The organism is Kluyvera huaxiensis (assembly GCF_040149365.1).
GTDB lineage: Bacteria > Pseudomonadota > Gammaproteobacteria > Enterobacterales > Enterobacteriaceae > Kluyvera > Kluyvera intermedia_A.
On sequence record NZ_JBEFLV010000019.1, the window covers coordinates 1 to 57,220 of the forward strand.

Annotated in this window: 54 protein-coding genes and 1 other annotated feature (1 of these 55 cut by a window edge); of the genes, 22 read left to right on the forward strand and 32 right to left on the reverse strand. The window is 53.4% G+C overall.

Going from position 1 to position 57,220, the window contains the following annotated elements:
• Positions 1–234 precede the first annotated feature (234 nt).
• The 5 genes from acnA to topA form a co-directional block, all read right to left on the reverse strand.
• On the reverse strand, positions 235–2,910 hold the full coding sequence (acnA, locus tag ABOC97_RS17955; protein WP_349600316.1) for an aconitate hydratase AcnA: 2,676 nt from the start codon (positions 2,908–2,910) through the stop codon (positions 235–237).
• A 206-nt stretch (positions 2,911–3,116) separates the two neighbouring features.
• On the reverse strand, positions 3,117–3,284 hold the full coding sequence (locus tag ABOC97_RS17960; protein ID WP_349600319.1) for a hypothetical protein: 168 nt from the start codon (positions 3,282–3,284) through the stop codon (positions 3,117–3,119).
• Between the two features lie 2 nt (positions 3,285–3,286).
• Positions 3,287–3,403 carry a YmiA family putative membrane protein gene (locus ABOC97_RS17965; protein WP_349600322.1) on the reverse strand — a complete coding sequence of 39 codons (117 nt, stop codon included), beginning with the start codon at positions 3,401–3,403 and terminating at the stop codon, positions 3,287–3,289.
• Positions 3,404–3,739: 336 nt separating this feature from the next.
• On the reverse strand, positions 3,740–4,714 hold the full coding sequence (gene cysB / locus ABOC97_RS17970; RefSeq protein WP_234506037.1) for an HTH-type transcriptional regulator CysB: 975 nt from the start codon (positions 4,712–4,714) through the stop codon (positions 3,740–3,742).
• Positions 4,715–4,894: 180 nt separating this feature from the next.
• Positions 4,895–7,492, reverse strand: a complete 2,598-nt coding sequence (gene topA / locus ABOC97_RS17975) for a type I DNA topoisomerase (RefSeq protein ID WP_349600326.1) — start codon at positions 7,490–7,492, stop codon at positions 4,895–4,897.
• A gap of 394 nt (positions 7,493–7,886) precedes the next feature.
• On the opposite strand from topA, the gene ABOC97_RS17980 reads away from it, so the two are divergent.
• On the forward strand, positions 7,887–8,138 hold the full coding sequence (locus ABOC97_RS17980; RefSeq protein WP_052281647.1) for a YciN family protein: 252 nt from the start codon (positions 7,887–7,889) through the stop codon (positions 8,136–8,138).
• An 81-nt stretch (positions 8,139–8,219) separates the two neighbouring features.
• Here the strand turns inward: ABOC97_RS17980 and sohB are convergent, their stop codons facing one another.
• Positions 8,220–9,266 carry a protease SohB gene (gene sohB / locus ABOC97_RS17985; protein WP_349600329.1) on the reverse strand — a complete coding sequence of 349 codons (1,047 nt, stop codon included), beginning with the start codon at positions 9,264–9,266 and terminating at the stop codon, positions 8,220–8,222.
• Positions 9,267–9,518: 252 nt separating this feature from the next.
• Between sohB and ABOC97_RS17990 the strand changes: the two genes are divergently transcribed.
• Both ABOC97_RS17990 and cobO read left to right on the forward strand, forming a co-directional pair.
• Positions 9,519–10,280: a YciK family oxidoreductase gene (locus ABOC97_RS17990; RefSeq protein WP_349600332.1), complete on the forward strand. Its 762-nt coding sequence runs from the start codon at positions 9,519–9,521 to the stop codon at positions 10,278–10,280.
• Positions 10,277–10,867 (forward strand): cob(I)yrinic acid a,c-diamide adenosyltransferase, encoded by a 591-nt coding sequence (gene cobO, locus ABOC97_RS17995; RefSeq protein ID WP_349600335.1) that lies wholly within the window; start codon positions 10,277–10,279, stop codon positions 10,865–10,867. The genes ABOC97_RS17990 and cobO overlap by 4 nt, the downstream gene beginning before the upstream one ends.
• Here the strand turns inward: cobO and ABOC97_RS18000 are convergent.
• From ABOC97_RS18000 to rnm, 6 genes are all read right to left on the reverse strand, one after another.
• Positions 10,839–11,813, reverse strand: a complete 975-nt coding sequence (locus ABOC97_RS18000) for a helix-turn-helix transcriptional regulator (RefSeq protein ID WP_349600337.1) — start codon at positions 11,811–11,813, stop codon at positions 10,839–10,841. The genes cobO and ABOC97_RS18000 overlap by 29 nt on opposite strands.
• A gap of 23 nt (positions 11,814–11,836) precedes the next feature.
• Entirely contained in the window at positions 11,837–14,188 is a 2,352-nt protein-coding gene (locus ABOC97_RS18005; RefSeq protein ID WP_349600340.1) for a beta-glucosidase, read from the reverse strand.
• 17 nt (positions 14,189–14,205) lie between these two features.
• Complete coding sequence (locus ABOC97_RS18010; RefSeq protein ID WP_349600343.1) at positions 14,206–15,567, reverse strand: MFS transporter; 1,362 nt, start codon at positions 15,565–15,567, stop codon at positions 14,206–14,208.
• Positions 15,568–15,752: 185 nt separating this feature from the next.
• Entirely contained in the window at positions 15,753–16,658 is a 906-nt protein-coding gene (gene rluB / locus ABOC97_RS18015; protein WP_349600345.1) for a 23S rRNA pseudouridine(2605) synthase RluB, read from the reverse strand.
• 570 nt (positions 16,659–17,228) lie between these two features.
• Positions 17,229–17,849, reverse strand: coding sequence for an L-threonylcarbamoyladenylate synthase (locus tag ABOC97_RS18020; protein WP_349600348.1), 621 nt, complete (start codon positions 17,847–17,849; stop codon positions 17,229–17,231).
• On the reverse strand, positions 17,846–18,727 hold the full coding sequence (gene rnm / locus ABOC97_RS18025) for an RNase RNM (protein WP_349600351.1): 882 nt from the start codon (positions 18,725–18,727) through the stop codon (positions 17,846–17,848). The genes ABOC97_RS18020 and rnm overlap by 4 nt, the downstream gene beginning before the upstream one ends.
• 166 nt (positions 18,728–18,893) lie before the next feature.
• Positions 18,894–18,986, forward strand: a sequence feature (Trp leader region).
• 36 nt (positions 18,987–19,022) lie between these two features.
• On the opposite strand from rnm, the gene ABOC97_RS18030 reads away from it, so the two are divergent.
• From ABOC97_RS18030 to trpA, 5 genes are read left to right on the forward strand one after another with little or no spacing between them, the layout of a single operon-like run.
• Positions 19,023–20,585, forward strand: a complete 1,563-nt coding sequence (locus tag ABOC97_RS18030) for an anthranilate synthase component 1 (protein ID WP_349600354.1) — start codon at positions 19,023–19,025, stop codon at positions 20,583–20,585.
• On the forward strand, positions 20,585–22,180 hold the full coding sequence (gene trpD, locus ABOC97_RS18035) for a bifunctional anthranilate synthase glutamate amidotransferase component TrpG/anthranilate phosphoribosyltransferase TrpD (protein WP_234506063.1): 1,596 nt from the start codon (positions 20,585–20,587) through the stop codon (positions 22,178–22,180). The genes ABOC97_RS18030 and trpD overlap by 1 nt, the downstream gene beginning before the upstream one ends.
• Before the next feature lie 3 nt (positions 22,181–22,183).
• Positions 22,184–23,542, forward strand: a complete 1,359-nt coding sequence (gene trpCF / locus ABOC97_RS18040) for a bifunctional indole-3-glycerol-phosphate synthase TrpC/phosphoribosylanthranilate isomerase TrpF (protein WP_349600357.1) — start codon at positions 22,184–22,186, stop codon at positions 23,540–23,542.
• Between the two features lie 9 nt (positions 23,543–23,551).
• Positions 23,552–24,745 carry a tryptophan synthase subunit beta gene (gene trpB, locus ABOC97_RS18045; protein WP_061285124.1) on the forward strand — a complete coding sequence of 398 codons (1,194 nt, stop codon included), beginning with the start codon at positions 23,552–23,554 and terminating at the stop codon, positions 24,743–24,745.
• A complete protein-coding gene (gene trpA, locus ABOC97_RS18050) occupies positions 24,745–25,554 on the forward strand; it encodes a tryptophan synthase subunit alpha (RefSeq protein WP_349600361.1) in 810 nt (269 codons plus the stop codon). Before trpB ends, trpA begins: the two co-directional genes overlap by 1 nt.
• A gap of 31 nt (positions 25,555–25,585) precedes the next feature.
• Here trpA and ABOC97_RS18055 read toward each other — a convergent pair whose 3' ends face one another.
• Entirely contained in the window at positions 25,586–26,041 is a 456-nt protein-coding gene (locus tag ABOC97_RS18055) for a MarR family winged helix-turn-helix transcriptional regulator (protein WP_349600364.1), read from the reverse strand.
• A 75-nt stretch (positions 26,042–26,116) separates the two neighbouring features.
• Between ABOC97_RS18055 and ABOC97_RS18060 the strand changes: the two genes are divergently transcribed.
• From ABOC97_RS18060 to ABOC97_RS18070, 3 genes are all read left to right on the forward strand, one after another.
• Positions 26,117–27,064 carry a quinone oxidoreductase family protein gene (locus ABOC97_RS18060; RefSeq protein WP_349600366.1) on the forward strand — a complete coding sequence of 316 codons (948 nt, stop codon included), beginning with the start codon at positions 26,117–26,119 and terminating at the stop codon, positions 27,062–27,064.
• A 325-nt stretch (positions 27,065–27,389) separates the two neighbouring features.
• Entirely contained in the window at positions 27,390–28,022 is a 633-nt protein-coding gene (locus tag ABOC97_RS18065; protein ID WP_349600368.1) for a LysE family translocator, read from the forward strand.
• A 99-nt stretch (positions 28,023–28,121) separates the two neighbouring features.
• Positions 28,122–28,388: a hypothetical protein gene (locus ABOC97_RS18070; protein ID WP_349600371.1), complete on the forward strand. Its 267-nt coding sequence runs from the start codon at positions 28,122–28,124 to the stop codon at positions 28,386–28,388.
• A gap of 53 nt (positions 28,389–28,441) precedes the next feature.
• On the opposite strand, the gene ABOC97_RS18075 is transcribed toward ABOC97_RS18070, so the two are convergent.
• The 4 genes from ABOC97_RS18075 to ompW all read right to left on the reverse strand — a co-directional run bounded on the left by ABOC97_RS18075 (position 28,442) and on the right by ompW (position 33,595).
• Positions 28,442–29,905, reverse strand: coding sequence for a DUF1254 domain-containing protein (locus ABOC97_RS18075; RefSeq protein ID WP_349600374.1), 1,464 nt, complete (start codon positions 29,903–29,905; stop codon positions 28,442–28,444).
• Positions 29,906–29,919: 14 nt separating this feature from the next.
• The gene (locus tag ABOC97_RS18080) at positions 29,920–31,398 is read right to left on the reverse strand and encodes a DUF1254 domain-containing protein (protein ID WP_349600532.1); all 1,479 of its coding nucleotides are present in this window, start codon (positions 31,396–31,398) and stop codon (positions 29,920–29,922) included.
• 399 nt (positions 31,399–31,797) lie between these two features.
• Entirely contained in the window at positions 31,798–32,691 is an 894-nt protein-coding gene (locus ABOC97_RS18085) for a flagellin N-terminal helical domain-containing protein (RefSeq protein WP_349600377.1), read from the reverse strand.
• Positions 32,692–32,959: 268 nt separating this feature from the next.
• Positions 32,960–33,595 (reverse strand): outer membrane protein OmpW, encoded by a 636-nt coding sequence (gene ompW / locus ABOC97_RS18090; RefSeq protein WP_349600379.1) that lies wholly within the window; start codon positions 33,593–33,595, stop codon positions 32,960–32,962.
• 391 nt (positions 33,596–33,986) lie between these two features.
• Here ompW and ABOC97_RS18095 point away from each other — a divergent pair, with 391 nt between their 5' ends.
• Genes ABOC97_RS18095 through yciA form a run of 3 tightly spaced genes read left to right on the forward strand, consistent with a single transcriptional unit; the run spans position 33,987 to position 35,730 of the window.
• Positions 33,987–34,730, forward strand: a complete 744-nt coding sequence (locus ABOC97_RS18095) for a YciC family protein (protein WP_349600382.1) — start codon at positions 33,987–33,989, stop codon at positions 34,728–34,730.
• A gap of 46 nt (positions 34,731–34,776) precedes the next feature.
• Positions 34,777–35,316, forward strand: a complete 540-nt coding sequence (locus ABOC97_RS18100) for a septation protein A (RefSeq protein ID WP_234506097.1) — start codon at positions 34,777–34,779, stop codon at positions 35,314–35,316.
• A 15-nt stretch (positions 35,317–35,331) separates the two neighbouring features.
• The gene (gene yciA, locus ABOC97_RS18105) at positions 35,332–35,730 is read left to right on the forward strand and encodes an acyl-CoA thioester hydrolase YciA (RefSeq protein WP_234506100.1); all 399 of its coding nucleotides are present in this window, start codon (positions 35,332–35,334) and stop codon (positions 35,728–35,730) included.
• Between the two features lie 32 nt (positions 35,731–35,762).
• On the opposite strand, the gene ABOC97_RS18110 is transcribed toward yciA, so the two are convergent.
• Positions 35,763–36,299 carry a YniB family protein gene (locus tag ABOC97_RS18110; RefSeq protein WP_349600387.1) on the reverse strand — a complete coding sequence of 179 codons (537 nt, stop codon included), beginning with the start codon at positions 36,297–36,299 and terminating at the stop codon, positions 35,763–35,765.
• Between the two features lie 132 nt (positions 36,300–36,431).
• Between ABOC97_RS18110 and hxpB the strand changes: the two genes are divergently transcribed.
• From hxpB to ABOC97_RS18130, 4 genes are all read left to right on the forward strand, one after another.
• On the forward strand, positions 36,432–37,100 hold the full coding sequence (gene hxpB, locus ABOC97_RS18115; protein ID WP_349600390.1) for a hexitol phosphatase HxpB: 669 nt from the start codon (positions 36,432–36,434) through the stop codon (positions 37,098–37,100).
• A gap of 152 nt (positions 37,101–37,252) precedes the next feature.
• The gene (kduD, locus tag ABOC97_RS18120) at positions 37,253–38,014 is read left to right on the forward strand and encodes a 2-dehydro-3-deoxy-D-gluconate 5-dehydrogenase KduD (protein WP_349600393.1); all 762 of its coding nucleotides are present in this window, start codon (positions 37,253–37,255) and stop codon (positions 38,012–38,014) included.
• An 89-nt stretch (positions 38,015–38,103) separates the two neighbouring features.
• Entirely contained in the window at positions 38,104–38,694 is a 591-nt protein-coding gene (locus ABOC97_RS18125) for a metal-dependent hydrolase (RefSeq protein ID WP_234506111.1), read from the forward strand.
• A 181-nt stretch (positions 38,695–38,875) separates the two neighbouring features.
• Positions 38,876–40,267 (forward strand): L-cystine transporter, encoded by a 1,392-nt coding sequence (locus ABOC97_RS18130; protein WP_349600396.1) that lies wholly within the window; start codon positions 38,876–38,878, stop codon positions 40,265–40,267.
• Between the two features lie 103 nt (positions 40,268–40,370).
• Here ABOC97_RS18130 and cedA read toward each other — a convergent pair whose 3' ends face one another.
• The 8 genes from cedA to osmE form a co-directional block, all read right to left on the reverse strand.
• Positions 40,371–40,610, reverse strand: a complete 240-nt coding sequence (cedA, locus tag ABOC97_RS18135) for a cell division activator CedA (RefSeq protein WP_234506118.1) — start codon at positions 40,608–40,610, stop codon at positions 40,371–40,373.
• A 131-nt stretch (positions 40,611–40,741) separates the two neighbouring features.
• Positions 40,742–41,497, reverse strand: coding sequence for a chitin disaccharide deacetylase (gene chbG, locus ABOC97_RS18140; RefSeq protein WP_234506121.1), 756 nt, complete (start codon positions 41,495–41,497; stop codon positions 40,742–40,744).
• 11 nt (positions 41,498–41,508) lie between these two features.
• Positions 41,509–42,855 (reverse strand): 6-phospho-beta-glucosidase, encoded by a 1,347-nt coding sequence (locus ABOC97_RS18145; RefSeq protein WP_234506124.1) that lies wholly within the window; start codon positions 42,853–42,855, stop codon positions 41,509–41,511.
• A gap of 105 nt (positions 42,856–42,960) precedes the next feature.
• On the reverse strand, positions 42,961–43,785 hold the full coding sequence (gene chbR / locus ABOC97_RS18150) for a transcriptional regulator ChbR (protein WP_234506128.1): 825 nt from the start codon (positions 43,783–43,785) through the stop codon (positions 42,961–42,963).
• Positions 43,786–43,810: 25 nt separating this feature from the next.
• Entirely contained in the window at positions 43,811–44,158 is a 348-nt protein-coding gene (gene chbA / locus ABOC97_RS18155) for a PTS N,N'-diacetylchitobiose transporter subunit IIA (RefSeq protein WP_234506132.1), read from the reverse strand.
• Between the two features lie 55 nt (positions 44,159–44,213).
• Positions 44,214–45,572, reverse strand: a complete 1,359-nt coding sequence (gene chbC, locus ABOC97_RS18160) for a PTS N,N'-diacetylchitobiose transporter subunit IIC (RefSeq protein WP_349600402.1) — start codon at positions 45,570–45,572, stop codon at positions 44,214–44,216.
• An 80-nt stretch (positions 45,573–45,652) separates the two neighbouring features.
• Positions 45,653–45,973: a PTS sugar transporter subunit IIB gene (locus ABOC97_RS18165; RefSeq protein WP_052281685.1), complete on the reverse strand. Its 321-nt coding sequence runs from the start codon at positions 45,971–45,973 to the stop codon at positions 45,653–45,655.
• 285 nt (positions 45,974–46,258) lie between these two features.
• Complete coding sequence (osmE, locus tag ABOC97_RS18170) at positions 46,259–46,600, reverse strand: osmotically-inducible lipoprotein OsmE (protein ID WP_349600405.1); 342 nt, start codon at positions 46,598–46,600, stop codon at positions 46,259–46,261.
• A 216-nt stretch (positions 46,601–46,816) separates the two neighbouring features.
• Here osmE and nadE point away from each other — a divergent pair, with 216 nt between their 5' ends.
• The gene (gene nadE, locus ABOC97_RS18175) at positions 46,817–47,644 is read left to right on the forward strand and encodes an ammonia-dependent NAD(+) synthetase (protein WP_349600408.1); all 828 of its coding nucleotides are present in this window, start codon (positions 46,817–46,819) and stop codon (positions 47,642–47,644) included.
• An 82-nt stretch (positions 47,645–47,726) separates the two neighbouring features.
• Here the strand turns inward: nadE and spy are convergent, their stop codons facing one another.
• The 6 genes from spy to ABOC97_RS18205 all read right to left on the reverse strand — a co-directional run bounded on the left by spy (position 47,727) and on the right by ABOC97_RS18205 (position 54,592).
• Positions 47,727–48,242 (reverse strand): ATP-independent periplasmic protein-refolding chaperone Spy, encoded by a 516-nt coding sequence (gene spy / locus ABOC97_RS18180; protein WP_349600535.1) that lies wholly within the window; start codon positions 48,240–48,242, stop codon positions 47,727–47,729.
• 314 nt (positions 48,243–48,556) lie between these two features.
• Entirely contained in the window at positions 48,557–49,534 is a 978-nt protein-coding gene (astE, locus tag ABOC97_RS18185) for a succinylglutamate desuccinylase (RefSeq protein WP_349600410.1), read from the reverse strand.
• A 9-nt stretch (positions 49,535–49,543) separates the two neighbouring features.
• A complete protein-coding gene (gene astB / locus ABOC97_RS18190) occupies positions 49,544–50,869 on the reverse strand; it encodes an N-succinylarginine dihydrolase (RefSeq protein ID WP_349600413.1) in 1,326 nt (441 codons plus the stop codon).
• Complete coding sequence (gene astD, locus ABOC97_RS18195; RefSeq protein WP_349600416.1) at positions 50,866–52,344, reverse strand: succinylglutamate-semialdehyde dehydrogenase; 1,479 nt, start codon at positions 52,342–52,344, stop codon at positions 50,866–50,868. Before astD ends, astB begins: the two co-directional genes overlap by 4 nt.
• On the reverse strand, positions 52,344–53,375 hold the full coding sequence (gene astA / locus ABOC97_RS18200; protein WP_349600419.1) for an arginine N-succinyltransferase: 1,032 nt from the start codon (positions 53,373–53,375) through the stop codon (positions 52,344–52,346). The genes astD and astA overlap by 1 nt, the downstream gene beginning before the upstream one ends.
• The gene (locus tag ABOC97_RS18205) at positions 53,372–54,592 is read right to left on the reverse strand and encodes an aspartate aminotransferase family protein (protein ID WP_349600421.1); all 1,221 of its coding nucleotides are present in this window, start codon (positions 54,590–54,592) and stop codon (positions 53,372–53,374) included. Before ABOC97_RS18205 ends, astA begins: the two co-directional genes overlap by 4 nt.
• A gap of 448 nt (positions 54,593–55,040) precedes the next feature.
• Here ABOC97_RS18205 and xthA point away from each other — a divergent pair, with 448 nt between their 5' ends.
• The 3 genes from xthA to ABOC97_RS18220 all read left to right on the forward strand — a co-directional run.
• On the forward strand, positions 55,041–55,844 hold the full coding sequence (xthA, locus tag ABOC97_RS18210) for an exodeoxyribonuclease III (protein ID WP_349600424.1): 804 nt from the start codon (positions 55,041–55,043) through the stop codon (positions 55,842–55,844).
• Positions 55,845–56,049: 205 nt separating this feature from the next.
• Positions 56,050–56,709: a TVP38/TMEM64 family protein gene (locus ABOC97_RS18215; protein WP_349600538.1), complete on the forward strand. Its 660-nt coding sequence runs from the start codon at positions 56,050–56,052 to the stop codon at positions 56,707–56,709.
• Positions 56,709–57,220: the 5' portion of a TVP38/TMEM64 family protein gene (locus ABOC97_RS18220; RefSeq protein WP_416012428.1), read on the forward strand. It continues 193 nt past the right edge of the window; only the first 512 of its 705 coding nucleotides appear in the window; its start codon is at positions 56,709–56,711; its stop codon lies beyond the right edge, outside the window. The genes ABOC97_RS18215 and ABOC97_RS18220 overlap by 1 nt, the downstream gene beginning before the upstream one ends.

A 57,220-nucleotide genomic window follows, 5' to 3' on the forward strand; every position in this document is an offset into this window, starting at 1 on the left:
TAGCTGAACAGGAGGGACAGCTGATAGAAACAGAAGCCACTGGAGCACCTCAAAAACACCATCATACACTAAATCAGTAAGTTGGCAGCATCACCCAATTGTTGAATGTTTATTGATTCATTGTTTTTCACATGAATAATTATTCTGAAGATAACACAGCGATAGCGCCAGGCGGCGCTATCGCAATCGTGGAGAGAATATCGGCATCATCAGGGCCGATAAACGGCCCCGATTTTATTTCAGCATATTGCGTATGACATAGTGCAGAATACCGTCATTCTGGTAATAGGTCAGCTCGGTGGCCGTATCAATACGACAACGGCACAGCAGGGTTTGTGACCTACCGTCAGCACGGGTTATCACCAGCGGAATTATCGCCCCCGGCTGCAACTGTTGTAGTCCAGAAATATCAATCTGCTCCTCCCCGGTCAGATTCAGCGTTTTGCGCGTTTCGCCCTGCGGGAACTCCAGCGGCAAAATCCCCATACCAATCAGGTTTGAACGGTGTATACGTTCAAAAGATTCGGCAATCACCACCCTAACGCCCAACAGACGCGGGCCTTTCGCCGCCCAGTCGCGGCTGGAACCGGAACCATACTCTTTACCCGCAATCACCGCCAACGGCGTGCCCTGAGCCTGGTACTGCATGGCGGCATCATAAATCGACATCACCTCGTTTCCAGGTAACAGCCGAGTCATCCCCCCTTCCACACCGGGTACCATTTCATTGCGAATACGGATGTTGGCAAAAGTACCGCGCATCATCACCAGATGATTCCCGCGACGTGAGCCGTAGGAGTTAAAGTCGCGGCTGGCTACGCCATTCTCCTGAAGATAGCGTCCGGCCGGACTATCCGCTTTAATGCTTCCTGCTGGCGAGATATGGTCGGTGGTGACGGAATCCCCCAACATCGCCAGCACCCGCGCACCGCGAATATCCTGTACCGGATCCGGCGTTACGCCCATTTCATCAAAGAACGGCGACAGACGGATATAGGTTGAGTCCTCCTGCCAGCCGTAGGTATCCGACGCGGGGACCTGAATCGCCTTCCACTCCGGCGTTCCGGCAAACACTGCCGCATACTCTTTGTGGAACATGTCGGTGGAAACCTGCTGTACCGCTTGCGCTATCTCGGCGCTACTCGGCCAGATATCCTTCAGGTAAACCGGCTGACCGCTGCGGTCATGCCCCAAAGGGTCGAGGTTCAGGTTAACCTTCATGTTGCCCGCCAACGCATAGGCCACCACCAGCGGCGGTGAGGCCAGCCAGTTGGTTTTCACCAGCGGATGTATACGACCTTCAAAGTTACGGTTGCCGGACAGCACCGCCCCCACGGTCAAATCACCCTGCTTAATGGCGGTCTCAATCGGTTCCGGCAGCGGACCGGAGTTACCGATACACGTTGTACAACCATAGCCCACCAGATTAAAACCAAGCTGGTCTAAGTACGGCGTCAACCCGGCATGCGCCAGGTAGTCGGAAACAACCTTAGAGCCGGGTGCCAGCGACGCTTTTACCCAGGGTTTCGGCATGAGTCCGCGCGCGGCGGCCTTTTTCGCCAGCAGCCCGGCCGCCATCAGCACGCTAGGGTTAGAAGTGTTAGTACAAGAGGTAATCGCCGCGATCACTACCGCGCCTTCCGGCAGCGCGTGCCGTTGACCGTTGAGCGTAAAGTCGATGGCCGGTTTATTCCCGCTCGCCGCATTCACCTCAAGCTCGGAAGCCGCGTTAAACGCCTGCGGCACATTGCCGAGCGCCACGCGATCCTGCGGGCGTTTCGGCCCCGCCAGGCTGGCTTCAACATCGGCCATATCCAGCGCCAGACTCGCGGTGAAAATCGGTTCGTCTCCAGTATGCCGCCACATGCCCTGCGCTTTGGCATAGGCTTCCACCAACGCCACCTGCTCATCGCTACGGCCACTGAGGCGCATGTAGGAGAGCGTCACATCATCAAGAGGGAAGAAACCGCAGGTTGCACCGTATTCTGGCGCCATATTGGCGATGGTTGCTCTGTCGGCAAGCGGCAATGAATCCAGACCATCACCGTAAAACTCAACAAATTTACCTACCACACCGAGTTTACGCAGCATCTGCGTGACCGTCAGTACGAGGTCGGTGGCGGTGATCCCTTCACGTAGTTTGCCAGTCAGTTTGAAACCAACCACGTCGGGGATCAGCATCGAGACCGGCTGCCCCAGCATCGCCGCCTCTGCTTCAATGCCGCCAACGCCCCAGCCAAGCACGCCGAGACCGTTAATCATGGTGGTGTGTGAGTCGGTACCGACCAGCGTGTCGGGGTAAGCCAGCCATTCATCGCCCTGCTGTTCGCTCCATACGGCTTTACCGAGGTATTCAAGGTTAACCTGATGGCAAATCCCGGTACCCGGCGGCACCACCCGGAATCGGCTGAACGCCTGCTGCCCCCAGCGTAAGAAGGTATAACGCTCGTGGTTTCGCGACATTTCCAGACGCACGTTTTCATCAAAAGCGTTATTGTCACCAAAACGGTCAACCGTGACCGAGTGGTCAATTACCAGGTCGACCGGCGACAGTGGATTCACCTTGCGGGTGTCCCCCCCCAACCGTTTTACCGCCTCGCGCATAGCGGCAAGATCGACCACCGCCGGAACGCCGGTGAAATCCTGCATCAGCACACGCGCAGGACGATAGGCTATTTCGCGGTCGGCATGGGCATGTTTCAACCAGCCCGCCAAAGCCTGAATGTCGTCGGCTGTGACCGAATCGCCATCTTGCCAGCGCAGCAGGTTTTCGAGCAGAACTTTAAGGGATTTAGGCAGGCGGGAGAGATTTCCCAGGGTTTCGGCGGCTAGCGCCAGACTGTAGTAGTGGTAGGTTTTATTATCGACCTGGAGCGTATCCTTGCAGGCCTCTCGTAGTGTTAACGACATAGCTCCTCCTTAAATAGCGGGTATCACGACTTTCCTTAGGGGATATATAAAAGATAACACACCCAGCGGATATCGCCGGGAAAGGGCTCAGATTGATAAATGCGATCAACGGCTTAATAAAACTAGCAACCGTCTGGAATTAATAGCAGGGAAAGGGTTTGTTACGTTCTGGAGCGGGAAATGAAAGCCGGATAATACCCATGAGATTATTGTTTATTATTCTCATCTTGATTGAACAGATCAATAAAACCCTTTTGCTCAGGGGTCAATTTCCATTCGTCAGGAATATCGACTTTATTATTCTTCTCGGCCGGCGGTTTCTTCGCCGCAGGTGTGCGGGGCTTCACGGGTTTGACACGTTCGGACGTCAGCATAGTTAGCCCCAAAACTTCCAGACCAGGAAGGCAATTGCCAGCCAAAACAGCGCAGAACCCATGAATACGCTCAGCCACGCTTTGCGTTTCACGCCAGAGCCTTTATTTTCTGCTGCCATGACGCCTCTCTCACAATCGATATTACTTATCATTTTCACACCAATTAATTGTTACAACTAATCATCACTGGGATAAATCCTAAGTAAATTCTAAGCAAAAATCCAGTATTTTTGCGAATGCCGCGTAGAGATTTATTTATTCTTTTGACGACAAATAGATATTTGCGTTGAGAAGTTTGCCTAACGTTAAATTTATTTCTACTTTTGCTGCATTGTTGCCAATAGAAACAATTCTTAATCAAGAAACTCTTACAATTGAGGGGATTAAAGAACAGAAATACTGCTGGAGATATAAGGATACCCGCCTCCAGGGTCAGAGGCGGATAAACAGAAGGGTTATTTTTCTGGCAGCTTAATATCGTTGAACATCGCTTCAATGTCTTCATTGGAACGCAGCGCTACCGCGGTATCGACCACATCCCGGGTTAAATGCGGCGCAAAACGCTGAATGAAATCATACATGTAGCTACGCAAGAAAGTGCTGCGACGGAAACCAATTTTAGTGGTGCTGTGGCTGAAAATGCCTTCCGCATCCAGCTTCACCAGATCCGGATCGGAGAGAGGATCGACCGCCATGCTGGCTATTACCCCTACCCCAAGCCCTAGTCGTACGTAAGTTTTAATCACGTCCGCATCGGTGGCGGTAAAGACAATCCGTGGCGTCAACCCTGCGCGGTTGAACGCGGTGTCGAGCTCGGAACGGCCGGTGAAGCCAAAGGTGTAAGTTACCAGCGGATACTGCGCCAGTTCTTCAATCGTCACCGAGGTTTTCGAAGCCAGCGGGTGCTCTGGCGTCACAACGATGGAACGGTTCCAGTGGTAGCATGGCAACATAACCAGATCGTCATACAGATGCAGCGCTTCTGTCGCAATAGCAAAGTCCGCGTTACCTTTCGAAACGGCTTCGGCGATTTGGGTCGGCGAGCCTTGATGCATATGCAGAGAAACTCGCGGGTAACGTTCGATAAACCCTTTAATGACGCCCGGCAGCGCGTAACGCGCCTGGGTATGGGTCGTTGCCACGTACAAAGAGCCTTTATCCGGCCAGGTGTGCTCGCCGGCTACCGATTTAATGGCATCAACTTTCGACAACACTTCGCGGGCAATACGGATGATTTCCTGACCTGCGGGCGTTACCTGCGTCAGGTGTTTACCGCTACGGGCGAAAATCTGGATACCCAGCTCATCCTCCAGCATTCGAACCTGCTTACTGATGCCCGGCTGCGAGGTATACAACCCTTCAGCGGTAGAGGAGACGTTAAGGTTGTGATTGACCACCTCAACGATATAGCGAAGTTGCTGTAATTTCATGCGGTTGTATCCAGTCGGCACTTGGTAGACGGTTATAAAGACGATTTATTTATAAGCAATGCATCTTCTATAACCACTATATCATTTATAGCAAGTGTGTATAGATGGAAACAAAAAATAATAACGGGGTTATAAAAAAGGGCCGCAATGCGGCCCTTTGTAAACAACGTGCTGGGAACGTTACTTTTTAGCTTCAACCCATTTACCGTCAACGAAGAACGCTGACCAGCCAGTCGCTTTGCCTTCTTTCTCGGAGGCTACGTACTGCTGTTTGGTTTTACGGCTAAAGCGCACCATCGTTTTGTTACCGGCTGGATCCTGCTGTGGCGCATCGGCCAGGTAGCGCAGTTTCTCCGGCAGACGGTCGCGGAAGCGGAACAGTTCTTCCACCAGCGGCGCACGTGTTTCACGCGATTTCGGGAAGGTGTTAGCAGCCAGGAAGACCCCAGCGGCACCGTCACGCAGCACGAAATAGGCATCGGACTTCTCACACGTCAGCTCCGGAAGCGGTACCGGATCTTCTTTTGGTGGCGCAACTTCACCACTACGCAGAATCTTACGGGTGTTCTTACATTCGTCGTTAGTACAGGCCATGTACTTACCAAAACGCCCCATTTTCAGGTGCATTTCGGAACCACATTTCTCACACTCAACGATCGGGCCGTCATAACCCTTGATGCGGAATTCACCCTCTTCAATCTCGTAGCCGTCGCAGGTCGGGTTATTACCACAGACGTGCAGCTTGCGCTTCGGATCGATAAGGTAGCTGTCCATCGCCGTGCCGCATTTCTGGCAACGACGTTTGGCGCGCAGCGCGTTGGTTTCCGCGTCGTCGCCTTCCAGCACGTTCAGCACTTCGTTTTCCGGCACCAGGTTAATGGTGGTTTTGCAGCGTTCTTTTGGCGTCAGCGCATAGCCGGAACAACCGAGGAACACGCCGGTGCTGGCGGTACGAATACCCATTTTACGGCTACAGGTCGGACAGTCGATGCTGGTCAGCACCATCTGGTTTGGCTGCATGCCACCTTCTTCAGGCGCTTTCTCAGCGGTTTCCAACTGCTTGGTGAAATCACCAAAGAACAGATCCAGTACCTGCTTCCATTCGGCTTCGTGGTTAGCCACGCGGTCGAGGTGGTCTTCCATCTGCGCGGTAAAATCGTAGTTCATCAGCTCGCGGAAGTTTTCTTCCAGACGATCGGTGACGATCTCACCCATTTTTTCTGCATAGAAGCGACGGTTTTCAGTACGTACGTAGCCGCGATCCTGGATGGTCGAGATGATCGACGCATAGGTCGACGGACGGCCAATACCACGTTTTTCCAGTTCTTTAACCAAAGACGCTTCGCTAAAGCGCGCAGGCGGCTTGGTAAAGTGCTGTGCCGGAGTCAGTTCAACCAGGCTCAGGCTATCGCCTTGTTTAACCACTGGCAGAACGCGGTCTTCATCACCTTTACGCAGCGCTGGCATCACTTTCGTCCAGCCGTCAAAGCGCAGGGTACGACCACGCGCTTTGAGTTTGAAATCACCCGCTTTAACGGTCAGCGTGGTGGAATCATACTGTGCTGGCGTCATCTGACAGGCGACAAACTGACGCCAGATCAGCTGATACAATTTCTGCGCGTCCGCTTCCATATCTTTGAGCGACTCGGCAACAACGTTCACGTCAGAAGGACGAATCGCTTCGTGCGCTTCCTGTGAGTTTTCTTTGCTGGCGTACTGGTTAGCGTTTTCCGGCAGGTATTTCTTACCGAAATTGTCGCCAATATAGTCGCGCACCATGCTGACTGCATCCTGACTCAGGTTGGTGGAGTCAGTACGCATGTAGGTAATGTAGCCCGCTTCATACAGACGCTGCGCCATCATCATGGTTTTCTTCACCCCAAAGCCCAGACGCGTACTGGCCGCCTGCTGCAGAGTGGAGGTAATGAAAGGTGCGCCAGGCTTGCTGCTGGTCGGCTTATCTTCGCGCTCAAGAACGCTGTAACCGGCTTTTTCGAGCAGGCTTACCGCCGCCATTGTCTCGTCACGGTTTACCGGACGGAACGGTTTGTCCGCTTTATGCGTGACCTGCAACGCCAGCGTATCACCGCCAGGTGTGGTCGTGGTGGCATCCACTTCCCAGAATTCTTCCGGGACGAACGCTTTGATTTCACGTTCACGCTCAACCACCAGACGCACCGCTACGGATTGAACACGACCGGCAGATAAACCACGGGCGATCTTTTTCCACAGCAGCGGCGATACCATGTAACCCACCACGCGGTCCATAAAGCGACGCGCCTGCTGAGCGTTAACACGGTCAATATTCAGTTCGCCCGGCTTTTCAAACGCCTGACGAATCGCATTTTTTGTAATTTCGTTAAACACCACGCGGCTATAGCGTGACTCATCCCCACCAATGACTTCCCGCAGGTGCCATGCAATGGCCTCCCCTTCGCGGTCAAGGTCAGTTGCGAGATAGATGTGGTCGGCTTTTTCAGCCAACTGTTTGAGTTCCGAAACGACCTTTTCCTTACCCGGCAGCACTTCGTATTGTGCAGCCCAGTCATGCCATGGGTCGACGCCCATGCGATTAACCAGCGCGCCTCGTTCATCCTTTTTAGGCTTTTTGGCCGTTTTGGTGGAGGTAGAGTCAGCGCTCTTTTTGGCGGCTGAGCCACTGGTCGGCAAATCGCGGATATGACCGACGCTGGACTTAACCACGTAGTCATTACCCAGATACTTATTGATCGTTTTGGCTTTTGCCGGGGACTCAACGATAACGAGAGCTTTACCCATAATCACCTTACCTAATTTGATTCTTCCAGGAATACATCGCACATGTTCCACATTCCACTGGCGACAAGCCTTGTATGTTGCGGCAACGCCAAAGGATATCAACCCCTTACTAACTGGCATTTGATACAGGCAGCCAGGTGGCTGAGTTCACAGATTTTTTTTCGCCAGACGTTATAGCACGAAGAATATTTGGTCGAATGTCAAGCAAATCCGTTGCCAGATCGCCGAAAGCGTCACACTGTACCTGATAAAATTCGTTACGCAACTTTATTAGCATGCAAACACCAATCATGCCAACTCTGAGGTAAAATCATTGCCCCTGGTAAATGTCGGGAAAATTTGCCCGAAATCAACACCCGGCGTAAACTAGGGCCGCAAATTTGAGGAGTTGAATATGTCAAATACTAGCCAACCAATCGATCGTCAGACTTTGCTTATTGAAGCAAACCGACTCATTCGTGAGCATGAAGATACTTTAGCGGGAATTGAAGCCACTGGCGTAGAACAGCGCAACGGCGTGCTGGTATTCAGCGGTGAATATTACCTTGATGAACAGGGACTGCCGACGCCAAAAAGCACGGCGGTATTTAATATGTTCAAGTATCTAGCGCACCAACTGTCTGAAAAATATCACCTGGTTGACTGACCGTTAGGCACTGTCTGATCTCGGTCGAAATAGCCCGGTAAACGCACGTTTACCGGGTTTTCTATTTGAGCAGAAGTATTATTACAGCAGCGGTTTTTGCCCGCGCTGCCACCAGCGCATCATCAGGCTATCCGCACCGTCGACGGCGCTGCCGGTAAAGCGGTCCATCATTTTCTTACGCTGCATAAAGCGCACGTTAATGACGTCACGTCCGTCCATCAGCCCCAGCAGCAGCTCATCACTGGTACCCACTTCGTCAACCAGACCTTTTTCCTGTGCCTGAGAGCCATACCAGTGTTCACCGGTCGCCACCCGATCAATATCCAGCGATGGGCGCATCTCTTTAACAAAGTCTTTGAACAAATGATGAGTCTCATTGAGCTCTTCACGGAACTTCTGACGCCCTTCATCGGTATTCTCACCCAGCAGCGTCAGGGTACGTTTGTACTGCCCGGCGGTATGCAGTTCGATGTCGATGTCTTTATTTTTCAGGAAACGGTTCAGGTTCGGGATCTGCGCAACTACGCCAATCGACCCGAGAATAGCAAACGGCGCGGCGACAATTTTATTCGCCACACAGGCCATCATGTAACCCCCGCTGGCCGCCACTTTGTCCACCGCTACCGTCAATGGAATCTGCTTATCGCGGATACGTTGCAACTGGGAGGCCGCCAGACCATAACCGTGCACCACGCCACCAGGACTTTCCAGACGCACCACCACCTGATCTTGTGGGGTGGCAACCGTCAGCACCGCAGTGACTTCTTCACGCAGCGAGGCGACCTCATGGGCGTCCATACTGCCTTTAAAATCAATCACCCACACGCGTGGCTTGTGATTCGTTTCCGCCTCGCCCTGTTTCGCCTTCGCTTTTGCTGCTTTCGCTTCCAGCTTCAGCTTCTTCTTTTGCGCCTTGTGCCAAAGCTTTTGCTGCGGCCCATCAAGTAAGGCTACCGCCAAATCTTCCTGCATCTCTTTGTGCTGTTCACTGAGATTGGTGATCCTCAGCTCGCCGCGCTGACGCTTGCGCTGGGACAAATTAATAATCAGTACCGCGATAACGGCAATGGCGACGACAACCGTGACGATTTTCGCCAGAAACAGACCATATTGAAAAAGTAATTCCACACATCCACCTTGTACAAAAATCACAGAATCTGCCGCTAAGTGTACAACACCGCGCCCAGCACGTCTCGACTGCAGTATCCACTCTCGAGCCGGCTTCCAGTTTACTTATTTGCCGATGAAATCATTGCAAATTGTTAATTCCGCGTTGTCTCTCCTGCTCGCCGATTGAAATGGTGCGGATAATCAGGCATAAAGCCCAAAAGCCATGAAAAGTACATAGAATATGGCTGCCAGAGGCCATGAGGAGTCACCGTGCATTATCAGCCACAGCTCAACTTGTTGCATAACCGTATCATCCTGGTGACCGGTGCCAGCGATGGCATTGGTCAGGAAGCCGCCATAACCTACGCGCGCCACGGCGCCAGCGTCATTTTACTGGGTCGCAGCGATGAAAAGCTTCGCGCCGTCGCCGAAGAAATCAACCAGGCGGGGGCTATTCCCGCCCGCTGGTTCGCGCTCGACCTGCTAACCTGCACGCCGCAGGAGTGCCAACAGCTGGCCCAAAAAATCAGTGTTCACTATCCGCGCCTTGACGGCGTGTTGCACAATGCCGGGCTGCTGGGCGACGTCGTGCCAATGGCGGAACAGAAACCTGAAGTTTGGCAACAGGTTATGCAGGTCAACGTGAACGGCACCTTTATACTTACCCAGGCCCTGCTGCCGCTGCTGCTCCAGTCTGACTCCGGCTCGCTGGTGTTCACCTCATCCAGCGTCGGCCGTGAAGGACGCGCCAACTGGGGCGCCTACGCCGTGTCAAAATTCGCCACTGAAGGCATGATGCAGGTGTTGGCCGACGAGTATAAAAACCGCCATTTACGGGTGAACTGCATCAATCCAGGCGGTACCCGTACCAAAATGCGCGCCAGCGCGTTCCCAACCGAAGATGCGCTGAAGCTCAAAACCCCTGCCGATATTATGCCGCTGTATCTATGGTTAATGGGCGATGATAGCCGCCGGAAAACCGGTATGACTTTTGATGCCCAACCCGGGCGTAAACCAGGAATTGCAGAATGAGTGATGAACGTTATCGTGAGCGCCAGCAGCGCGTCAAAGAGCGCGTCGCTGCCCGCGTTGCCGCAGCCCAGGATACTCGCGGGATTGTGATTGTGTTTACCGGCAACGGGAAAGGCAAAACCACCGCCGCTTTCGGCACAGCAACCCGCGCGGTTGGCCATGGTCATAACGTCGGAGTGATTCAGTTTATCAAGGGCACCTGGCCCAACGGCGAGCGCAATTTACTCGAACCGCTGGGGGTCGAATTTCAGGTCATGGCGACTGGGTTTACCTGGGATACGCAGAATCGGGAAAGCGATACCGAAGCGTGTCTTGCGGTCTGGGAACACGCGAAGCGGATGCTGGCGGACGAGACGCTCGATATGGTGCTGCTCGACGAGCTCACCTATATGGTGGCCTATGATTATCTGCCATTAGAAGAAGTGCTCACCGCGCTGAAAAACCGCCCTGAGCACCAGACGGTGATCATCACCGGGCGCGGCTGCCATCGTGACATTCTCGAATACGCCGATACGGTCAGTGAACTTCGCCCGGTCAAGCACGCCTTTGAAGCCGGTATTAAGGCACAGATTGGGATTGATTACTAAGCGCTAGTCGCTCGAGCAGCGCATGGTTGAGCGGCAGGCACAGACAGTCCTCTCCCAGCGCCAGCTCGCTTTCCATCACGTTTTGTCGCGATATAAAACGTTTGCGGTATTCGGTTGGCGTCAGCCCGCAGTACTTATTAAACGCGGCGATCAGGTATTTATGCTCCTGAAAGCCGCAGCTGTGGCTGATTTCGGTTATTGGCGTGCGGGTATCGCGCAGCAAGGTGCGGGCTTTATTGAGCCGCACCAGCGTCAGATACTCTTTAAAATTGTGCCGACTGACCTTTTTAAACAGCCGCGAAAACCATGAATAGCTCATCCCGGTATGGCTGGCGACATCGCTTAAGGTCAGCGGCTGGTCAAAATGCTGGTTAATATAGTCGATACCCTCTTTAATCATCGCCTCTTCGCGCAGCGAGTTTTCCGCCCGCTGCGTCGGTTTCCCGGCAGCAACTAAGGCATCCAACAGCAGATAAATCGCCGCAATACGCTGGAACGGTGCGTGATTGTCGATAAGCTGTTCCAGTAGCGCCGTCAGCCGTTGCCGAACGGGGCGGTCCATGTCGGCAGGAAGATGGGCATACGTACGCCATTGCAGAGATGGTGCCGGATGAAGTTCATCGAAAAGGCCCGGAGAAAACTGTACCGTCAGCAGTTGGCTACCAGACTCTTCCGCATTGAGGGAGTGCACCTCTTCCGCGTTGATATAGAGCATCTCCCCGCACGTAAGCTCAACGCTTTGCTGGCCCACCGCAATGGAGAAACGCCCGGCCAACACCGTAATTAATTCAGGCGCAGGGTGCCAGTGAGGCTCGCAATAGCGCACCTCGGCGGCAAACACGTTCAGTTTCTCCGCATCAAAAGCAATCAGTTCATAGCCGCTATTGACCGTTTGCCGCCCGGTCTGCATCGCCGGGTGCGGGTGAGTCACTGAAAAAGGGAACACGGGCGCACTCCTGTTATTGACCTTTATGGGTGTCCGGACAATACCGCATTGAGTTCATCGCGATCGATATCCAACGCCAGAAACTCCGTTAGCGCGATAAAGAGCCCGCAGAACATGTCGGGTGCCAGACGAATCAGTTTTTCACGGATCTGTTCCGCCGCCAGCGGGCTTTTTGCCGCAATCATCGCCACTACCCGGGAGAACGCTTCCGGCTGCTGAATCAACTGCTGGAGCGAATTATCATCGCGCAATGGTACGTATCGCACCGGGCAATCGACGTGAACTTCCGCGTGCAGCGGCAGGTCACGGGAAGAACTGCCAATATGAATCTGCCACAGGCCCGGCGTAACCACCCAATCCGCAAGCCCTGGATGATAACAGGCCAGTTCGCTAATCGGCAGCTCCAGGCTGATCCGGCGGGTCTCCCCGGCGGCAAGCGCCACTTTAGTGAACGCTTTGAGCGCCTGCACTTCGCGGATCAGCTCGCCCTGCGGCGCGCTGACGTATAGCTGGACAATCTCCTTGCCGTCACGCTGGCCGCTGTTGGTCAGATCAAACGTCAACGTCAGCGTCTCATTGTCGCCGACTTGAGAAGCTGACGGCACTAAGTTCGCGTAGCTAAACTGGGTATAGCTTAGGCCAAAGCCAAACGGGAAACGCGGCGTCAGGCGGCGTTTATCATAGTAGCGATAGCCGACAAACAAGCCTTCACCATAATGGTGGCGCAAATTCTCGCCAGGATAGTTCAGCCAGGCCGGCGTCTCTTCCAGCGTATTCGGCACCGTGACCGTCAATTTACCGCACGGGTTACGTTTACCAAACAGAATCTCCGCGACCGCTCGCCCCATGCCCTGACCGGCAAAGAAGGTCTCCAGCAGCGCTTTACACTCGCCCAACCACGGCATGACCACCGCATCGCTGTTGGCCAACACCACCACCACGTTGGGTTGTACGGCGGCCACTTCGCGGATCAGGCGTTCATGAACCGCCAGAATATTGAGATCCTGACGGTCGCCATTTTCACCGTCTTCGCCCACCGCGGTGCTGACAAATATGACCGCCACATCGGCGTCCTGAGCCACAGCTCGCGCCTGCGCCAGCGCCTGTTCATCATGGCGTAAATCGTCTGGCGAACCTTCAGCCCAGCTAACGCTGAAATCATCCCCGGCCAGGTCGAAGATTTCATCCAGCGGTCGGTCAAGCAGGTATGGTACCGTGGTCGCACAGCCTGACCCCTGAATCACCGGTTCCTGCGCCGGTTTGCCTAATACGGCAATGCGGCGGGTTTTCTCCGGGCGCAGCGGCAGCAGATCGTCGTCATTTTTCAACAGCACGATGGATTCTGCCGCCAACCGTTGTGAAAGCGCGTGGTGCGCCGGGAAATCCGCTTGCGCGTCCGGCCGACGATGACGCTGAACTTTATCCAGCAGCGTTAGCATGCGATGGCAGGCGCGGTCGACCACGTCCATCGGGACCTCTTCGGTCTCAATGGCGGCCAGCAAAGTCTGTTTATCACGCCGGGTTTCCGGCATCGCCAGGTCATTGCCCGCCAGCAGCGAAGCCGGGCGATCTTTAATGCCGTACCAGTCGGACATCACCAGGCCATCGTAGCCCCATTCATCGCGTAGCACCTGGGTGAGCAAGAACGGATCCTGCGATGTTTGCACACCATTCAACCGGTTATACGAAGACATCACGGTCCACGGTTGAGACTTCACAATCGCCCGATGAAATCCGGCCAGATAGATTTCACGTAGCGCACGCTCTTCAATAATCGAGTCCATTTCGGTACGCCGATATTCGGAGTTATTCGCCGCGAAATGTTTCAGGCTGGCGCCAACACCTTCATCCTGCAGACCGTTAATCAGCGCGGCGGCAATATCACCGCTCACCACCGGATCTTCGGCATAGTATTCATAGCCACGTCCGGCAAGCGGCGTTCGGCGAATGTTAATCCCCGGCCCCAGCAGAATGCCAACCCCCATATGCTGGCATTCGCGACCCAGCGCCTGCCCCATTTGATATACCAGTTCAACGTCCCAGCTACAGGCAAGACTTGAACCGTTAGGGAAACAGGTCGCTGGCAGCGAAGCGCTGAACAGCGCTTCCGTCCCACCTTTCTCCGTCGACTCCTCGGCGCTCGCCCGGTCCGCCGTCTGGGTGATGACCGAAATAAAGTCATCCATGCTCCATTTTTCACGGCCGTCAATCTGGGCGCTGCTGTAGCGCACGCCGTAGGTGCCATCGGTCATCACAATATCGTCGATACCGTGCTGCGGTAATTTCGCCGTGCGCCATAACCCGCTGCCGGTGAGCAGTGCCACTTTATCTTGCGCGGTCATCGCGGCGATGATGCGGTTAAAATCACGATTCATATCTCAACTCCCTGAGTTTACAGCGCGTTTTGTTTACGCAGGCTGATTTTGTGCACAATGTCGCGGTAGGTTTTTTCGTCCAGCGTATAGGCGGCGACAAAGATAGCGCCAAAGGCAAACATCGCGCCGGGGAACAGCGTCATTAAAATATTGATACCACCGAGCGCGCTGGCGCTGACATTGCCGGCATCATAGTGATAATAATCCAGCATCCATCCGGCGCAGCCGCCGCCGATAGCCATGGCAATTTTGGTGATGAAGTTAAAGAAGCCGTAGATGGCGCCTTCTGAACGTACGCCGTGATGCCATTCCGCATATTCCACGGTATCCGCAATCATTGACCACATCGCGACGAATCCCATCCCTAAGGTAATACTGAACAGGCACACGCCGCTCATTATCAGCCAGATATTATCGCCGGCCACAAAATACTGCATTAATAACCCCAACACGCCAATCAACAGCGCCACCAGCGTCATCTTCTTCTTACCCATGATAGCGATGATCTTTTCAGAAATAACGGTACCAAAAATATAGGCGGCCGATTGAATCATAAAGAACGTCGCGGTAAACCCTTCATCGCCAATAATGTATTTAATAAAGTAAATGGCAATTGCCATCCACACGGTATAGGCGATGTAGAAAAAGACGGTGAACAGCGACAAATTAATCAGCGGCCCATTCCCCGTCACCGCGCGCAGCATTTCACGCAGCGTCGGTGCCGGGGCATCCTCTTCTGCGCCCACCCTCTCTTTGGTCATACCGAAACAGGCAAGAAACAGGAATGTTGCCAACATGGCAAAACAGGAAACGGCAAAGACATAGCCCAACTGTTTGTCGTTAAACGGTGAAATCAGTAAATCTGCGGTGGTAGAAACAATCAGATAGCCGACAATCGCCAGCACGAAGCGATAGACCGACAGCGACGAGCGCGAAGCCTCATGCTGGGTCAGACGGTTGGTTAACGCCGAGTATGGCGTGTTCACCGCCGTATAGGCGAGGCAATAAATGGTGTACGAGATTAGGGCAAAAAAGAACTTCGCTTCGCCGCCGAAAGGCACAAAACACAGGACCGTCAGGAAACCCAGGGGGATCGAGCCATATAATAACCATGGCCGCAGTTTGCCATGCCGACTGTGGGTTTTATCGATAGCAAAGCCTATTAGAATATTAAAAATCGCATCAATCACGCGGGCGATAACAAATATCAAACTGGCCTGTACGGCGCTGATGCCATAAATATTGGTATAGAAGAACAATAAGAAAAGTGAAACAAAACCAAAAGATAAGTTAGAGGCGAAATCACCAAAGCCATAACCTATTTTTTCTTTTACGCCGATAACCACATAGCTTGCCGAGAGTTTTTTAGTTGCATCCATTTTCGGGCTACCTTTTGAGTAATCTGTAGCAACAGTATATGGCGGTGATTAATTTATCACTTTGCGTTATTTGTCCGGGGAATTCCTGTTTTTTGTCTTTATGCGGAAGTGTGAATTAAATCACAGGAGAAAGGAGATATTATTCAAAATCAGCTTCCGGCGGGACCCCGCCGGAAGCCACGTCATTACGCTTTACCGCTGTTGCGGGTGCTGGAACGACGATTACTGTTATTACCCGCACTGGTACCGGTGGTGGTATGGCGTTTCACCGCGCGACGAATCTGATTCGCCTTCATGCGGCGACGGTCTTTTTCCACCGCCACTTTCGAGGTGGTTTCTGCCGGCAGTTCTACCAGCTTGCGCAGGTAGTTGGTTTGCGCCAGATCCAGCTCCGTCCAGCCGCCGCGAGGCAGGCCTTTTGGCAGTTGGATATCGCCGTAGCGAACGCGAATCAGACGGCTCACCTGCACGCCTACCGCTTCCCACAGACGACGTACTTCACGGTTACGGCCTTCGGTCAGGGTCACGTTGTACCACTGGTTAATGCCTTCACCGCCGCTGAATTTGATGGTTTTAAATGCCGCAGGGCCATCTTCAAGCTGAACGCCACGAGACAGTTGGCGGATTTTGTTGTCATCCACTTCGCCGAATACGCGCACCGCATATTCACGTTCCACTTCACGGCTTGGGTGCATCAGGCGGTTAGCCAGTTCCCCGTCGGTGGTGAACAGCAGCAGACCGCAGGTGTTCACGTCCAGACGGCCAACGGCAATCCAGCGCGCGCCGCGCAGTTTTGGCAGGCGATCGAACACGGTTGGACGCCCTTCCGGATCGTTACGCGTACAGAGTTCACCTTCCGGCTTGTAGTACGCCAGAACGCGACAGATTTGTTCTACGGATTCTTTAACGGAGATTAAATGTCCGTCGATACGAATTTTGAGACCGGGGATCACTTCAACACGATCGCCCAGCTTGGCGATTTTGCCGTCGACGCTCACGCGGCCCGCTTCAATAATCGTTTCAATTTCACGACGGGAGCCGTGGCCAGCGCGCGCCAGCACTTTTTGCAGTTTTTCGCTTTTATCGCTCATTGAGCTTCCTTCAGGTGTCGCCTTCACAGGCGTCTTAGAGACTTCATTAGCCGCGCGGGAAATAAGCACCGGGCGGCATAAGCAGGTAAACAGCGGCGTTGCAAGGCAACGCAGGCCGTTCACCCAGAATTGTGACCGCACATAGTACACGAATTTTAGGAGAAAAGGGCAGCTTGTTCCTGTCCTTTTCTCCTCGCCGCAGCCGGGTGCATGAAGGAAGCGTTTTAAAAGCACCGCCGGTGGCTACCGCAGCTGCATCATTTCAAACTACTCTTCACCGCCGTGGGTGGAATCTAAGCGCTTAATGAACTGATAACCAAAGCGTTTGTATATCTCAAAATCCTGAGATTTACACATCAGGTAGATTTTCATCCCTCCACCAGCAGCCAGACGTTTACCTTCGCTGCCACCGACTATTCACCGTACATACGCCGCCTTTCCCTATTCCACCCTATACCCTCAAGGTCTACTACCGCCCCGTTAGTGGACAAGCGAAAGCCGCAGCAATGGATGCTGGCACAAATAGACACGCTGGAATAAACAGCCCGGCGAGAAGCCGGGCCGGGAAAATTACAAGAAAGGTTTCACGTCGCCGACGCCTTCGCGGATGACGACCGGGGAATCATCGGTGAGGTCTACAACGGTGGTTGGCTGTTGACCCAGATAGCCGCCGTGGATAATCAAATCGACCACTTTTTCCAGACGATCTTTGATCTCTTCTGGGTCAGACTCGGTGAACTCACTGCCAGGCAGCATTAACGACGTTGAGAGCATTGGCTCACCTAACGTCTCGAGCAGCGCCTGAGCAATCGGGTTAGACGGCACGCGCATCCCGATAGTCTTACGCTTTTCCTGCAGCAGACGACGCGGAACGTCTTTGGTGCCCTTCAGAATAAAAGTGTAGTTGCCCGGCGTGTTGTTCTTAATTAAACGAAACGCCACGTTGTCGACGTAAGAATAGGTAGACAGTTCGGACAGATCGCGGCACATCAGGGTGAAGTTGTGGCCGTCCGGCAGGTGACGGATGCGGCAAATGCGCTCCATCGCCCCTTTATCTTCAATTTTGCAGCCCAACGCATAGCCGGAATCGGTCGGATAGACGATGACGCCGCCCTTACGCACAATTTCGACCGCCTGATTAATCAGACGCGCCTGTGGATTATCCGGGTGGATATAAAAAAACTGACTCATGCTTCCCTCTCAATTGAATTCTGCGGCTGCTCCCAGCGCTGCCAGACTCCCTCGACGCCTGCGGGTAACCACAGTTTACGGCCCAGCTCAATCCACGGGCAGGGTTGATGGAAATCAGACCCCTGAGACGCCAGTAAATGATAGTCGCGGGCATAGGTGGCAAGCTGAGTGCGCTCGTGAGGCGCTTGCTGGCACTGGGAGACTTCCATCGCGTCGCCGCCGTGTTCACTAAAGTGTGCCAGCAATCTTTTCAGCCACTTGGCGGACAAATCGTACCGCCCCGGATGGGCAACAACGGCTACCCCTCCGGAATGATGAATGACATCAATAGCTTCCTTTATTGTACACCACTGCGGCGGAACGTAACCGGTTTTCCCACGTGCGAGATATCTTTTAAACACGTCGCCAATATTGGAGGCCTTGCCCTGTTCAACGAGGAAGCGGGCAAAGTGACCCCGAGTCACTGCACCACCCTCGGCCATTTTCAGCGCCGCTTCCCAGGCACCCGGGATCTGTGCTTTTTCCAGACGCTCGGCAATCATCTGCCCGCGCTGTTGGCGACGGTCAATCTGCGCGCTTAAAAACGCCGTTAACGTCGGGTTCTCGATATCAATATTCAGCCCAACGATATGAATTTCGTGGTTCTCCCACAACGTCGAAATCTCAACGCCGGTAATCAGCTCTAGCGCCAGGCCGGCACGGGCAATTTCTGCCTGGGCTCGCGGGATCGCGTCGACGGTATCGTGATCGGTAATCGCCAGCGTGCCTACCCGCATTTCGCCTGCGCGGTGCACCAGCTCTTCTGGCGTCAGGCGGCCATCTGAGGCGGTAGTATGGCTGTGAAGATCGTAAATCACTGCATAATTGGTGTCGCTCAAAACCGCTCCCGTTGTACTGCTCATCATGTTTCGCGCCCTATCATAGCCGTATTATGCCAATTTCTAAAATCAGGGGTTGACTTTGCCCTTTCGAACTAGTTAACTAGTACGCAAGTTCACTTAGTAAAGGTATCTGCAAATGACTCGTAAATTGATTGCTCTGCACGGCGGTTGGTGGCGTACTTCCCAGTAGGGCGGAGTCATCACGTCTGCGTTAAGCAAACAGATACCCAGCCCGCCAATGAGCGGGCTTTTTATTAAGCAAAAAAGATAAAGAAATCAGGCGAGAACAACGATGCAAACACAAAAACCCCTGCTCGAGCTTCTGACCAGTGACGCGATTTACCGTGAAAACCCAACCGCGTTGTTCCATCAACTGTGCGGCGCACGCCCGGCCACTCTGCTGCTTGAATCAGCGGATATCGACAGTAAGAACGATTTAAAAAGCCTGCTGCTGGTCGATAGCGCCCTGCGCATCACCGCCCTTGGCGATACCGTCACCATTCAGGCGCTGTCTGATAACGGGGCTTCCCTGCTGCCGCTGCTCGATGCCGCGCTGCCTTCCGGCGTTGAAAATGAGCGCCAGCCAAACCGCCGGGTTTTGCGCTTCCCGGCAGTCAGCAATCTGCTCGATGAAGACGCCCGTCTGTGCTCCCTGTCGGTATTCGACGCGTTCCGCATAATGCAGGAACTGGTTGTGGTGCCGCAGGACGAGCGCGAAGCGATGTTCTTCGGCGGGCTGTTCGCCTACGACCTGGTCGCAGGATTTGAAGATTTACCGCAGCTGGAAAGCGACACCGCCTGCCCGGACTATTGCTTCTACCTCGCGGAAACCCTGCTGGTTATCGACCACCAGACCAAAAACACACGCATTCAGGCCAGCCTGTTCACGCCGTCTGATGCGGAAAAAGATCGTCTGCTGCAGCGCATTGCCGACGTTCGTCAGCAGTTAAATGAACCGCCAATGGCGCTGCCGGTACGCGAAATTAAAGAGATGCGCTGCGAGTGCAACCAGAGCGATGAAGAGTACGGCGATGTGGTGCGCAAGATGCAAAAAGCGATTCGCGCCGGGGAAATTTTCCAGGTTGTCCCTTCGCGCCGCTTCTCTCTGCCCTGCCCATCACCGCTGGCAGCTTACGATGTGCTGAAAAAGAGCAACCCAAGCCCGTATATGTTCTTTATGCAGGATAACGATTTCACCCTGTTCGGCGCGTCGCCAGAGAGTTCGCTTAAGTACGACGCCACCAATCGCCAGATTGAAATCTATCCGATTGCCGGTACCCGCCCACGCGGTCGTCGCGCCGACGGTACGCTGGATCGCGATCTCGACAGCCGTATTGAGCTGGAGATGCGCACCGACCATAAAGAGCTTTCCGAACATTTAATGCTGGTCGATCTGGCGCGTAACGACCTCGCGCGCATCTGTACGCCGGGTAGCCGCTATGTTGCAGACCTGACAAAAGTGGATCGCTACTCGTTCGTGATGCACCTCGTTTCCCGCGTGGTCGGCGAACTGCGTAAAGACCTCGATGTGCTGCACGCTTACCGCGCCTGTATGAATATGGGCACCCTGAGCGGTGCGCCAAAAGTACGCGCCATGCAGCTTATCGCCGCAGCAGAAGGCAAGCGGCGCGGCAGCTACGGCGGCGCGGTGGGCTATTTCACCGCCCACGGCGACCTCGACACCTGCATCGTTATCCGCTCGGCATTTGTCGAAAATGGCATTGCTACCGTGCAGGCCGGTGCGGGCGTGGTGCTGGATTCCGTACCGCAATCTGAAGCCGATGAAACCCGTAATAAAGCTCGTGCCGTTCTGCGCGCCATCGCCACTGCCCATCATGCACAGGAGATTTTCTGATGGCTGACATTCTGCTGCTCGATAATATCGACTCCTTTACTTACAACCTGGCAGATCAGCTGCGCGCTAACGGGCACAACGTGGTGATTTACCGTAACCATGTACCGGCACAGACCTTAATTGACCGCCTGGGCACTATGGATAACCCGGTACTGATGCTGTCTCCTGGGCCTGGTGCACCGTCTGAAGCGGGCTGTATGCCTGAACTGCTGACCCGTATGCGCGGCAAACTGCCGATTATCGGTATCTGCCTCGGTCATCAGGCGATTGTCGAAGCCTACGGCGGCTACGTCGGTCAGGCCGGTGAAATCCTGCACGGTAAAGCTTCCAGCATTGAGCATGACGGCCAGGCTATGTTTGCCGGATTAACCAATCCACTGCCAGTCGCGCGCTATCACTCGCTGGTCGGCAGCAATATTCCGGCCGGGTTAACCATCAACGCCAACTTTAACGGCATGGTGATGGCGGTCCGTCACGACGCGGATCGCGTCTGCGGCTTCCAGTTCCATCCGGAATCCATCCTCACCACCCAGGGTGCACGTTTGCTGGAACAAACGCTGGCATGGGCGCTGCAGAAACTGGAGCAGAGCAACACCCTGCAGCCGATTCTGGAAAAACTGTATCAGGCGCAGACCCTGAGCCAACAGGAGAGCCACCAGTTGTTCTCCGCCGTGGTTCGCGGCGAAGTGAAGCCTGAACAGCTGGCCGCCGCGCTGGTGAGCATGAAAATTCGCGGCGAAAGTCCGAACGAGATTGCCGGTGCCGCCACCGCGCTGCTGGAAAATGCGGCCCCGTTCCCGCGCCCTGACTATCCATTTGCCGATATCGTCGGTACCGGCGGTGACGGCAGCAACAGCATCAATATCTCCACCGCCAGCGCTTTTGTCGCCGCGGCGTGTGGGCTGAAGGTCGCCAAACACGGCAACCGTAGTGTCTCCAGTAAATCGGGCTCTTCCGACCTGCTGGCGGCGTTTGGTATCAACCTTGATATGAACGCCGATAAATCCCGCCAGGCGCTGGATGAACTGAACGTGTGCTTCCTGTTCGCACCGAAGTATCACACCGGTTTCCGCCACGCGATGCCGGTTCGCCAGCAGTTGAAAACCCGCACCCTGTTCAACGTGCTGGGGCCGTTGATTAACCCGGCGCACCCGCCGCTGGCGCTGATTGGCGTTTACAGCCCTGAGCTGGTGTTGCCGATTGCGGAAACCCTGCGCGTACTGGGTTACGAGCGGGCGGCAGTGGTACACAGCGGCGGTATGGACGAAGTTTCTCTGCATGCACCGACGGTGGTCGCCGAACTGCACAACGGTGAAATTAAGAGCTACCAGCTGACCGCAGATGACTTCGGCCTCAAGCCTTATCATCAGGCCGAACTGGCTGGCGGCACGCCGGAAGAAAACCGTGACATTCTGACCCGCTTACTACAAGGTAAAGGTGAGGCTGCGCATGAGTCCGCCGTAGCGGTTAACGTCGCTATGCTGATGCGCCTTTACGGTCATGAAGACCTGAAGGCCAACGTTCAGCAGGTGCTTGATGTTCTGCACAGTGGTGCAGCCTACGACCGCGTCACCGCATTAGCGGCAAGAGGATAAAAAATGCAGACCGTATTAGCAAAAATCGTGGCCGACAAAGCGATTTGGGTAGAAGCCCGCAAACAACAACAGCCGTTAGCCACTTTCCAGAATGAAGTGCAGCCAAGCCAGCGTCATTTCTATGACGCGCTGCGCGGGACACGCACCGCTTTTATTCTGGAATGTAAGAAAGCCTCCCCGTCGAAAGGGGTTATCCGTGACGATTTTGACCCGGCGCGTATTGCCAATGTGTATAAACATTACGCCTCGGCAATCTCGGTCCTGACGGATGAAAAGTACTTCCAGGGTAGTTTTGATTTTCTGCCGATTGTCAGCCAGATAGCGCCACAGCCGATCCTGTGCAAAGACTTCATTATCGATCCGTACCAGATTTATCTGGCGCGTTACTACCAGGCGGATGCCTGCCTGCTGATGCTGTCGGTGCTTGACGACGACCAGTATCGCCAGCTTGCCGCCGTCGCGCACAGCCTGAGCATGGGTGTGCTGACCGAAGTCAGTAATGAAGAAGAACTGGAACGTGCTATCGCCCTGAAGGCGAAAGTGGTCGGTATCAACAACCGCGACCTGCGCGATCTCTCCATCGACCTCAACCGTACTCGCCAGCTGGCGCCGCGTTTGGGACACGACGTAACGGTGATTAGCGAGTCTGGCATTAACACCAATGCCCAGGTTCGCGAACTGAGCCACTTTGCCAACGGTTTCCTGATTGGCTCAGCAATGATGGAGCATGACGATCTCAACGCCGCCGTGCGCCGGGTGCTGCTGGGCGAGAACAAAGTCTGCGGCCTGACCCGTGCGCAGGATGCCAAAGCGGCATTTGAAGCAGGCGCCATCTACGGTGGGCTGATTTTCGTTCCGACCTCGCCGCGTGCGGTCAGCGTTGACCAGGCGCGTGAAGTGATTAACGCCGCGCCGCTGAGCTATGTTGGCGTGTTCCGCAACGCGCCGGTTGCCGAGGTGGTTGAACGCGCTGCCACGCTGCAACTTTCCGCTGTGCAACTGCATGGCGATGAAGACCAGAGCTATATCGATAGCCTGCGCGCAGAGCTTCCTGCCAGCGTACAGATCTGGAAAGCGCTGAGCGTGGCTGACACTTTACCGTCGCGCACTCTCAATCATGTCGACAAATATGTCTTTGATAACGGCCAGGGCGGCTCCGGCCAGCGTTTTGATTGGTCTCTGTTACAGGGTCAGGATCTGAGCAATGTGATTCTGGCCGGTGGTTTAAGCGCAGATAACTGCGTGGAAGCAGCCAAAAGCGGCTGCGTCGGACTGGATTTCAATTCAGGCGTAGAGTTACAACCGGGCATTAAAGATGCCAGCAAACTGGCCTCGGCATTTCAAACGCTGCGCGCATATTAAGGAGCAACAATGAGCACTTTACTGAACCCCTATTTCGGCGAATTTGGCGGGATGTACGTTCCGCAGATTCTGATGCCCGCCCTGCGCCAGCTGGAAGAAGCTTTCGTCAGCGCACAGAAGGATCCTGAGTTCCAGGCCGAATTTACCGACCTGCTGAAAAACTATGCCGGTCGTCCAACCGCATTAACCAAATGCCGTAACCTGACCGCTGGCAGCAAAACCACGCTGTACCTCAAGCGTGAAGATCTGCTGCACGGCGGCGCTCACAAAACCAACCAGGTGTTGGGTCAGGCATTGCTGGCAAAACGGATGGGTAAAACCGAGATCATCGCCGAAACCGGCGCCGGTCAGCACGGCGTCGCCTCGGCGCTCGCCAGCGCCCTGCTCGGCCTGAAATGCCGCATCTATATGGGTGCCAAAGACGTTGAGCGCCAGTCGCCAAACGTCTTCCGTATGCGTTTAATGGGCGCAGAAGTGATTCCGGTACACAGCGGTTCTGCCACGCTGAAAGATGCCTGTAACGAGGCGCTGCGCGACTGGTCTGGCAGCTACGAAACCGCGCACTATATGCTTGGTACCGCTGCGGGCCCGCACCCGTTCCCAACCATCGTGCGTGAATTCCAGCGCATGATCGGCGAAGAGACCAAAGTGCAGATCCGCGAAAAAGAAGGTCGTCTGCCGGATGCGGTGATTGCCTGTGTCGGCGGTGGTTCGAACGCCATCGGTATGTTCGCCGACTTTATTGAAGACACCAGCGTAGGCCTGATTGGCGTAGAACCTGCCGGTCACGGGATTGAAACCGGTGAGCACGGCGCGCCGCTGAAACACGGCCGCGTGGGTATCTACTTCGGCATGAAATCGCCGATGATGCAGACCGATGAAGGGCAGATTGAAGAATCTTACTCTATATCTGCCGGGCTGGACTTCCCGTCCGTTGGGCCACAGCACGCCTATTTGAACAGCATCGGCCGCGCGGAATACGTGTCGATTACCGATAACGAAGCGCTTGATGCATTTAAAGAACTCAGCCGTCACGAAGGGATAATCCCAGCGCTGGAGTCATCGCATGCCCTGGCTCACGCGTTAAAAATGATCCGCGAGAACCCAGAAAAAGAGCAGCTGCTGGTAGTTAACCTCTCCGGTCGCGGCGACAAAGACATCTTTACGGTACACGATATTCTGAAAGCGCGAGGGGAAATCTGATGGAACGCTATGACACTCTATTTGCCACACTGAAGGCCCGCAAGGAAGGCGCATTCGTTCCCTTCGTCACGTTGGGCGACCCGAATCCGGGTCAGTCGCTGAAGATTATCGACACCCTGATTGAAGCCGGTGCCGATGCGCTGGAGCTGGGGATCCCGTTCTCCGACCCGCTGGCCGATGGCCCAACTATCCAGAATGCCACCCTGCGCGCTTTTGCCGCGGGCGTTACGCCAACGCAGTGCTTCGAGATGCTGGCAGCGATTCGCCAGAAACATCCAACCATTCCGATTGGCCTGCTGATGTATGCCAACCTGGTGTTCAACCGTGGCATTGATGAGTTCTACGCCGAATGCGCGCGCGTGGGCGTGGATTCAGTGCTGGTCGCCGACGTGCCGGTGGAAGAGTCTGCCCCGTTCCGTCAAGCAGCTATGCGTCATAACGTCGCGCCAATCTTTATCTGCCCACCAAATGCCGATGAAGAACTGCTGCGTCAGATTGCCGCGCACGGCCGGGGCTACACCTACCTGCTGTCACGCGCTGGCGTTACCGGTACCGAAACCCGCGCCGCGCTGCCGCTGCATCATCTGGTGGAGAAACTGGCTGAGTACAACGCCGCGCCTCCGCTGCAGGGCTTTGGGATTTCCGCACCCGATCAGGTGACGGCAACCATCGACGCCGGTGCCGCCGGGGCTATTTCCGGTTCGGCGATTGTGAAGATTATCGAACGCAATGTGGAAAACCCACAGGCCATGCTCGATGAGCTTGCAAGCTTTGTGAAAAGCATGAAAGCCGCCACCAAAACGGCATAACGCCCGTGCCGCCTGGGGCAACTCAGGCGGCCTATTTTTGCTGCAAGCTGTCCGCGTATTTACGCGTTAAGCGAAACAGTGCAGCGACCTCTTCCGGTGACCATGCCGCCAGCACCTGATTCATCAGCTTTTGCCTGGCCACCGCAATGGCATCAAAAATCGCTCTTCCCTGTTCACTCAACGTCACTTCACTGATTCGTCGGTCCTGCGCGTTCGGCTGCTTGTGCGCCAAAGACTGCGCTTCGAGTTTTTTCACCTGCCGACTGACTGTGGTGTAGTCGCGCCCCAGATTATCCGCCAGCTCAACCACACCGACAGGACCGCAGCGGCCAATAGCCACCAGCAGCGGAAAGAGAATTTGATCTAACTGGACGCCCGCCGCCTGCAGCAACTGTTCGTCGCGGACAGGCTGATTCATTACGCCAATGATATCAAGCAGCGCGCCATGGAACTCGGTGATGTCATATTTATTATGTGCAGATTGCATATATTATCCAGCGGTGTATAGTGCCGTTATCTGATATGTGCATTTTACACATAAATAGCTTACGGAGACACTATTATGAAAGCAGCCGTGGTCTTTGACCTCGCCCAGGGGCCGGTTTGGGCAAACTTTGCCGACCCGCAACCGAAAGAACAACACACGCTGGTGAGCGTCAGCGCGTCCGCCATCAGCCACGTAGTAAAAAGCCGTGCCAGCGGTAAACATTACAGCTTTGACGGCACTCTGCCGTTTGGCGTCGGTATCGACGGGACCGGTACGCTGCCCGACGGCCAGCGGGTCTATTTTGCCTTTCCCACCGCACCGTGGGGCAGCATGGCGCAATTTGCTCCTGTGGCGTTAAAACATTGCCTGCCATTGCCCGATGCGTTAGACGATGTAACCGCCGCCGCAATGGCTAATCCCGGAATGTCCGCGTGGGCGGCGTTGGTTAAACGCGCGGCGTTTAAAGCCGGTGAAACGGTGTTGATTAACGGCGCCACCGGCACTGCCGGACAGCTGGCGGTACAAATAGCGCGCTATTTAGGTGCGAAAAAGGTGATTGCGACCGGGCGAAATCCGCAGGCGCTGGCATCACTGGGGGCGGATGCCTGTGTGTTGTTGACGGCGGACGATGCGGTGCTCAATGTGCAATTTGCCGAGCTGGCCAGTCAGCAGATTGACGTGGTGGTGGATTATTTGTGGGGCCACAGCGCTGAATTACTGTTGCCGATACTGGCAAAACGCAGCCCGGGGCAGTCGCCAATCCGCTATGTGCAGGTCGGTTCGCTGGCTGGCGCAGACATCTCGATCAATGGCGCGGTTCTACGATCTGCCCCGCTGCAGCTGATGGGCAGCGGCATCGGAAGTCTGTCGATGCCTGAACTTTTACAGGCAACAGGCGAAATGCTGCAAGCGGCGGCCATTGGCGGTTTCACTATTGCCACCACACCAGCAAGGCTTTGCGATGTGGCGACGGCATGGCCATTGGATAACAGCCAGAAACGAACCGTTTTTCTCGTCGGGTAAAAAAAATCGCTTTCACACAAAAGTTGGGGTTGATATCTTAGATGAGAACTATTATCTTTCTCATTACCGAATGGTTGAGCAAATCGCTCAGGTATTCGGTACGACATTGCTCACATTGCTTCCAGTATTTTTGCCCGCATTCTATGCGGGCTTTTTTTTACCTGTCTGACGGTGTCGGAACAACAATGGTTAACCCGACAGCGCGAGACTTTTCGAGCCGACTGTATCTGCTGTTCTACCTGAATTCATAGTTGATTGATAAATCTCTCGCCCGGCAAAAGCGGAAGTCGTAGTATGAAAAACAGTCGCTAAGCTGGAGCCCGCCATGTCTGATTTCCACAATATTCTCGCCTTCGCATTGGTGTCGCTCGGTATGGCCCTCACCCCCGGCCCTAATATGATCTACCTGATTTCACGGTCCATTTCACAAGGTCGTACGGCAGGCCTGGTGTCACTTGGCGGCGTGGCGCTCGGTTTTATCGTCTATATGGTCAGCGCCGCGTTTGGTCTGACGGCGCTGATGATGGCCGTTCCTTACGCTTACGACGCGTTGAGAATTGCCGGTGTCCTTTATCTATTGTGGATGGCCTGGCAGTCCGTGCGCCCCGGCGGTCGCTCGCCGTTCCAGCTAAAAGAACTGCCGCAGCACAGCCCGCGTAAGCTATTTTTGATGGGACTTTTGACCAACCTGCTCAACCCCAAAATTGCCATCGTCTACCTGTCACTGTTACCACAGTTTATTAACCCGGCCCACGGCAGCGTGCTGACGCAATCGCTGGTGCTGGGGATGACGCAAATTGTGATTAGCGTATCGATTAATGCCATGGTGGCTATTTCGGCAGGAACAATCGCACTGTTTCTGGTACGCAAACCGTCATTTGCAGTCGTCCAGCGCTGGCTAATGGGCGGCGTCTTAACCGGACTTGCCGTTAATATCGCCACCGAATCCCGCCGCTAGCTATGGGTAAAAGATGGACCCGCGCCTTTGCACGCCCTGCGATGGTTCCAGCGTACGGCGTTTAATTGAACGTATTATGGTTAACAAGGAAGATATTTTATGATCAGACATGTTTTAGTTTGTTTTTTCATCTTATGCACATTCGCAGTAAGTGCTGCCGATGGCGGTAACGGTGGTGATGGAGGAACTGTTTCTGATGGCGGAAACGGTTCTGATGGTAGTGATACGGTCTCTGCTCCAGGCCGCGCGGGTTGCCCCGGCGGAAGCAATCCGGATATATCAGGAAAATTTTATCTGCCCGGGACAAAACAGCAATGCAACCCGGGTAAGCAAGATGCAATGAAAAGTAACAGACAAAAGCATTAAGCGTCCTGAAAAATGGGTTGAGGCGCCAGACTTATGACGCCCCTCCTTCTTCATCATTTCAGTGTTTCAATTTTTGGCGGTTGCCAGGTCCCGTCAATTATCGGTTTCTCACCCCAATAAGCGCGAATATACAGCGAGAACATCCCGTCAGGAGCTGGGAGCCAGTTGTTAATTTTGTCTTCCGCAGGACGGGTTTTGCTGACATAAAGTGTTAGAGAACCATCATCGTTAAACTTCAGATTCTTGTTTTTGGTGCCCAGCGAGTATCGGTTGAGCTCATTTGGGCTGAAAAGATGCTTACTGTTATACAGCGTCAGTGACCAGAAGCCTTTCACCGGTGGAAGCTCACCTTTCGGGAAGGTTACCGTGTAGCTCTTGTCACCTGAGAGCTGCATACCGCTGGCATCGTCATCAGTGTAGAAGTACTGGGTTTCGTTCGGCTTATTGTCGAACATGTTCGATTTCGCCGTGCCGGTACGATTGTAGTAATCGACGCCAAACTCAGCATTATGCTTCGAACGATTCCAGCCGTTACCTGCGGGAACGCCATTGTTTTTCCATTTGAAGAACTCAGTAATCACCGTTTTGTCCGTTTCAACGGCGGTTTCATCCATCCACTTACGAATTTCCGGTTTTTTCTTACCAGCCTCAACCAGGTGACGGAACTGGGCATACATCGCCTCCTCTCCCGGCAGCGGCGGCACTTTATCCAGAACATTCGCGAACTGGTCGAAGAATTTTTCTGGAATAACCCATTTCGTTTCGCCTGAACTGGCATCAGGTTTATCGCCAATAGCAGGAATATTGGCGTATTCGAAGGATTTCATCTTCCCGTCGAATTGGCTCAGCGGATAGGTCATGATTTCTTTGATCGGAGCCTGAATAGCCTTTCTGTCTTCCGACGTGTCATCCATCTGAACCCGCGGAATAACGTTCGCCATTTCGGTCGATGAGCGGATAACACCGTTAATCCCTTTTGGCGTTTCCCCTTTCCAGTCTGGGCCTACCAGCAAATAGAAACCAGGTTTTGTGCCATAAGGTTTGCCTACGTTACCAATCTGATTCGTTCGGGCGTCATAGATAGCGTAAACCCAAAAACGACTGCCGAAGTCTGGCACCTGAATAACAATGGGGCCTTTTTCCAGTTCAAAGAATCCCAGGCCATAAGCCACATCCTGGTTAGGACAGGTGACGAAAGTCTCTTCTGGCTTAATGTAATCGGTGAGCATACTCAGCTGCCCCATCGGAGCCACCGGGACCATCCCACCGTTAAGCGCAGGATAAGGCGCTTTGGTGATGGTTTCACGGCGATTAAACTGGTTAACCATCGGCCAGCCCCAGATGTATGCCTGCTGCGCTATTGCCTTAACGTAAGCCTCGGGCATGGTGACATCGGCTGAGGGTTGCGTTAGCTGGTCGAATTTCGTCGGATGCGGAATAGTGAGAGGGGCGCTCTGTGCGAACGCACCCGCACTTAATGTCAGCGTAGTGAACAATGCCAGGTATCGAATTTTCATCTTATTCCTCATTTTTACTTATTCGTTTGCACCAAATCATCCGGTACCCAGGTCTGGTCGTAGAAACCGTCCTCTGTGCCGTAAAGGCGCAATGCAACGAGGAAATTACGACCGGACACCGTTTTAATAAATGCACTGTCCGCCACGCCTTCAGGTTTGCTCGGTCCAAACCAGAGATCTATAGAACCATCCTGATTTTTGGGAATGTTGTAATAACCATTAGTCGATGGCAGTAACTGGTCAGTTTCTGGCATGGTGCCATCGGTAATGTTATAGGCGGTGACCGCCCAGAAGAGCGCGGCTGGCGGGTTCGGCGGTAGATGCAGTTTGTAAGTACTGCTGCCATCCAGGAACTTACCGCTGTTATCCTTCGTGGCAAACGGGTATTTGGAACCCGCACCGGTGGTGTGCATCACCATTGCAGCTGCGCTGGAGTAAGCAATCTGGAAAAACGCAGCGCGCTGGTTAGTGTCCATCGTGCCGTACTGCATCCACTCAGCGGTAGCACCGGCCCAGGACGTTTCCCACTGCCGGTCTTTATAGTAGAGCTGGCGCTGATCGTCGCGACCAACCTGCCGGCGAGCGAGGATCATACGCGGAGCGGCTTCTACCGCTTTTTTTAACATCCCCTGCTGTTTTTCCGTCGGCGCGAACGGTTTACCTTTGACTATCCCGATACTCAACAATGCGCTACGGGTTGCATCAGGGATAGCCGTCAGCGGTTCGTAATCCACAAACTCCTTCACTTTCTGCCAGTAGCTAGCATCTGTCGGATACATCATGTTGACACGCTTACCGCTGGCATCCGGGAACTGCATAGGTTTGACTTCTTTTTCTACATCCCACAAGGGGTAAATCCGCGTTGTCTCGGCATTCTTCACCGCCGGGGTTGGATCAGGTTTGCCATCACCTTTCCCCATAATGGTTCTGAAAAACAGGAATACGTTGTAGGTAGAGGATTTAAAAACGTAATACCCCTGAGGCACTGGCCCTTCGTAGTCTGGCGGAAGCAGTAAATAGAGGCCGCCACGGGCGCGATCCGGACCAATAGCACCGACATCGGTAATTGTTTTCTGGAAGAAGTCGGTAAACATCCCAATAACGTTGGCCGGAGCCTTAACCACCAAAGGACCTGTTTCTTTTAAATCCAGGTAACTCATCGAATAAATGACATCACCGTTAGGCGTCGGTACAACGGCACGACTATCCATACGTTCCTTCCAGATGGGTAGCACGTTGTAGCCTTTGCCGAACGCGGCTTCCGAGCCGTCTCGTAAACCGATGGTATTTAATAATGGTAACGTCTGGATGTAAGCCTGTACGGCATCCTGGTAATAGAGCTCATCGCTGAGCGACTGCGCTTCTTCTTGCGGGAGCCAGTTGCCGTTATTTAATTGCTTCATGAGAGGCGAAAGCGGTGCCTCGACGGAGAGTGCGGGATGCGAAATCAACAGTGCTAATAGAATTGCAGATGTCATGACTCGACGTTTCATCATACCGTCCTGTGCCAAAAGGAAGAAATACTCGGTGTTTTGCATCCCGGCACTCAGCATCAGGTTGTAACTCAGGCACTGACGATACCGAAAGCTGCTGGAAGTATAGTTTATGTTAATAAAAAGTAGCGTTTTCGATTACTTATCTCTTTATCGATTGCGGCTTAGCCCCTTATACGTCCCCCCGCTCGAAATGCAGTTTAGAAACACAACCTCATACAGCCGATTTATCCATTCTATAAAGGGATTTTTTTACGCGGGTTACTATGTTGTTTCTAATGCGTTTTCACACGAAAAAAACCCGCCGGAGCGGGTTTCTACAAAAATCATGTTTTGTGAAATCAGTTTAACGATTATGTAATACAGATAAGTTTTCTTTATTAAAACTTATTGTATCTATCATCCAAGCAACGACATCACCATGCCTTGCATGCTGTTGGACTGCTTCAACATCGACATACTCGTTTGTGACAGCAGCTGGCTTCGCGACATTGAAGAAGCCTCTGCAGCGTAATCTGCATCCTGAATATTTCCTAATGCCAGTTCTGTATTGTCCTTCATATTCGCAAGATTTGCGGAGGTATGGCCCAGACGATTAATTGTTGCACCCAAATCAGAACGAAACTGACCAGATTGATCTAATGCCTCATCCAACTGATTTATTAGCGATTGTGCACCACTGGAGTCGCTGATATTAAATGCACCATTTGCATCAGTATGGTTTACCGTAACTTCATAGATGGCAATCATAGCCGTATCCAGTGACAGCCCAACCTCTACTGTCATACTTTCATCGGCACTGGCACCAATTTGGATATTCATGTCTTTATAAAGTTTAGCATTTGAGTAATCAATATTGCCGTTTGACATTTGTTCGCCAAGCAATTTCTCACCCGCAAAAGATGTATTGCCCAACAAGTTTCCTAGTTCAGAAAACAGCTCCGTGAGCTCAACATTAATAGCCTCCCGGTCTTTGACGCTATTCGTATCATTCGCCGACTGAGTCGCTAAATCTTTCATTCGATGCATGATATTGGTCGCCTCATCGAAAGCGCCCTCGCCAACCTGCAATAGTGCAGTTGCATCAGCGATATTACGCTGCGCCACCGACATCCCCCGGTTTTGTCCCTCGAGGCGCGTGGCTATCTGTAAACCAGCTGCATCATCAGCAGCAGAATTGATACGCTTCCCCGTACCCAGCCGTTCCATCGCTGTAGAGAGTACGTTATTAGATTGATTTAATGCATTCATTGAAGCCATTGATGACGTGCTAGTAAAAATGGATAAAGACACTCTTCGTTCTCCTAATAGAAAGCCTACCGACAGGCTTATCCTTCAGAACGATTAAAGCGACACATCGGATCAGTTAATTAATCATATGAATGTATTAACAAAACCAGGAAAAAAAGAAACCTTTAGCGTTGAATCAATTATGCGGGAACGATGAAATGGATGACTTCGAAGGTTATGCCGACAATCGTCGATAACAACTCGCGTGGGAAAGAGTGGAACAAGCTGGTCAAATAGCGACCAGCTTTGCACAAGGATGTTGCAGAAAAAATCAGAAACGATAGCCCGCCGAGAACATAAACACCCACGGGTCGAGGCGAGTACTGACGCTCTGGTTGACGCCGTTGGCTTTAAATTTAACGTTGGTGTCGATATCCATGTACCACACGGACATGTTCAGCAGCCAGTCACGATTGATCAGATAGTCGAGACCCACCTGCCCGGCAGCGCCCCAGGAGTCGTCGAGACTCAGATCGGAAAGCCCAGCCTTTTTACCCGTATCATTAAAATCGTTGTCAAAGAAGGTGGTGTAGTTAATACCGGCGCCAACGTACGGCCGGAATTTACTGTGCGCATCGCCAAAGTACCATTGCGCCATCAGCGTCGGTGGTAATTGGTGTACGGTCGCAATATCACCGGTTGGCCCGGTGCCCACTTTGTGGCGGAACGGGCTGGCGGCTAACAGCTCAATACCGATATTGTCCGTCGCCATGTAGGTGAAGGTTAAACCTAGCTGCGTGTTGTTACTGACGTTAAAGCCACCAAGGCTACCCAGTACGTTATCGGACCCTTCCGTTGGGCGAACCGTCGCCGACCCCGCGCGAATGAAAAACTCCCCTGCTTCATGCGCCCATGCGCCACCCGACAATGTACTTAACGCAAGTGCAACCACTGCTAACTTTTTCATATCCACTTCCTCATTATGGTTTTTCTGGCGCGGCAAATATACCCATAACGAGTTACTTTTGATCCGTCACGGATCACACTAAGTCATATGATTTAACATTTATTGATCCAGATTAATTTTTACCTTTTACTAACTATCCGTGATTAATACCCAAATCAATTTTCGCATTTAGTGAAAGATTCGACGTTATAGCCGTCATTCAGGCGAATTAATCTCCATCAAAAAGGGAGAAAGGTAACGGGCGGTCTGAACCGCATGCTCAATACGCCGTCAATACGGCTTCTTCTTTACAAAGATATACTTAGAGGGGCTTGTGCGAAGAGTGCTACGCCCGCGCGATTTGCGGTACAATTGCCGGCTAATTAACACCTGCCATACTCAAGGAGAGTGCATGTCTATCACGGCGCAGTCTGTATACCGTGACACGGGTAATTTTTTTCGCAATCAGTTTGTCACCATCTTACTGATTTCATTGCTCTGTTCATTTATCACGGTGGTGCTCGGCCATGCTTTTTCTCCCAGCGATGAGCAACTTGCTACGCTGACGGTTGGAGATCATCTGACCGGGAGCACCGGCCTGTTCGACCTGGTACAGAACATGACCCCGGAACAACAGCAGATCCTGCTGCAGTCTTCCGCAGCCTCAACGTTTGCCGGACTGATTGGCAACGCCATTCTGGCAGGCGGTATTCTGCTGATGATCCAACTGATCTCCGCTGGGCAACCGGTCAGCGCGCTGCGGGCGATTGGCGCCAGCGCGCCGGTTCTGCCAAAACTGCTGCTGCTTATCTTTATCAGTACGTTCCTGATTCAGATGGGCGTGATGTTTATTGTGGTACCGGGTATTCTGCTCGCCATCGTGCTGGCCTTCGCGCCGGTGATGATGGTGCAGGATAAACTGGGCGTCTTCGCTGCCATGCGCAGCAGCATTCGTCTGGGCTGGGCCAATATCCGTATTATCGCCCCAGCGGTGGTTGGCTGGATGCTGGCAAAAACGCTGCTGCTGCTGTTCGCATCCAGCTTTGCCGTGTTGACACCCTATATCGGTGCGGTGGTGGTGAATGCGTTGAGCAACCTGGTTTCCGCCCTGTTGCTGGTCTATTTGTTCCGCGTCTATATGCTTATTCGCAAATAATCTGATGCTGCCCGTCGCGGGCAGCCCTGAACTACGGAATCGAAGTATGAAGCAGTTTCTGGATTTTTTACCGCTGGTTGTCTTCTTCGCCTTTTACAAGATTTATGACATCTATGCAGCAACCTCGGCGCTGATCGTCGCCACTGCCGTGGTGTTAATTTATAGCTGGGTACGCTATCGCAAAGTCGAAAAAATGGCGTTGATTACCTTTGTTCTGGTGGCGGTGTTTGGCGGCCTGACCCTGTTCTTCCACAACGACGAGTTTATCAAGTGGAAAGTCACCGTGATTTACGCTCTGTTTGCCGGTGCGCTGCTGGTAAGCCAGTGGGTGATGAAAAAGCCGCTGATCCAGCGCATGCTGGGTAAAGAGATAACGTTGCCAGAAGCCGTTTGGGGGAAACTGAACGTCGCCTGGGCCATCTTTTTCATTCTCTGTGGGCTGGCAAATATTTACATCGCCTTCTGGCTACCGCAAAACATTTGGGTAAACTTTAAGGTGTTTGGCCTCACGGCGCTGACGCTGGTATTCACCGTGCTGAGCGGGGTTTACATCTATCGCCATATGCCTCAAGACGACCATAAGTAAGCACAGAGAATAAGAATGACACAGCAAAATGACGCTCCTCAGGGTGAGCTGGTATTACGCACATTAGCGATGCCCGCGGATACCAATGCCAACGGCGATATTTTCGGCGGTTGGCTGATGTCGCAAATGGATATTGGCGGCGCCATACTGGCAAAAGAAGTCGCGCACGGGCGGGTTGTCACCGTTCGGGTGGATGGCATGACGTTTCTGCGGCCCGTCGCGGTGGGGGATGTGGTGTGCTGCTACGCCCGCTGCGTCAAACGCGGCAACTCTTCCGTTACCATCAATATTGAAGTGTGGGTCAAGAAGGTTTCATCAGAGCCTATCGGCCAGCGCTATAAAGCGACCGAAGCGCTGTTTATCTACGTCGCGGTCGACCCTCAAGGTAAACCGCGCGCGATTCCAGCCGCATAATTTCAAGCCCGGCCTCGCCGGGCTTGTTGCTTTTAGAGAAAGCCCAGCACTTTTAATACGAAGTAGCCGATAACAATCACGATAATCGGCAGAACGTAGAGCGGGAAAAACTGCACAAAAATAGTATGACGCGGTACTTCCACGCGAGCTTCCAGCGCTTCGCGGCTCAGCCCTTCCGCCCCTTTCGCCTTCTCCAGAATCAGCTGATCTTCAACCCCTTCACGTAGGTGTTTCGCCTGACGCGCCATTCGCGCACCGGAATCCTGCATTGCCAGCGCGATAAAGATCAGCGCGAAGATAATCCAGAACAGAACATTTAGCCCATTGTGAAAGTCTGGCTGCGGCGAGTTGTACCAGAACACATTCAAGAACGGTGTATTAAAACGCATCATGTCCACCATTACGTGAACAAAATCCATCATCACGGCATCAATGCCAGGCTGTTTTGCACTGTGTTCATACATGAATTTCAGCACCGAAATCAGTGTCGAAATCAGCGCGGGTATAAAGATAATCCACCCGGCAATACGCTTAAGAATGGCAATGCGTCCAGCTTGTTGATACGTCATGGGTTCCCCTTGTTTAGACGCTTTATTCGGGACTCAGCCTCAGTCTATCTGCTGATGGCGACTTTCGCCCGACTTTACGCGCGATATGATATACCATTCCCCTGTATTCGTTATCCTAAAGGAGAGGTAGTTATGTCCGCCGAGCGCCAAATAAAAGCCGCCATTTTCGACATGGATGGATTACTGATCGATTCCGAGCCGTTGTGGGATCGTGCCGAACATGAAGTTCTGGGCGAGCTGGGCGTCGACTTTACCCGTCGCCATGAGCTTCCTGATACTCGCGGTTTACGCATCGACCTGGTGGTCGGCCTGTGGTTTGCCCAGCAGCCATGGAGCGGCCCGGACTGCGCAACGGTCGTTCAACGTATCATTGCCCGCGTTATTGCTCAGGTTGAAGCATCTCAGCCACTGCTGCCGGGCGTGCGTGAAGCGGTTGCGCTGTGCAAAGCGGAAGGATTAAAGGTCGGTCTGGCCTCCGCCTCGCCGCTGTATATGCTCGAGAAAGTGTTGACCATGTTCGATCTGCGCGGCCAGTTTGACGCGCTGGCCTCCGCCGACACGCTGGCATACAGCAAGCCGCATCCGCTGGTCTATCTCAACTGCGCGGCTGAACTGGGCGTTGACCCAACGTGCTGCGTGGCGCTGGAAGATTCCGTTAATGGCATGATTGCCAGCAAAGCGGCGCGCATGCGTTCTATCGTCGTTCCTGCGGCGGAAAGTCAGCTTGACCCGCGCTTTAGCCTCGCCGATGTCAAACTCCCGTCGCTCGAGTCCCTCACCCGCGAAAATCTTCTCGGGTAATGGTGATGCGGGCACAGTTTGTGCCCGCAAATACCAACCAAATCATAAAAATGAAACGCTGTTTTATTTTTGTTTGAGTTTTTTGTTTCTCCCCACTATGCTTTGCCCTGTAGGTCATCTCATAACGATAAAAACCGTATACAGGGGTCGACATGATTCTTAATGCTTTCAATCTGCAAGGTAAAGTTGCGCTCGTCACCGGGTGCGATAAAGGTCTGGGTCAAGGCATGGCGCTAGGGCTGGCGGAAGCCGGGTGCGATATCGTCAGCGTCAGCCGCAGCGTACCGCATGAAACGGCGGAAAAAGTGCAGGCTTTGGGACGCCGTTTGTACCCGATTCAGGCCGATCTCAGCCAGCCTGAGAGTATTGCTGATATTGTCCCCGCAGCCGTGGCGGCGGCTGGCCGGATTGATATTCTGGTGAACAATGCCGGAACCATTCGCCGCGAAGATGCGCTGAGCTTTAGCGAGAAGGACTGGGATGAGGTAATGAATCTCAATCTTAAGTCGGTCTTTTTCCTGGCGCAGGCGGTGGCCAGGCAATTTCTGGCCCAGGATAGCGGTGGAAAAATTATTAATATTGCTTCAATGCTCTCTTTCCAGGGCGGCATTCGTGTGCCATCCTACACCGCCTCAAAAAGCGGCGTATTAGGTATCACCCGCCTGCTGGCCAATGAATGGGCGCAGCATCGCATTAATGTGAACGCTATCGCGCCGGGTTATATGGCGACGAATAACACCCAGCAACTGCGTGACGACGCCGACCGCAGCAAAGCGATACTCGACCGTATCCCTGCCGCTCGCTGGGGTACACCAGAAGACCTCAAAGGCCCGGTGGTGTTTCTTGCCTCAGCGGCTGCGGACTACATCAGCGGCTATACGGTAGCCGTTGATGGTGGCTGGCTCGCACGTTAAATTTTTGACAAAGAGTTACACTGTAACCTCTTCCGCCTACTGTATAAAAACCCTATACTGTATGAATTTACAGAACAATGGGTTTTATCATGACGGCGGAAGGTCATCTGCTCTTTTCCATCGCCTGCGCGGTGTTTGCTAAAAATGCCGAATTGACGCCAGTGCTGGCGCAAGGTGACTGGTGGCACATCGTGCCATCGGCGATATTGACCTGTCTGCTGCCGGATATTGACCACCCGCGTTCGCTGCTCGGGCAGCGGCTTAGCTGGCTGTCCAAACCCATTGCCCGCATGTTTGGCCATAGGGGCTTTACCCACAGTCTGCTCGCGGTGTTTGGCGCCCTGACGCTGTTCTATTTGAAAGTGCCCGATAGCTGGATTGTGCCTGCCGATGCGGTGCAGGGTATGGTGCTCGGCTATCTGAGCCACATTCTTGCCGATATGCTCACCCCCGCTGGCGTTCCGCTGCTCTGGCCCTGCCGCTGGCGTTTCCGTTTTCCTATTCTTGCACCGCGTAAAGGGAACCAGCTGGAGCGCGTGCTGTGTATGGCGCTGTTCGCCTACGCTGTTTTTATGCCGCAATCGCTGCCGGAGAACAGCGCCGTGCGCTGGTCATCGTCGATGATCAACATGCTACAAACAGACTTTAATCGCTTTATTCATCGACGTGCTGAACAATAATTCAACAGAAATCACACTTTTGGCATAATCAATTCCATTTGGATATAAGGTTGTGATTCCAGTTCTGTTACCCTTCTCACATCCAGGCAAATCCTCTCGGATTTGTTCTAAAAAAACACACGCCGCAGCGCCATGAAATGGCGCCGGACGGCGTGGACAATACTTCTTCAGGAGAACGGGGATGAACTTTCCACTAGTCGCGAACATTATCGTGTTCGTCGTATTGCTGTTTGCATTGGCACAGACTCGCCACAAACAGTGGAGTCTGGCCAAAAAGGTGTTGGTCGGTCTGGTTGTTGGCGTGGTCTTTGGACTCGCTCTGCAACTGATCTACGGTTCCGATAATCCAGTACTGAAAGATTCCATTCAGTGGTTTAACGTGGTCGGTAACGGCTATGTTCAGCTGCTGCAAATGATCGTCATGCCGCTGGTATTTGCCTCAATTCTGAGCGCCGTCGCTCGTCTGCATAACGCTTCCCAGCTGGGTAAAATCAGTATTCTGACCATCGGTACGCTGCTGTTCACTACGCTGATTGCCGCGCTGGTCGGTGTGTTGGTGACCAATCTGTTTGGCCTGACCGCCGAAGGTCTGGTACAGGGTACGGCTGAAACCGCACGTCTGAATGCCATTCAGAGTAGCTACGCCGGTAAAGTCGCTGACCTGAGCGTACCGCAGCTCCTGCTCTCCTTCGTGCCGAAAAACCCGTTTGCAGACCTGACCGGGGCTAACCCTACCTCCATTATCAGCGTGGTTATCTTCGCCGCCTTCCTGGGTGTCGCCGCACTGAAACTGCTGAAAGACGATGCGCCGAAAGGCCAACGCGTGCTGACCGCTATCGACACGCTGCAAGGCTGGGTGATGAAGCTGGTACGTCTGGTGATGCAGCTGACGCCATACGGCGTGCTGGCGCTGATGACCAAAGTGGTTGCCGGTTCTAACGTGCAGGACATCATCAAGCTCGGCAGCTTTGTGGTCGCGTCTTATCTGGGTCTTATCATCATGTTCGTGGTGCACGGCATTCTGCTGGGTGTCAACGGCGTCAGCCCGCTGAAATACTTCCGTAAAGTATGGCCGGTCCTGACTTTTGCCTTCACCAGTCGCTCCAGCGCCGCGTCTATTCCACTGAACGTGGAAGCACAGACCCGTCGTCTTGGCGTACCGGAATCTATCGCCAGCTTCTCCGCATCCTTTGGTGCGACCATTGGTCAGAACGGTTGTGCCGGTCTGTACCCTGCCATGCTGGCAGTGATGGTTGCGCCAACCGTCGGGATTAACCCGCTGGATCCGCTGTGGATTGCCACCCTCGTGGGTATGGTTACCGTAAGCTCCGCAGGCGTTGCCGGCGTGGGTGGCGGGGCAACATTCGCCGCGCTGATCGTGCTGCCAGCCATGGGGCTGCCGGTGACGCTGGTTGCGCTGTTGATTTCCGTTGAACCGCTGATCGATATGGGTCGTACCGCGCTGAACGTTAGCGGTTCCATGACCGCCGGTACCCTGACCAGCCAGTGGCTGCGCCAGACCGACAAAGAGATCCTCAATAGCGAAGACGATGCCGAGTTAGCGCATCGCTAATCGGTCGTCCGGCTGAGCGATAAACGCCAGCCGGACGAAACGAGATATAAAAAAACGCTGATTTTCATCAGCGTTTTTTTTTGCATCCGGATAACGTAAAACCTTACGCGTCGATTTCCCCATCCTGGCGCATCTGCACAGCCCAACGCTGGGCCGACTCAGGAATACTGAACGCCTGTGAGCGCTGAAACGCGCTGCCCATCAGCACAAATGCCACATACTTTCCGCGCAGCATCCAGACATCGCGAAAACCTTCTACCTTAACGGCATGGTCTGGCGGAGCGGGTTCGCTGCGTGGTACATAGCTGATAATCTGCCGATTTTGTTGGCGAAACGGTTTCATAAGCAGTTAAATTCACAATCATTAATGGCAAAAGCAGGAAAGTCTTATGATAGCAGGATTAGCGTGTGCGCGTCATACACAAAAAAGCCCGGCAGGATCGCTGCCGGGCAAGGGTTGAGGGGGTTAATCACTTACACGTCGCGGTAAGTACCGAGACGATAACCTCTTTCCGCAATCGCGTACTTCAGCGAATCCGAGGTCAATACATCTAGTTCCGCCAGGCGCGGGTAGCAATATGCGCTGCCCATAATCGTGTTATCCACAAACGCCGGGTGGCACATCACTTCAACAGACTGTTCACCGCGCGCCGCTGAGCTATCCAGGGTTTGCAGGAACAGCGCGTCAGAAATGGCTTCGCCATAAAACTCACTGCTAAAACCATCGCTGCTGCGCAGACCTTCAGGAATAACAAATGGATACGCAATGGAGCGGTCAATACGTATTGCAATGCCCTTTGATTTTGCAAACTCCGCCACCAGCGGGAAAATTTGCGGGATCATATGCACGTGATGATGGCTATCAAAGTGCGTTGGCTCCGCGTCAAACAACTCAACAAAGCGGTTGTACTGACACTCAAGCTCATGAGCAATCTCATCCATCGGCAGCGCGCCTTCCTCTGCTACCTGCCAGATCCACTTGCCGAGTTTCCCCTCGCGGGTCAGCCCCGGCATTGGTGACAGCGGCTCGCCCAGCGTCAGCACAAAGTGCATGCCAACGGCCAGTTCAGGCGTGCGGCGGCTGAGACTCGCCGCGTGGTCAATAGCCGCGCCGTTCACCAGCGCGGTCGTCGAGGTCACGAGTCCATTTTTGCAGGCATCAAGAATACCGTAGTTCTGCCCTTTGCTCAGACCAAAATCATCGGCATTAACGATTAACAAACGTTCCATGCTGCCTCCTGTCACTTTTTCAGCTTCTCCACGGTGGCGGCGAAATTCGGCAGCCATTTTTCATGGGCCAGAATCAGTTCACGCGCCAGAATCTCTGCATCTTTATCAGAGTGGATAAGCGGACTTAAGTTCAGCGCCAGCAGCACATCGTTAAACTCACCGCTCAGCGCTGCATTGCTTGCCGCAACCTCGAAACCTTTGATGGTATGGATAAGACCCAGCACTTTTTCATCGAAATGCGTTACGCGCGGATGCGGTTTCGCACCATCGCGACCGAGGATAGAGGTCACTTCGATAGACCAGTCAGCAGGAATATTGTCGATATGCCCGTGGTGCGGAATATTAACGTAGTGCTCGGTCTGCTTATCGTTGTAGATGGCGTTGATCACTTCGCATGCTGCGTCGGAGTAGTATGCGCCACCGCGCAGTTCCAGCTCTTTCGGCTTCACGTTCAGATCCGGATTTTTGTACAGCTCAAACAGCTGTTTCTCGACCTTCTGTACCACCTGAGCACGGGCGCCGCCTTTGTAGTACTCGCCCATTTCGATAGCCAGCATCTCTTTTTGCTTGAAGTAGTACAGCAGATAAGAGCACGGCAGCAGGTTCAGAGAGCGGATAAGCCCTTCGCTGAACGGCATATCGAAGATGTTCTTCACGGTATTGGCGGAGAGCGTACCGGAAGCCACGCCGTCCAGCAGTTCGGCAAAGCGGGACTCGCCGTTCACCAGCACATCGCGAATGAAGACCATGTGGTTCAGGCCGAAGAGATCGATGGAAAGATCGTCGCTCTCGCTCAGGCGCAGCACGTCGGTGATGAACATTTTCATCCCGATAGGAATGTTACAGACGCCGATAAAGCGCTTAAAGTTGGTATGACGGTAAACCGCTTCAGTCACCATCCCGGCCGGGTTGGTAAAGTTGATGACCCACGCGTCAGGGCAAATTTCCTGCACATCTTTGATGATGTCAAAAATCACCGGAATGGTACGCAGACCTTTAAACAGGCCGCCTGCACCGTTGGTTTCCTGCCCCAGATAACCATGGCTCAGCGGGATACGTTCGTCTTTTTCACGAGCCTGGAGCTGGCCGACGCGCAGCTGCGTCGTCACAAAGTCAGCACCCTGCAAGGCTTCGCGGCGGTTAAGAGTTTTGTAGACCTTCATCGGTACGCCGGCTTTTTCTACCATGCGCTGGCACAGAGCGTGGATAATATCCAGCTTCTCCTGCCCGTCTTCTACGTCAACCAGCCATAGTTCGCTGACCGGCAGTTCGTGATAGCGTTTGAGAAAACCTTCCAGCAATTCCGGCGTATAGCTGCTACCACCACCAATAGTAACGACTTTTAATTTCTGGCTCATATCTTTCTCCCTAGAGATCCACAAGCTAAGCGTGGCTGACCCTCCGCATAATATGCGGCGAGATAAATTCTTTGTTTCAGAACTACGAAATATTATCGCAGCGCGTTATTTGATAACCGTTAACTTCTTACGATAGTTACTTGGCGTAAATGAGGTCAGCTTTTTGAATGTCTTAATAAACAAACTTGGGCTGCTATAACCTGATTCATACGCAATATCAGTTACCGAGTAGTTGGTTATTTCCAGTTGTTTTTTGGCAAAGTTAATGCGGATATCATTAATAATCTGCATTGGTGTTTTGCCATAGTAGCGCTGAGTGGCTCGGGTTAAATATTCCTGGGTTTTCCCGGATAACTCGACCATATTCTCCAACGCCCCTTCACCAAATTTTAATTTATCGTGCATGGCTTCAACGGTGGATTTTAACCACTGCGGCGTAACATCCTGCGCCTGCTCTTCACGGTGATGTCGCAGACGATTAATCACATAGAAGGAAACCAGTTCAATAAATTCGTCAAATTCCGTTTCGCGAAAGTGAAGTGATGCAATAACCGACTCAATGTAGCTAAGAAACGTGCTTTTAATCGAATAGACTTGCGAAGCAACCAGAGCAAACGGGACCAGCGCCTGATAGTGGGTGTCGAAGAAGTCTTTGCTGATCCCAACGTTTAGGATTCGCGTCGCACCAAATTCATAGAAGCTCTGGTGGTGAGAACCCATAGGGATGAAAACAAAGTCTCCGCGCTCCAGCATAACCCGTTTGCCATTGATAACCTGATAGTAGCGCCCGGTCAGTACGATTGTGAACTCGTAGTAATCATGCTGGTGTAACCCACTGATGCTTTCCGTTTTGTTGTAGATGAAGACATGAAAATTCTTACCGTTAAAGAGCTGTTGTTCTCTGGCGGTGTTGATTTCCATGCTGATCATCTTTGGTTGCCTCATAGGGAAAAGCCTATTGTACCTTCTCGTGAAGTTCGATCAATTCAGCAACGAGCTCTCGGGCCAACATTGACGTCATTAGATGATCCTGCGCATGAACCAGCACCAGGCTCACTTTCATACGCCCTTCGCCTTCATCGCTTTCAATTAACTGCGTCTGCACACGGTGAGCTTCGCTCAGCGCAACGCGGGACTGGTCCATAGTGGCTTTTGCACCTTCAAAATCACCCTGCTTAGCCTGCTTCAGCGCGGCATATGCCAGGCTACGCGCCTGCCCGGAGTTGATAATCAGGCCCATCACCACTTCTTCGAGATCGTTTTCCTGCACGTCCTCAGCAACAACATTTTCCAAATCAAACATAACTATTCCCTTTTTGTGAGGGCGGTATGGAGACTCGCTCCATACCGCATTGGCATTAGAATTTCAGAGCTGCAGCGATGTCTTCTTCGCTTTCTTCTTCTTCAATGGTCTGCTGTGCTTTGTTCGAAATCATCACGAACGGCATGTAAACCATCGTGGCGACACAGAGGTTGAACAGAGCGACAAACAGAGCTGCGATGCTTCCGTTACTGTTGAAGAATGCGCCCAGACCGGTTGGCATTGTCCATGGAGCCAGGTTAGTGACCGGAGGAATGATGCCCATTGAGTAAGCCGCCAGAGTGATGGCTGCCAGAATCGGTTGCACCAGTACGAACGGGATGAACATAACCGGGTTCATGATGATTGGCAGACCAAACAGAATCGGTTCGTTAATCTGGAAGATGCCTGATGGCAGTGCCAGTTTCGCAACCTGACGATGGTCAGCGCGGCGAGAAGCGATAAAGATGGCGATAATCAAGCCCAGAGTCGCACCGGAACCACCCAGCAGGATGTAAGAATCCAGCATTGGTTTCGCCCAGAAGTGGAACTGCTGGCCCGCAGCGATTGCCGCATCAACAGAACCGTACTGGTTGTACAGCGCGATGTTTTCCAGAGCCCATGGGGTCATGATGCCGTTATCCAGCGCGGTCAGCGCCAGTGAACCGTGAACACCGAAGAACCACAGCAGGGAGTTAAAGACCACATACGCCCAGCCCACGACTCCGCCCATTGCCGCCAGCGGCTTGGAGATAGAGTCCATGATTATCTGATGGAAGTTGCTACCGTAAGAGGTCAGAATCCACGAGAGAATCCCGAAAACGGACAGGATCAGGAAGCCAGGAATCAGCGCGGAGAAAGAGCGCGCGACCGATGAAGGCACGCTATCTGGCAGCGTAATCACCCAGTTGCGACGGATAACAAAGGTGAACAGCTCAGCTACCACCAGACCGATAATCATACCGGAGATGATGTTCTGACCGCCCAGCCAGTTAGCGCCTACCGCATACGCATCGCCGACGCTGTAAGGGGTAACGGTCATGAAGGCCGCAACGGCAAGCAGACCTGCCGCCATCGGGTCAACTTTGCGTTCTTCTGCTAGAGCTGAACCTATAAAGAAAGGAGCCATCAGCGACATAATGCCCAGGGTACCGTTATAAACGTTACCGCCGATGGCTTTAAAGCTGTCTAAAGTTGCAATCGTGGATGCATCCAGACGAATGCCCATTGAATAGAAGAATGACCCCTCACCAAAGCTCAGGAAAACGTTATTAATTAATACGAACATGGCCCCCGCGAGGGTCAGCGGCATTAATTTAATAAAACCGTTTTTAATGGCGTTAATGTGAGGCTGCTTTCCTATTTTAACAGCAAAAGGAAGGAGTACCTTTTCAAGCGAATCGATCACTTTACTCATAGAAAATACCCTTAAAGGGCCGCAATTAATATTGCGGCGATTGTAAGTGAAATAACTCTTTGACGGGAAAAATAATTAAATTACTGCGCAGCGGCTTTTTTAATTGCAGCAACAGCTGCTTTAAGCACGCCCAAACCATCTACTTTGCCATACAGCGTTGAATCAATAACTTCAATCGGCTTATTAGGTAAAATCTTTTGAATATCACCTAACATATAACCAATTTGTGGACCGAGTAAAATAACGTCAGCTTCAGGACCTTTTTCAGCCGCAAATGCTTCGGAGAATGCTTCAATGACGACCGGTACTTCGTATTTCTCAGCCTGCGCACGCATCTTGGATACTAACAATGAAGTAGACATCCCTGCAGAGCAAAAGAGATAAATATGTTTCTTTTCCATTCACGCTTCCTCAACTTGTGAAATCTGCCATCACCGGGCGATGTTCCTTGTGCCCACTACCCTCGTATGTAACAGATGAGTTATCTTCTGTTTATGCCTTGAGTATACGGCAACAATGTGTGTACGGATAATTCTAAAAGCCCAGAAATTGTCTCTCATTGACCTCTGGTTTTGACTACCTTCACACTTTGGTCAAAATAATTCGCGACAAGAAATAAGCATGATTTCTCGTAAAAAAGCCCGACACTGAGGTCGGGCTTTCGTAGATGTCCGATGAATACACGATTACTTGCTAGCGGCCTGCGGGTCCGTGTCGTACTGCGCACAAGTTTGATAACCAGAGTTGATAACATGGCCGGTATCGTCTAAGGCCACAAAGTAGGTTTCTGCTTTACCATCACGTTGACCCAATATATAGGTCTGGCAAGTACCACGGGCGTGGATCATCGATACTTCAGATGATGGTTTACCCGCAATCTGTGCGACCTGCGTGCGGCTCATCCCTTTCTTCACGTCTTTTACCACCGGCTGGGTAAACTGGTCTGCCGTGCGGTCGTATGCGGTACAGCCAGCCAGCATGGTCATGACAGCGGCAGCACTCAGAAACCCGACTACGTTCTTATTCATCTTCCCTCTCCTTTTTTATGAAGTGCATTAAGCCTGGAATAAATAATGCTATTTATCAACCAATACGCCTGAATGAACGCCGATTAACGGAATAATCGGATTAATTTACATCAGTCAAAACTGTGATCCTTGTCGTTTTATCGTCAAAGAGGTAGCTTTAACACATTGTTCTAATGGGCTATCGGCACAGGCTGGCACACATTTCCGGAGGGGTAAATGGCGTTACAACAAGAGATTATTCAGGCGCTTGGCGCAAAACCACAGATTGATGCACAACAAGAGATCCGTCGCAGCGTCGATTTTCTGAAAACCTATCTAAAAACTTATCCGTTTATCAAATCGTTAGTATTGGGAATCAGCGGTGGGCAGGACTCGACCCTTACCGGCAAACTGTGTCAGATGGCGATTAATGAGCTGCGCGCCGAAACCGGCGACAGCGCGCTGCAGTTTATCGCCGTGCGTCTACCCTACGGCGTACAGTTTGATGAGCAGGATTGCCAGGATGCCATTGCTTTTATTCAGCCGGACCGTGTATTGACGGTCAATATCAAAGCCGCGGTACTGGCCAGCGAGCAGGCGCTACGTGAAGCCGGTATTGAACTGAGCGACTTTGTTCGCGGCAATGAAAAAGCCCGCGAACGCATGAAAGCACAGTACAGCATTGCCGGTATGACCCACGGCGTCGTCGTCGGGACCGATCATGCAGCAGAAGCCATCACCGGTTTCTTCACCAAATACGGCGACGGCGGTACCGACATCAACCCAATCTTCCGCCTCAACAAGCGTCAGGGTAAACAGCTGCTGGCCGAGCTTGGCTGCCCTGAGCATCTCTATAAGAAAGCACCGACCGCCGATCTCGAAGATGATCGCCCTTCTCTGCCAGATGAAGTCGCGCTGGGCGTGACCTACGATAACATTGACGATTACCTGGAAGGCAAAACGCTGGAATCTGCGCAAGCGAAGACCATTGAAGGCTGGTATCTGAAGACCGAGCATAAACGTCGTCCGCCGATTACCGTGTTTGATGATTTCTGGAAGAAATAAAGAAGAAAACCGCCGGACCTGCCCATAACCTGTTGGTATTTATGGGCAAATCCGGCGGTCTTAAGACAGTGTGCCGTTAAACTTATTCGGCAGGCGCAGGAGGCATTTTACCTGCTGGCGCTTTATGTTCTGTCAGACGCTTCTCAAAATTCGCATTAAACTGTTTTTTCTGTTCTGGGGTTAAGATGTTGTAAATCTTGTTCTGGGTTTCCAGACGAGACAGCATCATACCTTTATGCTGTTCTTCCATTTTCGTAATCTGCGCTTGCGCTTTCGCTTTGTCGAAGCTGTCGCTGGCAACCAGGTTATGCATCGCACGCATCTCTTCCTGCGCCTCCTGTGCCGGACGTTTATTGTGCTCGCGGCCCTCTTTCATGATGTCGCGCACCTGCTGTTTTTGCGCATCGGTCAGGTTTAGCCCCTGGAACATCATGTCGTGGCGAGGGCCCATTTTGCCTTTATGATGATTAATCATTTTAGCGTTCGGCTGCGCCGCTTCGGTGGTCGTGGTTGAGGTCGTATCCGCAGCGTGAGCCAGGTTAGCGGCACCCAGAGCCAGGGTAGAGGCAACAAACAGAGCAGTTAATTTTTTCATTATCGGTCCTTCCTTTCAATTATTCTGACGGCGCATTGCCGTGTTGACGAGATTAACTTTACGGTGTTTATCGTCAATTAATCAGAGCCTGAGTAAAACAATGAAAGTGTAAAAAACGATTTCCAGCCAATTATGGAGAAATTAAGGAAAAACGATGGAGATCCGCAATAAAAATATTCAATCGCATGATTAAGAAGGGATTTTATAGAAGTATAAAGCACCACAGATTATTAATAAAGCAATTATCCAGGATTAATCTGTAATACTGCAAATCAGAATAAATAAATGCCGCCCGGAAGCCGACGCGGCAAGTCTTATTAAATAACGGGAGGGCAGCGCTCAAGCATTAACCCTGCCCGTAGCCCCAACGCGACATCAGGATTGGGAAACAACACGTACTCGCAGGCTGAGGCCACCACGTAGCGAGTCTCACCGTCTTCTGCCAGCAATGTTCCTTTGGCAAACGGGGTAAAATTCAGCGTCTGAGCCGACATATAGAGGCGAAAATCAGCGCTGCGTCGGGTTATCTGCTGCACCACCCGATAGTGGAGGGGTTCCACCGTTGAACCGCCGCCAAATTCGCCCGCCAGCAGGTTCGCCAATTGGCGTTCCACCAGCGCAAACTGCGACAAATCATTTTGCCCAAACGGCTTGGCTTTCCCCAGCTCGAGCGTGCAGGCCTGCGCATCAAAGGATTCGCAGGTAAAATGGCTGAACGTTCCGCCTGGAGCCTGATGAAATACTAGCGCCTGCAGCCCGGCAGAACCCAGCCAGTTCAGAAACTGCGGATCCCACGGGCTTTCCCGCGCCGGCAACACGCCAAAACGCAGATGGTGTGACCCACGAATGGCGGTATGCATATCGAGATGCCAGCGAACATCCGCCGGGCAGCGCTGATAAAACGCCGCCACGGTTTGCTCCAGGCTGGCTGCCCGAATGGTTTCATCGCTGACCGGGAAATGCCGCCAACGCGCACCAAACATGCGGTTGAGATCGCTGTGTAGATAACGTTTATTGTCGCGCATCGCCGGCGGGTTGCCCAAAACCACCAGCAAATGCCAGCGCAGCGCTTGTCGCCCGCTAATCAGCGCATGGAGCAAGTTATCGACAATCTCTACCGGCGCCGTTTCGTTACCGTGGATCCCCGCCGACAGCACCATTGCCTGCGAACAGGGTTGATGAGGCGTCAATTGCAGCACGCCCGCCTCGCGCCACTCCCAATGAAAGGTTTCGGTATCCCCCTCCGGCTGGGGCGGTAATCGCCCCGCCAGCGTCAACGCCAGGAACTGTTTCATCTGCTCTCCTTAACGCTGGAATGGATAGAGTGACCCCAAATGCAGGATCTGCGTCAGCCTGTCGAGCGCCTCACGTCCTTCCTGCAATAGCTGCGGGTCGGCCAGGTCGCCCACCGTCAGGCGATCGCGATAATAGCGATCCACCCAATCATTTAAGCTGACAAACAGCGTGTCGTTCATCATCACCGCCGGATTCACCGCTTTACGTTCGGCCTCGTTCAGCACCACCCGCAGCCGCAGGCAGGCCGGGCCACCGCCGTTGGCCATGCTTTCTCGCAAATCGAACACCCGCAGCGCATCGATTGGGTTATCCTGAGCCACCAGCTCGTTGAGGTAGCGCCATACGCGCGGATTCTCCTGGGCCTCCCCCGGGAGCACCAGCATCATGCTGCCATCGGACTTGCTCAAAAGCTGACTGTTAAACAGATAGGTCGACACCGCTTCCGCAACCGTAACCTTTGACGTCGGTACCTCAATCGCCATAAATCCTGGCACCCGCTCATGCAGTTGCTGTATTAACTGCGGCTGATGGACAAACGCCTGTTCATGACAGAACAACAGCTGGCGGTTGCTGACCGCGATCACATCATTATGGAACACACCCTGGTCAATCACCTGAGGATTTTGCTGAGCAAATATCACCTGGTTCAGGTTGGTCTGATTCAGCCGCGCCACCGCCTCGCTGGCGGCACGCGTCTGCCGCGCCGGATAACGCTGTGGCTGCACGCCGTTGGCCGTGTCCCGGCCATAAATAAATAGCTGGGTTCCCGGCAAACCATACTCTCGCCCCAGCCGATTATGGTTAGCGGCACCTTCGTCGCCAAAGGTGACCACCGCTGGCAGCGGGTCGTGTACGGCAAAGTGCTCTGGAGAGTGGAAAATGCCCTGCAGAATAGCCAGCGTTGTCGGGGCTTCACTGGCACGGTGTAAGAGACTATTGAGGTTCGCCACGGTCAGGTGCACCTTGCCATCCAGCGCATCTGCGGAAGGGCAAACCGTGGCCGCGTTAGCCACCCACATCGCCGAGGCGGAACTGGCCGCACTCAACAGTTCTGGCGCCTGCGCTGCGGCTTTGGCAATTACCTGCTCATCACGTCCGCCAAACCCTAGCTGGCGCAGCAGCGCTACGTTTGGACGCTCCTGCGGCGGGATAACCCCTTGTGGGAATCCGGCATCGGCCAGCGCCTTCATTTTCAGCAGCCCCTGTTTCGCTGCCCGCTGCGGGTTCGACACCTGATACTGATGTTTAGCCGAGGCCTCATTACCAAACGACAGCCCGGCGTAGTGATGCGTTAGCCCCGGCAGACCGTCAAAGTTCACTTCCCAGGCGTTCATGATGGTACCTTCGAGGCGAAGTTGAGCCCTGGACTGAGCGAAGCGGGGAGCGTCAGCGTCGGCGACTCAAGGCTTGCCATCGGCCAGGCGCAGTAATCTGCGGCATACCATGCGCCAGGACGATGATTCCCGGAGGCACCTGTGCCACCAAACGGCGCGCTGCTGGCGGCACCGGTCAGCGGTTTGTTCCAGTTGACAATCCCGGCGCGCGCCTCGAGCAGCAGACGGTCAAATTTTTCTCTTTCGCTGGAAATCAGACCACAGGACAGGCCATAGCGCGTGGCATTAGCCAGCGAAATCGCCTGGCTGAAATCCTCATAGCGCCAGATGCCGAGCAGCGGGCCAAACACCTCTTCATCGGCAATATCGTGCGCCTCGGTTAATTCAACAATCCCCGGGGTCAGTAGCGAGGTTCCGGGTTTGACTAAACGCGGTGCCAGCAGCGTTGTGCCGCCCTGTTCCACCAGCATCTGCCAGGCCTGATAAACTCGTTCGGCGGCAGCCGCCGAAATCAATCCACCGATAAACGGCTGCGGCTCGGCGTTCCAGGCATCGGGCATAATACGCCCGGCCACTTCCACCAGACGCTGTATAAAGGCATCGCCAATATCCCCCCGCTTCACCAGCAAACGGCGCGCACAGGTACAGCGCTGACCGGCGGTGACAAACGCCGACTGAATCGTCAGATGCACGGCGGCATCGATATCATCAGGATCATCAACAATCAGCGGGTTATTGCCTCCCATCTCAAGGGCGAGCATTTTTTGCGGCTGACCGGCCAACTGGCGATGCAGATGAAAGCCGGTGGCAGAACTGCCGGTGAAAAGCACCCCGTCCAGTCCTGGTTGACTGCTGAGCGCTTCGCCGGTTTCGCGTCCGCCCTGCAGTAAATTCAATACCCCCGCCGGTAAACCGGCTTTTTCCCACAGTTTGACCACCGCCTCACCGCAGTTCGGTGTCAGTTCGCTCGGTTTAAACACCACCGTATTCCCCGCCAGCAGCGCCGGAACGATATGGCCATTCGGCAGGTGCCCGGGGAAATTGTACGGGCCGAACACCGCCAGTACGCCGTGGGGCCGATGGCGCAGCGTCGCCGCACCATCGGCCATTTCGCTATAACTTTCTCCGGTGCGGCTGCGGTATGAAGCCAGTGAAATGGCGATTTTATTGGTCATCGCCGTCACTTCCGTTGCCGCCTCCCAGCGCGGCTTTCCGGTTTCGCGCGCAATCACCTCGGTCAACTCCACTTTATGACTCTCCAGCAGTCCCGCAAACGCCTCAACGATTTGCTGACGTTCGGCAAACGGGCGGCGCGCCCACGCCGGAAAAGCCGTACGTGCGGCAGCGACCGCTGATTCCACCTGCAATGGCGACGCGTCATTCCCCGCCCACACCGCTTCGCCTGTCACCGGGTTAGCGCTCTGACGTGATGCGCCACTGCCGGTTTGCCATGCTCCGTTAATCCATAGGCTCATTATTTTTTCTCCTCAGGGCACAGGCGCACCAGGCGCACGCTGTCGCCAGGATGGCAGTTCAGGGCATCCAGCTGTTCGGCGTTTAACACAAGGCGTTCCGTCTGCGGATCCGCATGAACCAGCATCGCGCGATAGTGCTGATACTGTTCGTTGGCGACCACGCACAGCGGCAAATCGCTACCGCCAGGCTCACCCTCCGCCACGGCAACCATGCGACTTTTGCGCACCGCGCGCACCCGGTCAATTTCACACTCCAGCGTCGGGCCACCGTCGAAAATGTCGACATAATCGCGATAACGAAAGCCCTCTTTTTCCAGTACCGCGCGCGCCGGGGCGGTTTGCGGATGGACCTGACCTATTACCGCCCGAGCTTCATCGCTGAGGAAATCGGTATAGATCGGGTGTTTAGGCATCAGCTCGGCAATAAACGCTTTCTGTCCTGTACCGCACAGGTAATCGGCACGGGCGAACTCCATCGAGAAAAAGCGATTCCCGAGACTCTCCCAGAACGGGGAATAACCGTGCTCATCAATCACACCGCGCATTTCCGCCACCACCTTGTGATTGAAGTGGTCGCGAAACGCCGCCATAAACAGAAAGCGCGACGATGACAGCAGATGGCCGTTGCTCTCTTTACGCCACGCCGGGTCAAGGAACAGCGTGCACAGCTCGCTGCTGCCGGTATGATCGTTGGTGAGAAACAGCGTGGGCAGCGCGTTATAGACGTTCAACTCTTTAGAGGCATGCACCAGCGTGCCCACCCGATAGTTGTACCAGGGATCGTTGATACCTACCGCCACTTCAATCGCACACACCCCGACTACCGCACCGCTGCGAGTATCTTCGAGCACGAACACATAACCTTGATCGCCACGCGGCAGCGTACCTTGCCAGGTCGCCTGCGAGCGGGCGATACGCGCCGCAAGGGTATTTTCATCGGCAGGCAACGAGGTGAGACCGCCACCCGTTTCCCCCGCTAACGTGAGCAAACCCTGGAGATCTCCAGCGGCAACAGGACGAATAATCATCATGATGATGTCTCCGCGATAAAGCGTTCACAGGCGGCTTCGAAGCGGTTGAGACCCAGCGTCACATCCTCTTCGTTGACGACAAGTGCCGGTGCAAAGCGCACAACGCTGGCTCCGGCAATCAGCACCATTAATCCTTCTTCAGCGGCCAGCAGGCTTATCTGTTTGGCTTTTCCGGCATATTCATCGCGCAATGCGCAGCCAATCAGCAACCCAACGCCGCGAATTTCTTTAAATAACGCCAACCGGGCATTGATCGCCTGCAGGCGTTCTTTAAACCACTGTTCGCGCTGCTTCACCCCGTTCAATACTTGCGGAGTATTGATAATCGACAGCACTTCTCCCGCTACGGCGCAGGCCAGCGGGTTGCCGCCGTAGGTAGTGCCATGCGTGCCCACCGTCATCACGCTCGCCATCTCTTCGCGCGCCAGCAGCGCGCCAATCGGGAAACCGCCGCCCAGCGCTTTAGCGGTGGAGAGCAGGTCCGGCGTGATGCCGTAATGCATATACGCGTACAGTTCGCCGCTACGCCCGACGCCGGTTTGCACCTCATCAAAAATCAACGCCGCGTGGTGACGATCGCAAAGCTCACGCAGTTCGCGCAGGAATTCCGGCGTCGCCGGGATCACCCCGCCTTCGCCCTGAATCGGCTCAACGATCACCGCACAGGTGTTATCGTCAATCAGCACACGGGCGGACTCAATATCGTTATAAACGCCATGACGAATATCCGGCGGCAGCGGCGCAAAGTCTTGTGAATAGGCCGGTTGCCCCCCTGCGGTGACGGTAAACAGCGTGCGACCATGAAAGGCATTCTTAAACGCCACGATGCCGGTTTTGTGTTCGCCAAAACGGTCGTGGGCATATTTACGCGCCGTCTTCAGCGCCGCTTCGTTCGCTTCCGCCCCGGAGTTGCAGAAAAAGACACGGTCGGCAAAGGTGGCGTCGATCAGCTGTTTAGCCAGCCGCAGCGCGGGTTCATTGGTATAGCCGTTGCCGGTATGCCAGAATTTACTGGCCTGCTCGGTCAATGCGCGGATCATCGCCGGATGGGCGTGTCCCAGCGCGTTAACGGCGATCCCGCCGGCAAAATCGATATAGCCTTTCCCCTCTTGATCCCACAACCATGCCCCTTCGCCGCGTACCGGAATAAACTGAGCCGGGGCGTAAACCGGCATCATCCACTGATCAAAATTTTGACGGCTGATTGACTGAGACATAGCGACCTCGATAAGTAAACAAATGGTTTAATTTATGTTAATGATTTTGGTTATTTCCCTTTAAATGTAGATTGCACGGTTCGTGCCAGCGAGAGCTAAAAATGCATAAACGAGGATTGATGACGAAATATCAATAACTTACGAAAGTCATTTATTCACAAAAAATGCATACAAAGTGAATATCAATGACATCAGGGGACTATTCAGGGCGAAATTAAGAAATATTATGCATCGGCAAAATATCGTTCTGGATTTGTGATCGACTACGAAATTTATCGCATATTTACGCCTCATTACGGCGCAGATTGCCCAAACCTGGTGCAATTTTTGCCCGACAACACGGCAGCGACAATAAAAGAAATTGGCCATACCACCGTACAAGAGCAGCGAGACAATCTAAATTCTGCTACTATCCCGTCACAATTCATCCCGCAAAGTGGCAACGACTATGAAATTTGTCTCCTTTAATATCAACGGCCTGCGTGCCCGCCCTCATCAACTGCAAGCCATTGTTGAAAAACATCAGCCTGATGTGATTGGCCTGCAGGAGACAAAGGTGCACGACGACATGTTCCCTCTTGAAGAGGTGGCAAAGCTCGGTTACCACATTTTCTACCACGGCCAGAAAGGCCATTACGGCGTGGCTATCCTGACCAAAGCTGAACCTATCGCGGTCCATCGCGGCTTTCCAACCGATGATGAAGATGCGCAGCGCCGCATCATCATTGCTGAAGTTCCGTCCGAGTTTGGTAACGTGACGGTGATTAACGGCTATTTCCCGCAGGGGGAAAGCCGCGATCACGAAACCAAATTCCCGGCCAAAACCAAGTTCTATCAGGATTTGCAGGACTATCTGGAAACCCGCCTGAACAAAGAAAATCCGGTGCTTATCATGGGGGATATGAATATCAGCCCAACCGATCTGGATATCGGCATTGGTGAAGACAACCGCAAACGCTGGCTGCGCACCGGTAAATGCTCGTTCCTGCCGGAAGAGCGCGAGTGGATGCAGCGCCTGCTCGGTTGGGGTCTGGTTGACACCTTCCGCAACGCTAACCCAGAAACGAACGATCGCTTCTCGTGGTTTGACTACCGCTCAAAAGGCTTCGATGACAACCGCGGGCTGCGTATAGACCTGCTGTTAGCCAGCCAGCCGCTGGCGGCACGTTGTGTCGAAACCGGCATTGATTATGAAATCCGCGGGATGGAAAAACCGTCGGATCACGCGCCGGTCTGGGCCACCTTCAAGTAAGTTTATTTAGCTAGCCCGTAGTCAATAACGACTCCGGGCTAGCGATCTAACGCCCGTCATGGCGAGATAATTCTGAGCAATATCAATAAATCAGCGCTAAGCTCTTGCTGTAGCCGTGAAGTTATAATAACGTCGCGCACACTTTTTCTTCCCGGCAGGAGGACCCCCATGCAAAAGAAGTCACCGCTCCGCAGCCTCTAAGCTCCTGCTCATTGTCGCTGTTATCAGCCTGCTTTTCGTCTGTATTCATCGCTTCGGTCTGGCCGAACTGGTGACTAATTTTCGCCATTTGCAGCAGCTTATTGGGCAAAGCGGCGTCCTCGGCTATGGCCTCTATATCACGCTATTTATTATTGCCACTCTCTGCCTGATGCCCGGTAGCATTCTGGTGCTGGCGGGTGGGATGGTCTTCGGGCCGTGGCTGGGCACGCTTTTGTCGCTGGTCGCGGCAACGCTGGCCTCCGCGCTGTCGTTTATCCTTGCCCGCTGGCTTGGTCGCTCGCTGTTGCTGCAATATGTCGGCCATACCGCAACATTTCAGGCGATTGAACGCGGCATGACCCGCAACGGAACTGACTTTCTCATTCTCACCCGGCTGATTCCGCTGTTTCCCTACAATATTCAGAACTATGCCTACGGATTAACGACGGTCCCCTTTTGGTCATATACGCTGATTTCCGCCCTGACCACGCTACCCGGTATTTTTATCTACACCTTTATGGCGAGCGAACTGGCAGCCGACGGCATAACCCTGCCGTTTGTGCTAAAACTCAGCATTGCCGGGCTGGTGCTGTTTGCGCTGGTCCAGGCGGCCAAAAAGTACGCCCGCCGTAAGCGGGTTGAACTGCCAACCAAGGAGAGTTGATGGCAGATAACAATCGTACGGTCTGGTATTTACGCGGTCTTATTATCATTGCCGCCCTCGCGATGCTGCTGGCGTGGCTGTTTATCCCGTCGGTGGCGAGCTTTATTAACCATAGCCTCAGCGCTTTTCTGGCTGTCGATCAGCACGGCATTGAGCGTTTTATCCACTCTTATGGCTCGCAGGCGGCGGTGGTTTCCTTCCTGCTGATGATCTTTCAGGCCATTGCCGCACCGCTGCCCGCATTTTTGATTACCTTTGCCAACGCATCACTGTTTGGGGCTTTTTGGGGCGGGCTGTTGTCATGGAGCAGCGCGATGGTCGGCGCGGCGCTGTGTTTTTATATCGCCCGTATTCTGGGCCGAGAAGTGGTGGAAAAACTCACCGGTAAAGCGGTGCTCAAAAGCGTCGATAGCTTCTTTGCCCGCTACGGTAAACACACCATTCTGGTCTGCCGCCTGTTGCCCTTCGTGCCATTTGACCCGGTAAGCTATGCCGCGGGATTAACCTCCCT

What these genes read in the sequence shown, in the direction of transcription:
- trpB (WP_061285124.1), top strand. Translation starts at nt 23,552, where the DNA reads ATGAGCACTTTACTGAACCCCTATTTCGGCGAATTTGGCGGGATGTAC.
- acnA (WP_349600316.1), bottom strand. Translation starts at nt 2,910, where the DNA reads ATGTCGTTAACACTACGAGAGGCCTGCAAGGATACGCTCCAGGTCGAT.
- chbR (WP_234506128.1), bottom strand. Translation starts at nt 43,785, where the DNA reads ATGATCAGCATGGAAATCAACACCGCCAGAGAACAACAGCTCTTTAAC.
- ABOC97_RS18205 (WP_349600421.1), bottom strand. Translation starts at nt 54,592, where the DNA reads ATGTCTCAGTCAATCAGCCGTCAAAATTTTGATCAGTGGATGATGCCG.
- ABOC97_RS18100 (WP_234506097.1), top strand. Translation starts at nt 34,777, where the DNA reads ATGAAGCAGTTTCTGGATTTTTTACCGCTGGTTGTCTTCTTCGCCTTT.
- ABOC97_RS18010 (WP_349600343.1), bottom strand. Translation starts at nt 15,567, where the DNA reads ATGGATGCAACTAAAAAACTCTCGGCAAGCTATGTGGTTATCGGCGTA.
- cysB (WP_234506037.1), bottom strand. Translation starts at nt 4,714, where the DNA reads ATGAAATTACAGCAACTTCGCTATATCGTTGAGGTGGTCAATCACAAC.
- ABOC97_RS18070 (WP_349600371.1), top strand. Translation starts at nt 28,122, where the DNA reads ATGATCAGACATGTTTTAGTTTGTTTTTTCATCTTATGCACATTCGCA.
- ABOC97_RS18075 (WP_349600374.1), bottom strand. Translation starts at nt 29,905, where the DNA reads ATGAAAATTCGATACCTGGCATTGTTCACTACGCTGACATTAAGTGCG.
- chbG (WP_234506121.1), bottom strand. Translation starts at nt 41,497, where the DNA reads ATGGAACGTTTGTTAATCGTTAATGCCGATGATTTTGGTCTGAGCAAA.
- ABOC97_RS18130 (WP_349600396.1), top strand. Translation starts at nt 38,876, where the DNA reads ATGAACTTTCCACTAGTCGCGAACATTATCGTGTTCGTCGTATTGCTG.
- cobO (WP_349600335.1), top strand. Translation starts at nt 10,277, where the DNA reads ATGAGTGATGAACGTTATCGTGAGCGCCAGCAGCGCGTCAAAGAGCGC.
- yciA (WP_234506100.1), top strand. Translation starts at nt 35,332, where the DNA reads ATGACACAGCAAAATGACGCTCCTCAGGGTGAGCTGGTATTACGCACA.
- cedA (WP_234506118.1), bottom strand. Translation starts at nt 40,610, where the DNA reads ATGAAACCGTTTCGCCAACAAAATCGGCAGATTATCAGCTATGTACCA.
- chbC (WP_349600402.1), bottom strand. Translation starts at nt 45,572, where the DNA reads ATGAGTAAAGTGATCGATTCGCTTGAAAAGGTACTCCTTCCTTTTGCT.
- nadE (WP_349600408.1), top strand. Translation starts at nt 46,817, where the DNA reads ATGGCGTTACAACAAGAGATTATTCAGGCGCTTGGCGCAAAACCACAG.
- astD (WP_349600416.1), bottom strand. Translation starts at nt 52,344, where the DNA reads ATGAGCCTATGGATTAACGGAGCATGGCAAACCGGCAGTGGCGCATCA.
- ABOC97_RS18065 (WP_349600368.1), top strand. Translation starts at nt 27,390, where the DNA reads ATGTCTGATTTCCACAATATTCTCGCCTTCGCATTGGTGTCGCTCGGT.
- ABOC97_RS18055 (WP_349600364.1), bottom strand. Translation starts at nt 26,041, where the DNA reads ATGCAATCTGCACATAATAAATATGACATCACCGAGTTCCATGGCGCG.
- ABOC97_RS18080 (WP_349600532.1), bottom strand. Translation starts at nt 31,398, where the DNA reads ATGAAACGTCGAGTCATGACATCTGCAATTCTATTAGCACTGTTGATT.
- ABOC97_RS17965 (WP_349600322.1), bottom strand. Translation starts at nt 3,403, where the DNA reads ATGGCAGCAGAAAATAAAGGCTCTGGCGTGAAACGCAAAGCGTGGCTG.
- ABOC97_RS18165 (WP_052281685.1), bottom strand. Translation starts at nt 45,973, where the DNA reads ATGGAAAAGAAACATATTTATCTCTTTTGCTCTGCAGGGATGTCTACT.
- ABOC97_RS18060 (WP_349600366.1), top strand. Translation starts at nt 26,117, where the DNA reads ATGAAAGCAGCCGTGGTCTTTGACCTCGCCCAGGGGCCGGTTTGGGCA.
- ABOC97_RS17960 (WP_349600319.1), bottom strand. Translation starts at nt 3,284, where the DNA reads ATGCTGACGTCCGAACGTGTCAAACCCGTGAAGCCCCGCACACCTGCG.
- ABOC97_RS18005 (WP_349600340.1), bottom strand. Translation starts at nt 14,188, where the DNA reads ATGAATCGTGATTTTAACCGCATCATCGCCGCGATGACCGCGCAAGAT.
- astA (WP_349600419.1), bottom strand. Translation starts at nt 53,375, where the DNA reads ATGATGATTATTCGTCCTGTTGCCGCTGGAGATCTCCAGGGTTTGCTC.
- rluB (WP_349600345.1), bottom strand. Translation starts at nt 16,658, where the DNA reads ATGAGCGATAAAAGCGAAAAACTGCAAAAAGTGCTGGCGCGCGCTGGC.
- xthA (WP_349600424.1), top strand. Translation starts at nt 55,041, where the DNA reads ATGAAATTTGTCTCCTTTAATATCAACGGCCTGCGTGCCCGCCCTCAT.
- trpCF (WP_349600357.1), top strand. Translation starts at nt 22,184, where the DNA reads ATGCAGACCGTATTAGCAAAAATCGTGGCCGACAAAGCGATTTGGGTA.
- ABOC97_RS18145 (WP_234506124.1), bottom strand. Translation starts at nt 42,855, where the DNA reads ATGAGCCAGAAATTAAAAGTCGTTACTATTGGTGGTGGTAGCAGCTAT.
- astB (WP_349600413.1), bottom strand. Translation starts at nt 50,869, where the DNA reads ATGAACGCCTGGGAAGTGAACTTTGACGGTCTGCCGGGGCTAACGCAT.
- topA (WP_349600326.1), bottom strand. Translation starts at nt 7,492, where the DNA reads ATGGGTAAAGCTCTCGTTATCGTTGAGTCCCCGGCAAAAGCCAAAACG.
- trpD (WP_234506063.1), top strand. Translation starts at nt 20,585, where the DNA reads ATGGCTGACATTCTGCTGCTCGATAATATCGACTCCTTTACTTACAAC.
- chbA (WP_234506132.1), bottom strand. Translation starts at nt 44,158, where the DNA reads ATGTTTGATTTGGAAAATGTTGTTGCTGAGGACGTGCAGGAAAACGAT.
- ompW (WP_349600379.1), bottom strand. Translation starts at nt 33,595, where the DNA reads ATGAAAAAGTTAGCAGTGGTTGCACTTGCGTTAAGTACATTGTCGGGT.
- ABOC97_RS18095 (WP_349600382.1), top strand. Translation starts at nt 33,987, where the DNA reads ATGTCTATCACGGCGCAGTCTGTATACCGTGACACGGGTAATTTTTTT.
- ABOC97_RS17980 (WP_052281647.1), top strand. Translation starts at nt 7,887, where the DNA reads ATGTCAAATACTAGCCAACCAATCGATCGTCAGACTTTGCTTATTGAA.
- ABOC97_RS18125 (WP_234506111.1), top strand. Translation starts at nt 38,104, where the DNA reads ATGACGGCGGAAGGTCATCTGCTCTTTTCCATCGCCTGCGCGGTGTTT.
- osmE (WP_349600405.1), bottom strand. Translation starts at nt 46,600, where the DNA reads ATGAATAAGAACGTAGTCGGGTTTCTGAGTGCTGCCGCTGTCATGACC.
- astE (WP_349600410.1), bottom strand. Translation starts at nt 49,534, where the DNA reads ATGAAACAGTTCCTGGCGTTGACGCTGGCGGGGCGATTACCGCCCCAG.
- ABOC97_RS18030 (WP_349600354.1), top strand. Translation starts at nt 19,023, where the DNA reads ATGCAAACACAAAAACCCCTGCTCGAGCTTCTGACCAGTGACGCGATT.
- kduD (WP_349600393.1), top strand. Translation starts at nt 37,253, where the DNA reads ATGATTCTTAATGCTTTCAATCTGCAAGGTAAAGTTGCGCTCGTCACC.
- ABOC97_RS18110 (WP_349600387.1), bottom strand. Translation starts at nt 36,299, where the DNA reads ATGACGTATCAACAAGCTGGACGCATTGCCATTCTTAAGCGTATTGCC.
- hxpB (WP_349600390.1), top strand. Translation starts at nt 36,432, where the DNA reads ATGTCCGCCGAGCGCCAAATAAAAGCCGCCATTTTCGACATGGATGGA.
- ABOC97_RS18020 (WP_349600348.1), bottom strand. Translation starts at nt 17,849, where the DNA reads ATGAGTCAGTTTTTTTATATCCACCCGGATAATCCACAGGCGCGTCTG.
- trpA (WP_349600361.1), top strand. Translation starts at nt 24,745, where the DNA reads ATGGAACGCTATGACACTCTATTTGCCACACTGAAGGCCCGCAAGGAA.